Consider the following 56,112-nt stretch of genomic DNA (forward strand, 5'->3'; position numbering starts at 1 on the left):
CCTCGACTTCGCTGAGGTGCACGCCTTTCAGTGGGAAACGGCGGTCATGGAGGCCGGTCATTCAGGCCGGATCAAAGCCATAGGCTATTTCGAAGACGGCACCGCAGTCGTCGTTTTCGCGACGCTTGGTACCGAAGCGATTTCGATTATCAGCTTTCGTCCCGCCAATACCAAAGAGAAGAGGCTGCTCCAATGGCCACGAAGTACCGAACATTGAAGGAATTTCAGCCCGGCCGCGGCTATACCAAGGAAGATTGGGATGCTGTGGACAGCCCTCCGCTAACGGACGAGGAGTTGGCGAGCATGCGCCCCGCGCGCGAGGTTTTACCCGCCGAGGTATTTCGTGCGCTCGAGGAAGCGAGCCGCCGTGCCCGTGGCCGTCCCAAGATCGACGCGCCAAAGGTAGCGGTGACGCTTCGGCTCGAACCCGAAGTGCTGGAAAAGTTCAAGGCCAAGGGCAAGGACTGGCGAAACGCCATGGCCGAGGAGCTAAAGAAGGCTTCTCGACGCTAGTCTGGGCGCCAGCCGTCCAGGAAGCTCACCTTCTCCACGCTCGCAAACCGGGCGACGCGCAACAGCTCCGCCTCCAGCTTTTCCAGCCGACCGGTCGATGGCCGGACGCCCTTTTCGAGCCATAGACGTTTGACGTCCAGCGTGCCCGACTTGCGATCCGCCTTCATGTCGATACGGCCGATCATCCGGTCACCCTCGATCAGCGGAAAGACGTAGTAGCCGTATTCCCGCTTGGGTTCCGGCACGAAGACCTCGATGCGATAGAAGAAGCCGAACAGCCGTTCGGCGCGATCGCGGTCGCGCAGCAGCGGATCGAAAGGACTGAGAACCCGCACACGTGCCGGCGGCTCGGGAATATCGCCGAGGTTTTCCGGAAAGCCGGTAAAGGCAAAGGAGGGTCTTGGTTTGCCGCCATTGACCGGCTCGACCAGCACCTCATCCAACTCGTCGCGATGGGCGTGCACCCAATCCTTCGCCTCCTGGGGTGTCACGAGGTCCCAGAAGGCCGCGATCTCGCCGGATGTGGCAAAGCCCAGCCTCTTCAAGGCGCTGCGGCAGGCCCAATCGATGAACTCCTGATGGCTCACCTCGGGCTCGTAATGGCGCGCCGGAATCACCCGCTCGGTCAGATCGTAGATTTTCTGGAAGTTCACCCGGCCGGCGATCGCCAGCTTGCCGATGTGCCAGTAATATTCGAGCGCCGTCTTGTTCGGATGCCAGTTCCACCAGCCGCCTGACTTGTGATTTTCCACCTTCATGTCGCGCGACATGATCGCGCCGCCTTCGGCAATGTGCCGGTAGGTATCCTCGAAGGCGGAGTTGAAATCCTCGCCCTGCCATTTTTTCCAGCGTTCGGCGATGATCGGCTCGCGACGGCGGAAACGGTGCTTCCAATAGCGGAAGAAGGCGGACGGCAGGATGGAGGCATCATGCGTCCAGTGCTCGAAAAGCTCGCGATCCTTTTCCAGAAGCGTCTTCAGATGCTCCCGCCGGTAGGTCTGGTTGCGGGAAAACAAGATCATATGGTGGGCGCGCTCCACCGTGGCGATGCTATCCACCTGCACGAAGCCGATCTCGTGGATGAGGTTCAGAAGCCCCGCTTTATCGAGAGCGCGGCCGGGCGGCTGGGAAAGTCCCTGCCGCTCCAGAAAGATTCGTCTTGCCTGAGAATTGGGTATGAGAATCGCCATGACCGCCAGAGTAGAATGCCCTGGCGCATGTTTCAATGTTCACGTTCAGTTCCGCATTCCCCTATCTCCATATCCGGTCTATAGGTCCTGCGAAAGAACGAGGGACCGGGTTGGACATCCGTTTCGAAGAAGCCAGTGCAAGTTTCGAGGGCCGGGTGGCGCTTCATCCGCTGACGCTTTCGCTCTCCGAGCGGCGTATCGGCGTGATCGGCCTCAACGGTTCCGGCAAGACCACCTTCGCGCGCATGATAAACGGGCTCGTGAAACCGTCCGAGGGCCGCGTCATCGTCAACGGCATCGATACCGCGGCCGATGCCGAGCGCGTGCGGGCCCAGGTCGGCTTCATCTTCCAGAACCCGCAGAACCAGATCATCCTGCCGATCCTGAAAGAAGACATCGCGCTCGGTCTCAAGGCGCAGAAGCTTTCGAAAGAGGCTATGGATGCCGCCGTTGCCGCCATCCTTTCCCGTTTCGGCATCCCTCATCTCGCCGAGCGGCGGGCCCACGAGCTTTCCGGCGGAGAGTTGCAACTGGCCGCACTCGCCTCAGTGCTCGTCACAAGGCCGCCGATCCTGATCCTCGACGAACCCACCAACCAGCTCGACCTCAAGAACCGCGACCTCGTGGAGCGGACGATCGCCACACTCGATGAACATGTGATCGTCATCAGTCACGATCTGCCGCTGGTTGCCGATTTCGACCGCGTCCTGCTTTTCGATCAGGGCCGGCTGGTCGCCGATGGCACGCCGGGAGAGGTCATGGCGCGATATCGCGAGCTTGCGGCATGAACACGCTCTACGTCGAGGGAAACAGTCTTCTGCATCGGCTTTCCGCCCGCGTGAAGCTCCTCGCGCTTGCGTTAACCGGCATCGCCCTCATCTTCATCATCTCCCCCTTCGCGCTCGCGATCGCCGCCCTTGCAGCCGGCCTTCTCTATGCGTCGCTTCGAATCGGGTGGCGGCAATCCTGGCTGCGGCTGCGGCCTGTTTTCCTGACGATCTTCGTGGTTGCGGTCTTCGCCTTCTTCGTCAGTTCCGCGCACGAGGCGGCCACCACGCTCTTCAGGCTGACCACGCTGATGCTGCTCGCAGCCGCGGCGACGGCCACCACCACGATCGGCGATTTCATCGATGAGATCACGCTCGCCGCCCGCCCGCTGGAGCGGATCGGCCTCGTGAAGGCCGCCGATATAGGGCTCTCGGTCGGCCTCGTCATCCGCTTCGTGCCCGAGGTGATGACCCGCTATCGGGCGATCCGCGAGGCGCATGCCGCCCGCGGTCTGAAGCCCCGGCCGCTGACGCTCGCCGTACCGCTCATCATTCTGACGTTGAAGAGCGCCGACGAGATCGCCGCGGCCATTGACGCCCGCGGCATCCGAGGGCAGAACTGATCGACAGCTTTATTAGGGAATCGCAAACCATGAGCACCCGGGATCTCGTTCTTGCCGCACTGTTTGCCGCCATCATCGTCGTTCTCGGTCTCCTGCCGCCGATAGCCATCGGCTTCATTCCCGTGCCGATCACCGCACAATCGCTTGGCGTCATGCTGGCGGGTGTCGTTCTCGGCGCCAAGCGCGGCACGGTCGCGGTTCTGCTGGTGCTATTGCTGGTCGCTATCGGGCTTCCGGTTCTTTCCGGCGGACGTGGCGGGCTCGCCGCCTTTGCCGCCCCCACTTCAGGCTTCCTGATCGGCTGGGTTTTCGCCGCATTCGTGACGGGCTACCTCTCCGAACGTCTCATCAGCCGCTCGCAGACGGGCCTCGTGCAGGGTGCGGGCTTTTTTCTGGCGGCGCTCACGGGCGGGGTCGTCGTTCTCTACGCTTTTGGCATCACCTATCTCGCGCTCATCACCGGGCTGGGCTTTAAGCAGGCTTTCCTGGGTTCGCTCGCCTTTGTCCCCGGAGATGTCCTCAAAGCCTTCGTCGCCGCCCTGGCCGGGCGCGCGGTCATGGTCGGCTATCCGCTGCTGCCGCAGCGCGCCTGATCCTTTGTTTTTGCGCATGTCGTTATCGCGAAATCGCAACACACTTTTGCGCGATATCCGTTAATCCAAGAACTGATAGAGCCAATCGCGCAGGTCCTCCGGCAGCGCGATCGGCTCCCGGCTTTCAGGGTCGCAGGCGGTCCAGACGATCTCGGCTTCGGCGACCGCCGTGCCGTCCCGTTCCATGTGGACCAAGAAGCCCGCGGATTTCCCGCCGATCTTGCTCACCCCGACATGCGTTTCCACCAGATCGCCGAGCTTCAGGGGTTCGTGGAAGGTGCAGACGACCTTGCTGACGGTGAATTGCGGATCGCTTCTGGCCGACCGGCGACGGCGCCAGAATTCCGTGACCGCCTCTTCCGCGCGGGCGACATAGGCAGCGCGGAACATCTCGCCATGCATATCGACATCGCGATACGGGACCTGGAATTCATGAAGTTTAGAAGGTTCTTTGGCCACGATGCACCCAAGCGGGACGCTTCTTCTCTTCCTCCTGATTCATTTCGGGCGAGCGGGCGCGGGAACAAGAGGTGCCGGCTTGAAAAATTGCCGCGTCTGCGCCATGTCCGGGGCATTCCTTCCAAGAGGTCGGCCGCATGACCCCCCGCCTGTACGAGCATGACATCTTCCTGGAGCACCGCACGCCTTCCGGACACCCGGAACGGGCCGACCGGCTGCGCTCGCTGGCAATCGCCCTCCAGCACCCGAATTTCGAGAAGCTCGACCGCAAGCAGGCGCCGCAGGCGAGCGAAGACGGCGTGCTGCTTGCCCATCCGGAATCGCACCTGCGCGCCGTGATGCGGGAAATTCCCGAAGAGGACGAGATCAACCAGATCGAGGCGGATACCTATGTTGGGCCGAAGAGCCTGACAGCGGCGCTGACCGGGATCGGCGCGGCCATGGCAGCCGTCGACGACGTGCTTTCCCGCAAGGTGGACAACGCCTTCGTCGCGGCACGCCCGCCCGGCCATCACGCCGAAAAAGAAAAGGCGATGGGCTTCTGCCTGTTCAACAATGCCGCGATCGCCGCCCGCCACGCCCAGAAGGCGCATGGTGTCGAGCGCGTGGCGATCGTCGATTGGGACGTGCATCACGGCAACGGCACGCAGGATATATTCTGGGACGACCCTTCCGTGCTTTTCTGCTCCACGCACCAGATGCCGCTCTACCCCTGGACCGGAGCGAAGGACGAGACGGGCAAGACCGGCAACATCGTCAACGCGCCCCTCTCGCCCGATACCGGCAGCGAATATTTCCGCGAGGCATTCAAATCGCGCGTCCTGCCGGCGCTGGAAAACTTCCGACCGGATTTCATCATCATTTCCGCCGGCTTCGATGCGCACCATCGCGATCCGCTGGCGCAGATCAATCTCGTCGGTGAGGACTTCGACTGGGCGACCGGCCGGTTGATGGAAATCGCCGGGAAATACGCGGGCGACCGGGTCGTCAGCCTCCTGGAAGGCGGCTATGATCTGGAAGGCCTCGCCGAATCGGCGGGCATGCACATCTGCAGACTGATGAAAGGATAAGGAATGACCGAAAACGCCGAGAACTCCGGCGCCATTGGCGATGTGAGCGGCTATTCCTTCGAAAAGGCCGTGGCGGAGTTGGAAAGCATCGTCGCGCGGCTGGAGCGCGGCGACGTGGCGCTCGACGAATCCATCGCCATTTATGAGCGCGGAGAAGCGCTGAAGAAGCATTGCGAGAAGCTTCTCGCAGCCGCCGAGAACCGTATCGAGAAGATACGCCTGGACCGCGCCGGCAAGCCGCAGGGCGTCGAACCGCTGGACGGCGAGTAGGCCCGGAGACGACCATGGTGCTGGGCCTCAAGCACAACGCCAACCTGCTGGTCGATTATGATCCCGATTGGCCGACCGAATTCAGTGTGGAGCGGGAACGGATTGCACTTGCGCTTGGAGCGTTCGCAAAAGGCATCGAGCACTACGGTTCGACATCGGTGCCGGGAATGCGTGCAAAACCCATCCTGGACATTATCGTCGGCCTTGAACCGTTAAAAGACTGGCAAGCCTGCCACGATCCTCTGCTTGCGCTCGGTTACGACTATGCTGCCCATGCCGGTGTGCCGGGACACTATATCTTCGGCCGTGGCCGGGACAAAACCGAGCGGACCCATCTCGTGCATCTCGTGGAGTTCAAAGGATATTCGTGGGTCTCCAACCTTGCCCTTCGGGACGCGCTACGGCGCGATCCGCAACTACGTCGGGACTATACTTCCATAAAGGAAAAAGCGGTTTCTGACGCACCGGATAATCGGGCTCGTTATAACGAACTAAAAAGCGGCTTCATCGATCGTGTCAAGGCGACCCTGCTCTAGGTCGTGGTGAACCAAAGTCTTACGACCTTCGCCACGATGAGGCCACAAAGCGGTTGACGCACCGTGGCCGCCTCCCCATGATAGCCGCCATAGGTTGCTTGGGAGGAACAATCGTGAAATTCAATAAAATCAATGTCATGTTCGCGGGCGCGCTGGCCGTTTCGACGGCGTTTTCAGCCGTCGGCGCGAAGGCGGCGGAATTCATCAACGTGCTGACCGGCGGCACATCCGGCGTCTATTACCCGCTCGGCGTAGCGCTTTCGGAAATCTACGGCCAGGGTATCGAGGGCGCACGCACGCAGGTGCAGGCGACCAAGGCATCCGTCGAGAACCTGAACCTGCTGCAGGCCGGCCGCGGCGAGATCGGTTTTTCGCTGGGCGATTCCGTGCAGGAGGCCTGGAACGGCAACAAGGAAGCAGGCTTTCCAGGCAAGCTGGACAAGCTGCGCGGCCTCGCGGCCATCTATCCGAACTATATCCAGGTCGTCGCCAGCCGGGATTCGGGCGTGAAGACGCTTGCCGACCTCAAGGGCAAGAGCCTGTCGGTCGGCGCACCCGCTTCCGGCACTGAGCTCAACGCGCGGGCGATCTTCGAAGCCGCCGGCATGTCCTACAGCGATCTCGGCAAGACCGAGTATCTGCCGTTCGCCGAATCGGTCGAGCTCATCAAGAACCGCCAGCTCGACGCCACCCTGCAATCGGCCGGTCTCGGCGTCGCCTCGATCCGCGACCTCGCCACCTCCATGCCGATCAATGTGGTGGCCATCCCGGCGGCCGAGGTCGCCAAGATCGGCGCGCCTTACATGTCCGTCACCATTCCGGCCGGCACCTATGAAGGCCAGGCGGAGGATGTGGAAACCGCTGCCGTCGGCAACTTCCTCATCACCCACGAGGGCGTTCCCGAAGAGACTGTCTACCAGATGACCAAGCTTCTCTTCGAAAACCTGCCGAAGCTGACGGCCGCGCATGCCGCCGCCAAGGCGATCGATCCGAAAAAGGCACTCGAAGGCATGCCGGTGCCGCTGCATCCGGGTGCGGAGCGTTATTACAAGGAAGCCGGCTTGCTGAAGTAAGGGCTGGAGTCCCGCACGCTGCAAGTCCCCTCCCCAACCCCTCCCCACAAGGGGGAGGGGCTTACCCTGCCAAGACGCCGCGTATGAAGCAGAACTTTGCCGCGGGTTTTCTCCCCCCTTGTGGGGGAGATGGCCGGCAGGCCAGAGGGGGCTCACTATAAACCAGAGAGCATATTGAGAGTCCGAATGTCCGCGACCGCGATGCAGAGCCCAAACGCCCCCCATTCCGCCGAGGAAGCCATAGAAGGCCTGCCGGCAGGCTTCGGGGAAGGCTTGACCGGCCGTATCGCCTTCTGGATCGCCTTCGTCTTCACCGCATTCCAGATCTGGACCGCGGCCTACGGCACGCTGCCGAGCCAGGTGGTGCGCGCCATGCATGTGGGCTTCCTGCTTTTGCTCGGCTTTGCGCTGTTCGGCAATCTGGTGGCGAAGACCCCGGCCGGAAAGGCCTGGTTCTGGGGGCTCGGCATCATCGGCTTCCTGACCGGCATCTACAACTGGGTGTTCTACGTCGACCTCATCCAGCGCAGCGGCTTTCATACGACGCTGGACCTGGTCGTCGCCACGGCGATGATCGCTCTCGTCTTCGAGGGCGCGCGGCGGCTGATGGGCCTGCCGCTGACGATCATCGCGGCGATCTTCCTCGCATACTGCTTCTTCGGGCAGTATGCGCCCGGCCCCTTCGTGCATCGCGGTTATGATTTCGAACTCATCATCGAGCATTTCGGCTTCGGCACCGAGGGCATCTACGGTACGCCGATCTATGTTTCGGCCGCCTACATCTTCATCTTCGTCGTCTTCGCCGCCTTCCTCGAGCGGGCAGGCATGCTCGGCCTCTTCAACGATTTCGCGCTCGGGCTCGTCGGCACATGGCGCGGCGGCCCGGCGCAGGTCTGCGTCATGTCCTCGGCGCTGATGGGCACGATCTCCGGGTCGGGCGTCGCCAATGTCGTCGCATCCGGCCAGTTCACCATTCCGCTGATGAAGCGCTTCGGCTTCCGTTCGGCCTTTGCCGGCGGGGTCGAGGCCACCTCCTCCATGGGCGGGCAGATCATGCCGCCGGTCATGGGCGCCGTCGCCTTCATCATGGCCGAGACGCTGAACGTTCCCTATGCGGAAATCGTCAAGGCGGCGCTCATTCCGGCGATCCTCTATTTCGGCGTCTGCTTCTGGATGGTGTTCCTGGAAGCCGGCAAGGCGGGGCTCAAGGGCATGAACAAGGCGGACCTGCCGAATCCCTGGGCTGCAGTCAGGGAGCACTGGCCGCTTATCCTGCCGCTCGCCGCCCTCGTCTACCTGCTGTTTGCCGGATACACGCCGATCTTCGCCGGCACGATGGGGCTGGCGCTCGTCGTCGTCCTCATTCTCGGCATGCCGCTCGCGGCCTCGATCGGCCCGCTCGCCTTCCGCCTCGTCTTCTGGCTGGCGCTGGGGCTGGCGGCGGCCTCCTTCCTCAAATACGGCGTCAATTTCCTCGTCATCGTCATCGCGGGGCTGATCGCCGGCTGCCTCTTCATCAAGGGTGGCAAGGAAACGCTCGCCATCTGCCGCGACGCGATGGCGGAAGGCGCCAAGAATGCGCTGCCTGTCGGGATCGCCTGCGCCATCGTCGGCATCGTCATCGGCACGCTGACGCTGACCGGCATCGCCTCCACCTTCGTCGGCGCGATCATCCGGGTCGGAGAGCACAACCTCTTCCTCTCCCTGGTGCTGACGATGATCACCTGCCTCATCCTCGGCATGGGCATACCGACGATCCCGAACTACATCATCACCTCCTCGCTTGCCGGCCCGGCGCTGCTCGAACTCGGCGTGCCGCTGATCGTCAGCCACATGTTCGTCTTCTATTTCGGCATCCTGGCGGACCTGACGCCACCGGTGGCGCTTGCCTGCTTCGCCGCCGCACCTATGGCCAAGACCTCGGGGTTGAAGATATCGATCGACGCGACCAAACTTGCGACCGCAGGCTTCGTCGTGCCCTTCATGGCCGTCTACACGCCGGCGCTGATGCTGCAGGATCCAGGCCCGATCGCCGCTGCCTGGGGCTATCCGGTGGAAGTCGCCTATGTCTTCCTCAAGGCCTGCTTCGGCATCGCGCTCTGGGGTGCCGCCGTCGTCGGCTTCCTCTTCGCGCGCATGGCCATATGGGAACGGGCGATCGCCTTCATCGCCGGCGCGAGCCTGGTTCTCGCCCTTCCGTGGACGGACGAGCTGGGCTGGGCGCTCGGCATAGCGGTGGTCGCCCTGCACTGGTGGCGCAGCCGCGGGGTGCCCTCCCCCACCGCCGCGCCATGAGCCTCTGCATCCTGGCGGCGGGAAAGGTGACGTCACTCGCCGTCTCCCTCTTCACGCTCTCCTGGACCCATTCGGTACAGAAGACCGAGTGGCGGGAAAGCTGGGAGGCGACGCCCGCCGGCCTGGAATTGCGGCAGGCTTCCATTAAGGGGTCCGGCGCCGGCATGGAACCTGGGACGGATGCCATATTGCGGGACGGCTGGTGGATATGGAAGCCGAAGCTGCCGCCGCAGCCGCGCCTAGCGCTTGCGGCCTCCGGCGCGATTGTAGGCGGCTGGCGGCTCTGTCACGAGGGCGGCTGCATGGAGCTCGGGACGACGGCCGGAGAGGAAATAATTCTGAACTCCTGCCCGTAATTAGGCGGTGAGCCAGAAAAAAGCAGTATCCCTCCATTTAACCCTTCCGCTTCAATCTATTTTTACCTGAAAAACCTACAAAGCCCTCGGAATTACTGCGGGACTTCAACGAACACCGACAAATAGAGGCGGATGATGGGCAGGATACGCCCGCTTACAGCCGGCGACGTGCCTGCGATCGCTGCGCTTTTCCATAGGGTCTTCCGCCACTCCGATCGCCAGCCGCCCGCGGGGCTCGTCGAGTATCTCCGGCACCTTTATCTTGAGGCCGCGGCCTGCGCGGAAGATATACCTTCGCTGGTCCACGAGGGCGATGACGGCGGAATCTCCGGCTTCATCGGGCGGCATGTCCTGCCGATGCGGCTTGGAGACCGACCGCTCCGGGCAGCGCTTCTCAGCACCATCATGGCCGACGAGCGCGCCGGAGACCCGCTAGCGGCTGCGAAAATCCTCAAGGCCGCCCTCAACGGACCGCAGGATTTCTCATTCAGCGAAACCGCAAGCGAAGTTTCCTTGCGCATGTGGAAACATGCAGGAGCCGTGGCATTGCCCGGCCACAGCATGGAATGGTTCCGGATCATACGGCCGGCGACGAGCGCGGTCGAAGCATCCGCCAGGCGCTATCCGGTCCTGCGCGCGCTAAGCCCCGTCTCCTCCCGCGTGGACGACGTCTTCCGGCGGCGCATCGTGGCCGAGCGACCCCGCTGGCTCGGGCTGCCCAAGGCACAATCCGGCAGAGCCGGGCTTTCGGTCCGCGAAATCGATGCGACAGAGTTCGCCGGGCTTTTCCGTCTGATGACGGAGCGCTTTCCGTTGCGCCCGGACTGGTCCGCCGAAGCGCTCGATACGACGCTTCGCGAAGCGATGGAAAAGCCGCTCTTCGGCAGGCCCGTGCTTGCCGCAGCCATCGACCGGGGCGGCCAGGCCATCGGCGGGTTCTTCTATCATCTCGGCCCGCATGGCACGGCACGGGCGACCCAATTGCTTGCGGCTCCCGGCAAGGAGGAGGCCGTGCTCGATGCGCTCATCACGCATGCGGCGGAAGCGGGCGCGAGCGCGGTGCGCGGCCGCACGCAGCCTTTCCTCATGGGGGCGATGCTCGGCCGGCGCATCGGCTTTCTCAACAGCGCCTCCACCGTTCTCCATTGCCGCGATCCCGAGATCACAGCCGCGATCCACAAAGGGGATGCTTTCCTCAACGGACTTGCCGGGGAGCAATGGAGTCGGCTGATCGGCGATTTCGGCTGAACATCCCGGAATTGCTATACAGTGTGTCTCCATGGGCTTCGGTTGTCCGCCCGTCCGGTCTTCGATAGAGTCCATCCTCGAAACGGAGACCCGCCCATGTCCTTCTTTCCCGGAAAGGACCCAGTCGCAGGCGATGCCTTTTCCTGCGATGGGATCGAGAACCTGATCATCCCGCGCACCAGCGATATCGGCGGATTTTCCGTACGCCGCGCGCTGCCGACCCGGCAACGCCGGCTGGTAGGCCCCTTCATCTTCTTCGACCGCATGGGCCCCGCCCTTCTGCGGGCAGGAGAGGCTCTCGACGTGAAGCCGCATCCGCATATCGGGCTTTCGACCGTCACCTACCTATTCGACGGCGAGATCAAGCATCGCGACAGCCTCGGCACCGAGCTTGTCATCAAGCCCGGCGATATCAACCTGATGACGGCCGGGCGCGGCATCGTGCATTCCGAAAGAACGCCGGAAAACCTGCGCGGCAAGCCCATGTCCGTCTCCGGCCTGCAGACCTGGCTGGCCCTGCCGGACGACAAGGAGGAAATCGACCCCGCCTTCGGCCACACCGACCGGCAGGCCATGCCGCTGATCGATGCCGACGGCGCGAAGGGGCGCGTGGTGATCGGCAGTTTCGAGGGGCTTGCCTCGCCCGTCACCACCTTCACCGACACGCTCTATGTCGATCTCAGCCTCGAAGCGGGCAAGCGTTTCCCCTTTTCGGCAGCGCATGAAGAAAGGGCAATCTACATCCTTTCCGGCGAGCTCGTGGTTGCCGGCGACCGTTTTTCGGCCGACCAGCTTCTCGTCTTCCGGCCCGGTGACAATATCACGCTGGAAGCGGGACCCGGCGGCTGTCACCTGATGCTGTTCGGCGGCGCGGCGCTTAATTCGAAACGTTACATCTGGTGGAACTTCGTTTCCTCCTCCAAGGAGCGGATCGAAAAGGCCAAGGAAGAGTGGCGCACAGGGCGTTTCGATATCGTTCCGGGGGACGAGGAAGAGTTTGTCCCTTTGCCCGGAGCCTGAAATCCGATAAGGCAGGTTACTTGAAAAAGCCCACTTCCTCCTCATCTTGGTGAGGACGCACTGCACCGGACATAAGCAGAAAAGACAAGATTCCGTGACACCAAACCTCGAAACGCCCCTGCTCGATCAGGTCGAGTTCCCTAACGATCTCAGGAAACTCGACGATCGCGACCTGCCGCAACTCGCCCGTGAAGTTCGCGACGAGATGATCGACGCGGTCTCGCGCACCGGTGGGCATCTGGGCGCAGGGCTTGGCGTCGTGGAGCTGACGATCGCCATCCACAAGGTGTTCGATACGCCTGACGACAGGCTGATCTTCGATGTCGGGCATCAGTGCTATCCGCACAAGATCCTGACCGGCCGGCGTGACCGCATCCGCACGCTGCGCCAGGAAAACGGGCTTTCCGGCTTCACCCGCCGGGCCGAGAGCGCATATGATCCGTTCGGAGCCGCCCACTCCTCCACCTCGATTTCCGCCGGCCTCGGCATGGCGGTGGCGGCCGATCTGGCGAAATCGAAGCGGAACGTCATCGCCGTCATCGGCGACGGCGCGATGTCGGCAGGCATGGCCTACGAGGCCTTGAACAATGCCGGCGCGCTCGACGCGCGGCTGATCGTCATCCTCAACGACAACGACATGTCGATCGCGCCGCCGACCGGCGCGATGAGCGCCTATCTCGCGCGGCTTGCCTCCGGGCGCACCTATATGGGCTTCCGCGAGATGGGCAAGAAGCTGACAAGCTATCTCGGCAAATCGATCGATCGCGCCATCACACGCGCGGTCGAACATGCCCGTGGCTACGTGACCGGCGGCACCATGTTCGAAGAAATGGGCTTCTATCACATCGGCCCGATCGACGGACATTCATTCGACCACCTGCTGCCGGTGCTGCGCAACGTGCGCGACAATGCCCAGGGCCCGGTCCTCATCCATGTCGTCACCCAGAAGGGTAAGGGCTATCCGCCGGCCGAGGCCGCTGCCGACAAGTATCACGGCGTCAACAAGTTCGATGTCATCACCGGAGCGCAGGCGAAATCCAAGCCCAACGCGCCTTCCTATACCAGCGTCTTCGGCGAGGCGCTCGTGCAAGAGGCGGCATTCGACGAGAAGATCGTCGGCATCACCGCCGCCATGCCGAACGGCACCGGCATCGACAAGCTGGCGGAGGTCTTCCCTTCCCGCACCTTCGACGTCGGCATTGCCGAACAGCATGCGGTAACGTTCGCGGCCGGTCTTGCGGCGGAGGGCTACAAGCCCTTCTGCGCCCTCTATTCCACCTTCCTGCAGCGCGGCTACGACCAGGTGGTCCACGACGTGGCGATCCAGGGGCTTCCCGTGCGCTTCCCTATCGACCGCGCCGGCTTCGTCGGCGCTGACGGGCCGACCCATGCGGGCTCCTTCGACACCACCTTCCTGGCGACGCTGCCGGGCATGGTGGTTATGGCCGCAGCCGATGAGGCGGAACTGAAGCACATGGTGCGCACCGCAGCCGCCTATGACGCAGGCCCGATCTCCTTCCGCTATCCGCGCGGCGAAGGCGTGGGCGTGGAACTGCCGGAGCGCGGGCAGATCCTGGAGATCGGCAAGGGCCGCCTCGTCAAGCAGGGCTCCAAGGTGGCGCTGCTTTCGTTCGGCACGCGTCTCAAGGACTGTCTGCTGGCAGCCGAAGACCTCGATGCGGCCGGACTTTCCACGACGGTGGCCGACGCGCGCTTCGCCAAACCGCTCGATCATGATCTCATCCGCCAGCTCGCCCGCCATCACGAGGTACTCATCACCATCGAGGAAGGCGCGGTCGGCGGTTTCGCTGCGCATGTCCTGCAGTTCCTCTCCACCGAGGGCCTGCTTGACCACGGCCTGAAAATCCGCCCGCTGGTGCTGCCGGATATCTGGATGGAGCAGGCGAGCCCGGATGCCATGTATGCCAGGGCAGGCCTCGACCGCGCGGGCATCGTCTCGACCGTCTTCGGAGCGCTCGGCCAGAAGCGGATCGACGTCGGCGCTGCGGGCTGATGCCCAATCAGCGGCGCCGGCCTTCTATCCTCATTTCGAACTGGACGACGTTCGAATAGATCGGCGTGCCGACATCCATGCCGTAGCGGGAGCGGAAGATCCTGCCCTGTACATCGAAGCTGATGGAGCGGCCGGTCCAGCCGGTCAGCCTCACATCGAAACTTTCGGCGGAACTGCGGCCCCTGGCCGTCAACGTGCCGGCGACGCGGGCTGTGTCCGGCCCCGTTTGCTCCACGCGGCTGGAGCGGAAGGAAATCCTGTCGAAATGTTCGGTGTCGAACACCGCCCCGGAACGCAGGAAGGCATCGATCCTCTGCTGCCCGGTGGTGACGCTTGCCGGCCGCAATTCGAAGCTGACCGTCGAGCCCGAGAGGTTTCCCGCCCTCAGATCGAATGTACCGGAAAACTGGCCGAACCTGCCTTTGATGCCGCCGCCGCCTGCCTGCTCGACCGTAAAGGCGATGCTGGAGGACGGCGTGATGGCGTAGCGGCCCGCCGCTTCCGCCAGGCTCGGCACATCGACCGCAAGGGAACCGGCTGCCGGAAGGACCGCGACAGTCAACAGCACGCCGAACAGGGCCATTTTTCCATTCATCGCCCTACTCCTTCACCGAGGCCTTCGGAGGGTCCGATCGACGGCCGAGCATACGCAGGAGCACATCGTCGCGCCGGCGATAGTGATGATGGAGCGCGGCGGCGGAATGCAGCAGCACCAGCGCGAGGGTGAAATAGGCAAGCAGGGCGTGCGCTTCCGTCCACCAGCTTTCGGCAGCATCCGATTTCGGCACCGGCAGATGCGGAACCACGACCAGATTGAAGGCGAAAGTGGGAATTTCCAGCGGCGAGACCGATGCCACCATCCAGCCCGCGAGCGGCACGAGGACGGCAAGTGTCGCCAGAAGAAGATGCACGGCCTTGGCGAACCGCCGTTCAAGATAACTCAGGCCTGCGGACGAGCTGACGGAAGGCCGGACCAGCGAATAGAGAAGCCTCACGGAGGCAAGCACCAATGCCAGCATCCCGAAGGATTTGTGCCACTGGAAGAGCGAAAACTGCAAGACGGGATCTATCCCCGGCCGGGTCATCGCGAAACCGAGCGCCAGGAGGCCGAGGATCAGCACCGCGATCAACCAGTGAAGGATGATCGTGAAAGTGTCATAGCGATCGGCAGGACCACGCATGACGAGCTTCCCAAGGCTTCCTGTTAGATCATCCTCCTGCGCCTGCCTTTCGGCAAGGCGCATCAAATCACGGTAGCGCGATCTTTGATGGGACTATCATAAAACAAGACAGCCCGGGCGAATGCCCGGGCTGTCTCAAGGCGATCATCCGCTTAAGGATCAGAACTCCGACCAGTCTTCCTTTACCGCGGCGGACGAAGCCGTCTTCGAGGAGAATGCGCGGGCAAGAGTCGAACGCAGCGCGTTGGCGGGGGATGCCGCCGGACGGGCGCCGGTGGCAGCCGGAGCCGGACGCGCCACTCTTGTGGCCGTCTCGACGCCAAGCTTGAACTGACGCAGCAATGCGTCAAGCGCCTGCGCCTCGTGAGCGAGCTTATGGCTTGCCGCCGTCTGCTGCTCCACCATTGCCGCGTTCTGCTGGGTGCCCTGGTCCATGTTGTTGACGGCGGTGTTGATCTCCTGAAGGCCGGAAGACTGTTCCCGCGTGGAGGTGACGATGGCGTTCAGATGCTCGTTGATCTCCTGCACCTCGCCAACGATCGCCTGCAACGCCTTGCCGGTCTCATCGACCAATCCGACGCCCGCCTGCACCTGCTGGTTGGAAGTGGTGATCAGCGCCTTGATCTCCTTGGCCGCATTGGCGGAGCGCTGGGCGAGCTCGCGCACTTCCTGCGCCACCACTGCGAAGCCCTTGCCGGCATCGCCCGCACGCGCCGCCTCGACGCCCGCGTTGAGGGCGAGAAGGTTCGTCTGGAAGGCGATATCGTCGATGACGCTGATGATGTTGATGATCTCGCCGGAGGATTTGGCGATCCCCTCCATGGCGGAAACCGCCCGGCGAACGACATCGCCCGATTTCTCGGCACCCATGCGGGCACGTTCGACGCGCTGGCCGACATCTTCGGCGCGGCGTGCCGATTCCTTGACGGTCGTGGTTACCTCCTCCAGAGCGGCAGCCGTCTCCTCAACGGCCGCGGCCTGCTGTTCGGTTCGGCGGCCGAGATCATCGGCAGCGGAACGGATCTCGGAAGCACCGGCATTGATGGCGGATGCGTTTTCACCGACAGACCGGAGCGCCGCCTGCAGTTTTTCGAGCGACTGGTTGAAATCGACGCGCAGCCGGTCGAGACGAGCGGAGAAGGGTGTTTCCAGACGATAGGCGACATCGCCGTTGGCGAGGCTTGCAAGGCCGGTCGCAAGCGAGTCGATCGCGAATTCGATCTCGGCCGCTTCGTTCGCCTTCTGGGCCTCGGCGGCCTGGCGCTCGCGATCGGCGGTTTCGCGCAGGTGATCGGCATCGCGCGAAAGGCGGAGCTTTTCGATCGCGGCATCCTTGAAGACCGCGACGGCCTTGGCCATCTGACCCACTTCGTCGCCGCGCTCGAGGGCGGGAACGACGATATCATTGTCGCCGCCGGCAAGCCGGGACATGGCCTGTGTCATGCCGACGATCGGCGTGACGATCGCCCGCGACAGCGCCCAGACGAGCAGCGCAGCAATGAGACCGGCAGCAGCACCGCCGAGGAGCAGGGCCATGCGCAGATCGCCGAACGCCTCGCTCTGTTCTGCCGTCAGGCCGGCGGAAAGCTCATGCACCTGCTGCTTGATCTCTGCCGCCGTCTCGCGGAAGGCATCGAGCTGGCCGCGCGACTGGTTGCGGCCGATCTCGATGACCTGATCGATCGGCATGTCGCTGTTCCTGCGCGCCGCGAGCTGCGGCTCGGTAAGCTGCGTGTGGAAGACATCCGCCGCCTTGCGCATGGCGTCCAGCGAAGCGATCAGCGCCGGCATATCCGCCGCGGCTTGCTTTGCCGCGTCGATCGCCGCGATCATCTTCTCTCGATTGGCGAAGACATCGTTATAGGTGCTGTCGCTCTTGAAGAGCAGGAAGCCGCGCTGGTTGACGGCCTGTTCCAGCATGGCCTGGAGGGCTGCATCCACATGCCCGACGATCGTCTGGGACGCGACCTGCCTTGCGGAGGCATCGCGGGATTTCGAGGCCTGCCAGTAAACGCCCGCGGAGGCGAGAAGGCAAACCGACATCAAAGCGGCGAAGGTGAAGATGAGCTTTTTGTTCAGCGAAAGATTTTTCAAGGACATGACGGGTTCTCGGTGGACCTAGGGACGGCGGACTTCTCTCCCATGCTCCACAGAATCCGATCCGCCTTAAGAATGTCTTGCGGTCCGGCCCCGAGTTTTCATGGGGATTTTGAGGGAGGTCCGAAGGCAGCGCATGACAGGAAACGCTTGCATGCGTTGTCGATGACGGTCATTGACTGCGGTCATGTCTCAAACCCCGCAAACACAGCGCCTCGACCAGCTTCTCGTCTCGCGCGGTATCTTCGAAAGTCGCTCCCGGGCGCGCGATGCGATCACGCGCGGCACGGTGAGCGCCAACGGACAGATCGTGACGAAAGCGGGCCAGGTTTTTCCGCCCGATGTCCCTCTGGCGATCGACGATCCGGCCAAGGACTATGTCTCGCGCGCCGCGCTGAAACTCGTCGCCGCGCTCGATCATTTCAGCCTGGATCCGAAAGGCCGCGATTGCCTGGACGTCGGCGCCTCGACCGGCGGCTTTACCGAGGTACTGCTCGAACGCGGCGCGGCGCATGTGACGGCGATCGATGTGGGCCACGGCCAGATGCATGAGCGCATCGCCGGCGATCCGCGCGTGACGAATATCGAAGGGCTGAACGCCCGCAATCTCTCGGAAGGCGATCTCGGCGGGCGGGCGATCGATTTCGTCGTATCGGACGTCTCCTTCATCTCGCTGAAGCTTGCGCTGCCGCCGGCATTGAAGCTTGTCGCGCAAGGCGCCATATGCGCGCTGCTCGTCAAGCCGCAATTCGAAGCCGGCCGCGAGGCGATCGGCAAGGGTGGGCTTCTCAAAGACCCGGAAAGCGCTTCCGAGGTGGCGGCGGAACTCGAACGCTGGCTGAGTAAAGACATGGGCTGGAAGAGCTTCGGCCTCATTCCCTCCCCTATTTCCGGCGGCGACGGCAACCAGGAATTCCTGTTGGCAGGACAGAAGGCATGAGCACGGAAACGGTAACCATCACGCGGCTCGGCGCGCAGGGACACGGCATCGCGGAGAGCGAGAAGGGGCCGATCTACGTGCCCTATGCGCTGCCCGGCGAGACCGTGGCGATCGCCCGAAACGGCAATCACGGCGCGGTCATGTCGACTTCCATCGCCTCCCCGAACCGCATCGAGCCGCTCTGTCGCCATTTCAGCCCGGATCGCGACGCCTGCGGCGGCTGTTCGCTGCAGCACCTGGCGGATGCTCCCTACCGGGCCTTCAAGCGGGCGCTCGTCATCGACGCGCTGAAATCCAAAGGGCTGACCCCGGAAGTCCGCGAACTCGTCGTCGCCAACCCCGGCGAGCGGCGCCGCGCAGTGTTTTCGGCGCGGCGGACGGAGAAGGACTTCCTGCTCGGCTTCAACCGTGCCGAGACCAATCATATCGTCTCGATCGAGGAATGTCCCATCGCCTCGCCGGGTATCGTGGCGAGGCTCGATGCAATCCGCGCCATCGGCCAGTCGCTCGCGACCGGATCGGAGACCTTCCGCATCACGGTTCTCGAAACGCTTTCCGGCCTCGATATCGCCGCCGAAGGCTTGAAGCCGCTTTCCGACAAGCAGCGCCGGGCGGCGACCGAAACCGTGCTCGGGCTCAAGGGCATCGCCCGGGCTTCGGTGAACGGCGAAATTCTGATCGAGCCGCAGAAGCCGCTGATCGATTTCGGCGGGGTCAAGGTCTCGCCGCCGGCGGGCGCCTTCACGCAGGCTACGAAACAGGCGGAAGAAGCCATGGCCGAGCTCGTGCTTTCCCATATCGGCAAAGCCAAGCGCGTGCTCGACCTTTTCGCCGGCTCCGGCACCTTCGCGCTGAGACTTGCCCGCACCGCCAAGGTGCACGCGGTAGAAGGCGAAGAAAAGCCGCTGAAGGCGCTCGACCATGCCGCCCGCAATACGCAAGGGTTGAAGCCGGTAACCGTGGAGAAGCGCGACCTCTACCGCCGGCCGATGATCCCCATGGAACTGAAGAACTATGACGCCGTGGTCTTCGATCCGCCTCGCGCCGGCGCCGAAGCGCAGGTGAAGGAAATAGCCCGCTCCAACATCAAGACGATCGCGGCGGTGAGCTGCAATCCCATCACCCTTGCCCGCGACCTCAAGATCCTGGTGGATGCCGGTTACAAAATCCGCTCCGTCACGCCGATCGACCAGTTCCTCTGGTCGCCGCATGTGGAAGCGGCGGCGCTGCTGGAGAAGTAGGAGCTACCGCTTCAGAAACGCCTCGAACGCCGCCCTTGCCTCGGCGCTCCTGAGCCGGGCTGCGAAGTGGACGAGTTCCTCATCGATGCGGGCGAGCACCGCATCGCGCGGGCCGCGGACGAGATCGCGGGCGATCTTCAAGGCCTGCGGCGGCTTTTTCGCCAGGCTCGCGGCGAGCGCCAGCGTTTCCACCTCCACCGCTTCCGGCTCCACGACCTTCCAGATCATGCCGGCCTGGAGGGCGGCTTCCGCCGAAAGCCCCTCGCCCGCGACCAGCATGGCAAAGGCCCGCTGATGGCCGATCACCTTCGGCGCGAGAAGGCTGGAGGCGGCTTCCGGCACGAGCGCCAGATCGACAAAGGGCGTCCTGAACAGGCTACGGTAGGATGCGACCGTCATGTCACAATGCAGGTTCAGCGTCGTGCCGATGCCGATCGCCAGGCCATCGACCCCGGAAACGAGCGGCTTTTCGGCCACCGCCAGCGCCTTGATGAAAACGGCCGCGGCGGGCGCTTCCTTCGAGCCGGACATGGCATAGGCGAGGAAATCGCCCATGTCGTTGCCGGCCGAAAAGCAGCCTTCCGTGCCGAGGAAGGCGACGGCGCGGATTGCCTCATCCGCATTCGCCTCTTCGAGCGCCGCCGTCATGCGATCGTACATGGCGGAGGTGATTGCGTTCTTCTTTTCCGGCCGGTTGAAGCGGATGACCATGACGCCCGGATGGTTCTCCGGACGCTCGACAAGGATATGACTGTCGCTCACGCCGTTCCCCTTCAAGCCAGAACCGAGCGGGCGGCTTCCAGGCTCGCCGCTCCCGACATCACGCGGTCACGCAGGGCCGAGCTTTCGGCCAGCAGGTTTTCGGCGGCGAAGCGGCAAAGCGCCACCCGCCTTGCCGGGCCGCCATCATCCGCCTCGACGAGCCCGCCCTTGGCGAGATAGGCGCCGGTCAGCACCAGCCCGAACAGCCGCTGATAGGGCGTGGCGCCCGCAAGCGCCTCGGATAGGCGGCCTTCCGCCTGCCCCTCGAGCAGCCAGGTCGTGGCATTTTCGAGTGCGACGATCGCCGCCTTCAGGCGATCCGCGGTCTCGCCGAACTCTACATTGTTGGAGGCCGCGACCTTGTCTGCGATATCCTTCAGTTCCGCGATGAAGCCGCTCACATGATTTCCGTCCGAAAGCGGCAGCTTGCGGGTGACGAGATCGATCGCCTGGATGCCGTTGGTGCCTTCGTAGATCGGCGCGATGCGCGCATCGCGGAGGTAGCGGGCAGCACCCGTCTCCTCGATGAAGCCCATGCCGCCATGCACCTGGATGCCGAGCGAGGCGACATCCACGCCGATATCGGTGGCGAAGGATTTGGCGATGGGGGTCAAAAGCGCGGCGCGCTCGGACCAATGGCGGGCCTCGTCGCCTTCGGTGTGGTGCGCCGTGTCGATGGCATGGGCGCAGGCATAGCAAATGGCGCGAGCGCCCTGCGTCAACGCCTTCATGGTGATGAGCATACGGGCGACATCCGGATGCTCGATGATGGGGCTCATCCCTCCTGCCTGGCCCGAATCGGACCAGCCGGGCGCCTTGCCCTGCGTCCGCTCCCTGGCATAGGCGATCGCCTTCTGGGTGGCGGCTTCGGCAATCGCGACACCCTGCATGCCGACCGCGAGGCGGGCATTGTTCATCATGGTGAACATGCAGGCGAGGCCCTTGTTCTCCTCGCCGACGATCCAGCCGATCGCTCCTTTTTCCTCACCATATTTTCCGTCGCCATAAATCATGGTGCAGGTCGGCGCGCCATGGATGCCGAGCTTGTGTTCGATCGAATGGCAGAAGACGTCGTTGCGGGGTCCAAGCGAGCCGTCCTCGTTCACCAGGAATTTCGGCACCAGGAAGAGCGAAATGCCGCGCGTGCCGGCCGGCGCATCCGGAAGCCGGGCGAGAACGAGATGGATGATGTTCTCCGCCGCGTCGTGTTCGCCCCAGGTGATGAATATCTTCTGGCCGAAGATGCGGTAGGAGCCGTCGTCATTGCGTTCGGCGCGGGTCTTCAGCACGCCGAGATCCGAGCCCGCATGCGGCTCGGTGAGGTTCATGGTGCCGGTCCATTCGCCGGATACCAGCTTCGCGAGGTAAGTTTCCTTGAGGGCTTCGCTGCCGTGCTTGTCGAGCGCCTCGATCGCGCCCATGGTGAGCGTCGGCGCCAGCGCAAAGGCCATGGAGGCGGAGTTCCACATCTCCAGCGTCGCGACGTTCAGCATGTGCGGAAGGTTCTGGCCGCCGAAGGCTTCCGGGCCCGTCAGGCCGTTCCAGCCGCCTTCACGCCAATGACGATAAAGGTCCGCCCAGCCGTCGGGCGTCCTGACCTCGCCATCGGTCAGCTTCGCGCCCTGCCTGTCGCCCGCCTCACCGAGCGGCGCCATCTCGTCGCTCGCGAAGCGGCCCGCCTCTTCCAGGATCGCCTCTACGAGATCGGAGCTCAGGTCTCCGAAGCGGCCGATCTCGATGGCGTCAGCCAGTCCCGCGACGTGATTGAGCGTGAAGGCGATCTCCTCCACAGGTGCCTTGTACATGGTTCTTCCTCCTCGTGGCCCTCTCGGCAGGCGGCAGCCCCCCTCAAGCCGACTCCACCATCGCGATTACTTTCTTTTACGTAAACGTAAATACGGTTGTCAATGAGCTGCCGCCTCGTCCGATTACGCCCTGAACCCTCCTGCGTGAAATTGGCGTCACATAACTCCGATAATCTAGCGGATCATTTCGCGAGTCCACGCCTCATGCTTCTTGTTCCGCCTGCCATTCCCGGTCTCGTCTGGGCCTATCATTTCCATCCTGGCTCTTCCTCCTGTACCCGCCTTCCGGCCGAGGCCAACCGTAGCGATCTCGACATCGGCGAAGGGTTCCTCTGGCTGCATCTCAACCTCGCGGACAGCCGCGTCACCTCGTTTCTGGAGGGGCTCGAAGGCCTTACGCCTGCGGCCGTCGCGGCGCTCACCACCCATGACACGCACGCGACCATCACGCTCGACGAACAGCTCGTCCATGGCACGCTGGTAGATTTCCAGCGGGAGTTCGACAGCGAGACCAGGGATATCGGCTGGCTGCACTTTTTCGTTTCTAACAGGATCATCATCACCACCCGGCTGCAGCCGCTGCGCTCGATCGACCGCGTACGCGGAGCGGTCGAGAAGAACGCCTCGCGTTTCAAACGCCCGATCGACGTCTTCGAAACCATCGTCGCGGAATTCCAACGCACGCTGATTACGCTGGTGATGGAGCTGACGGAGGAGCTGAACCTCATCGAGGATTTCGTCTACGACAACGCGCCCCGCGACGAGCGGCGAAAGCTCGCGCCGGTTCGGCGGACCGTCGTAAGACTGCATCGTCACTTGCGTACGGTGCTGACCCTGCTCAGGCGCGCGGCGGCCTCCGAAGACGACGAGATGCCGGAAGGTTTCGACGATGTCGCCTCCCGGCTGATGAACAGGCTGGAAGCCGTGGATCACGACGTCTATGCGCTGCAGGAGCGGGCAAGACTGCTGCACGAGGAGATCGATTCGAAGCTTTCCTCGGAGACGAACCGCCACCTTTACATCCTGTCGCTGATGACCGCCTTCCTGCTGCCGCCATCCCTGGTGACGGGCTTTTTCGGCATGAACACCTCGTCGCTTCCCTTCGCCGAAGGCATAGGAGGAACAGCCTTTGCCGTCGGTTTCATCCTGTTTTCTGTGGCGGCGGCATGGTGGGTGCTGCGGCGAGCGGGAATCCTCTAGAAACGAGAAAACCCGCCCGGCTTTCACCGGACGGGTTCATCAAGCTCTTATTCAGACTGGCCGATCAGTAGTAGGGCGAAAGGCACTGCTGGCGCGGCCCGTTATAGGGCTGGAAGGTGTTGCTGTAGCTGTCATAGGACCGATAGCGGGTAGCGCACCAGTCGTAGTGACGCGGGTTGAGGTTACCTGCGACCGGAGCCGGAGCCGGAGCCGGCTCGACATAGCGCGGTGCGGCAACGGCGCCGCCGATCACCGCCCCGGCGGCAAAGGCCGCGAGCGGGAACCAATAACCTTCATGGTAGCGATAGCCGGCGCGGCGATCACGGTAGCCGCGATGGCCGTTGTAATAGCCCTCGCGATAGCCGCGGCGGTAATCGCGGCGGGATTCCCGCCAGTCGCGGCGATCGCGCCAATCGCCACGGTCGCGCCAGTCACGCCGGCCGTCCCAGTCGCGATACTGCACCTGCGTCACCTCGGAGGCGGCAGCCGGCTTATCGAGCGCCGGCAGCGGCATGGCCTGAGCCGGCACGAGGGAGCCGGCAAGCACGGCGGCGGAAAGACCGGAAACCGCGAGTTTCTTGAACAGCGTGAGCATTTCTATCTCCATTTCTAGTTGACCGGAACAGTTCCAGTCGGAGCGGCGCTTGCCTTCGGGCGAATAGTCATCCTCGAGGGCAGGCAACCCGTAAATCCGTCGCGATCCTAGGAAGATGATCCTGAACCGGCGATTAACGATAGGGAATGGCTTCTTTGGGCTGAAACGAAGGCGAAATATGAAAAATCCCGCTCGGATTTCTCCGGGCGGGATGGTTCCGTAGATCTTTCGGATTCGTCAATACGGCGAGTTGCAAATGCGGCGCACGCCGGGGCTCGACACGTAAGTGTTGTCCGATGCGCGATAGGTCCGGTAGCGGTTCTCGCACCAGGCATAGTGGCTGTTGCTATAGTCGCCGCGCGGAACGACCGGCCGCGCCTGCGTGGCGCCGCCGATGATCGCGCCGGCCGCGAAAGCCGCGAGCGGGAACCAATAGCCATTGTGGAAACGATAGCCCGGACGGCGATCACGGTAGCCGCGATGGCCGTTGTAATAGCCCTCGCGATAACCACGGCGGTAGTCGCGGCGACGCTCCCAACGATCGCGGTCGCGATACTGCACGTCGGTTATGATACCGGATGCCGCCGGCTGGGGCATGGCGGGCATGGTGAAGGCCTGGGCCGGGCCGATGCCGGTGATCGTCATGACCAGGGCGGCGGCAGCGGCGGCCAAGCGTAAACGAAGAGCATTCATGTCGGTGCTTCCCCTGCAGGAGTTGGACGAGCCACAACGCAGTCACCGCGATTTTGTTCCAAGCCACTGGAAATTCAGGGGATTCTTCAGGCTTCCACCTCGATATCACCCTTGGGGCGCGAGCAGCAGGCGAGGATGTAGCCCTCCTCGATATCCTCATCGAGAATGCCGCCATTGTGGTTCATCTCCACCTCGCCCGAAAGCAGCATGACCCGGCAGGTGCCGCAGAGACCGGATTCGCAGGCCGCCGGGATGCGTACCCCGTTCGCGCGCGCCGTCATCAGCACCGTCTGGCCGGGCTGGGCGGAAATCTGCTTGCCGGAGGAGGAGAAGGCGATGGTCGCCAGAGCCTCGCCATCGGCGGTGGTCGCGGGCAATTCCTCGACCGAGGGCTGGGCCGGCTGGAAACTCTCCTGATGGTAACGCCGCATGTCGAAACCCGAGGCTTCGAGCAGCGAGCGCACCGCCGCCATGAACGGTTCCGGGCCACAGCAGAAGACCGTCCGGTCCAGGAAATCGGGTGCGAGCAGCGCGATCTTCGCCTTGTCCACCATGCCCTTCAGGCCCGACCAGAGATCGGTGCGGCCGCATTGCTCGACGATGAAGCCGAGCGACAGTTTCGGCATGAAGCGGGCCATATATTCCAGCTCGTGCCGGAAGATGATGTCGGAGGGCGAGCGCGAGCAATTCAGGAAAACGATATCGCTCTGCGGCGCCCGGTCACTCATGTCGCGGGTCATCGACATCATCGGCGTGATGCCGGAGCCCGCCGAAATGAAGAGGTATTTCTCGCCCGGATGCCGGACATAGGAAAAATCCCCGAGCGGACCGAAGGCCCGGATGCGCATGCCGGGCTTCAGGTTCTCGAACATCCAGCGGGTGCCGATGCTCTCCTTTTGCGCCTTCACCGTCACCGCCAGCGCATAGGGCCGCGAGGGGCTGGAGGAAAGCGTATAGGTCCGCATGACCGGTTCCGGGCCGACCGGCAGTTCCAGGGTCACGAACTGGCCCGGTACATAGCGGAACCAGTTCATGCGGTCGGCGCGGAAGGTGAAGGTCATCACGTCGGGCGCTTCCGGCGTGACGGAGAGGCATTCGAGGAGATGCTGCCGGTCGTTCCAGGGCTTCATCTCGTCCAGATGCGGATAGGAAGTCGAAGCGGTGAGCGCCATGTTCATCTTACGCCACCGCCGACAGTTTCTGCTCGCCCTGCAGGCGCTCGATCATGAAATTCGAATACCACTCCACGAACTGCATGACGCCTCCTTCGTCTTCCGGCGAATAAGGGCCGGGTTCATAGGCGGGCGAGCGGATGCCGAATGCGTTCTCCTCGACGATCTGGCGGTCCTGGTCGTTGGTCATGTTCCAGACATGCGTCAGTTCCTCGAGGTCGTAGTCGACGCCTTCGACCGCATCCTTGTGGACGAGCCACTTGGTCGTGACGGCCGTCTCCTGCGGGCCGATCGGGGTCACGCGGAAGGAAATCGTGTGATCGCCAAGCATGTGGTTCCAGGTGGTGGGATAGTGGAAGAGCAGCATGGTGCCGATATGCGAGATCGTGACGTCATCGGACAATGGACGCCGCACGGCGCGCCTGCCGCTCATCGTATAGCTTTCGGCGTCCTCGATCAACGGCATCCGGGCCACGCGGAACTGGCCATCCGGCGACATGCGGAACTCGCTCGGAAGGCCCGCCGCTTCGCAACGCGCCCAATGTTCGGCGATCACCGGATCGTCCTTGGCGCCCTGAACCCCGGTCGCGCTCGGCGCTTCGGGATAGGTGCGGCAAAGCTCCGGATGGTTCGCCGCGCAGTGGTAGCATTCGCGGTTGTTTTCCCAGACGAGCTTCCAGTTGCCCTTCTCGATGATGGTCGACTGGTGGGCGACCTTGGCTTCCGAGAGCCGGTGCGGCGCCATGTAGGGTTCGATCGCGGCCCGCACAGTTGAGAAATCCGGCGCCTCGTTGGCAAGGCAGATGAAGATATAGCCGGCGACGCTTTGGCAATGCACCTTCTTCAGTCCGAAGTTCGCCTTGTCGAAATTCTCGCCCATGTGACGGGCAAAAAGCAGGGAACCATCCAGCTCGTAGGTCCACTGGTGATAGGGACAAACCAGGCGCGCGGACGAGCCCCGCTCGGTGGTGCAGACGCGGCTGCCGCGGTGGCGGCAGGAATTGTGAAAAGCGCGGACCTGACCATCGCGGCCACGGACGATGATGACGGAATAATCGCCGATCTGCACGGTGAAATAGTTGCCAGCCTTCGGCACCTCGCAATCATGGCCGATGAACAACCAATCGCGATACCAGATCATTTCCAGATCGAGCTTGTAATATTCCTGATCGATATAAAAAGGCTGTTCCAGGCTGAATCCCTCACGGCGGTTCTTGAGCTGCCGCAGGACCTGATTGTGGATATCCATCTTCCGTTTCCTCGTAAATCGGGTTGCGGAAGGACATGGGAAAGCCGACAGGCGAGCGCCTGCCTCTACCCGTCCTCCGAACGCCCACCGCGATCGGTCATGACTTATCGTTCAAGGCTGGTTTCCGGGCTCAGGAGCTGTCCCGAAGGACCGGCATGACACCTTCCCAGGCGGCCTTTGCGGCTTCTTTCCCAGTGGCATTTGCCATGCCTCGACACTCCACCACCGTTGCGGGGGCAGCGCCGGATCAGGGTGGTAAAACCCTCGCCGGCTTCCCAATTTTCCGCTCTTCCCTAGCAAGAGCGGCACCTTGAGCTTGAGGGCATATAATCACCGGTCCTCCTTGTCGCATAGGCGACAATGCGACATCCGCAGCCGTATTGACGACCGGCGACAAATGCCGCCAGCCTCCGTCGTTCCAGAGAAACGAGACGTTAATCGTCGGCCTCTAAATTCCGCGCGAAAACGGAGGGCGGGACGTGCAGGCCAGGGGAAAGCTTCGCTATTACGACAGCAGGGAGTATAGGCCCTATGTCGCGCCAGCGAAGGCGACCTATCACTCCGAATTCCTGCGCACCGGGCGCATTTCGCGCGCGCACCCCATCTGGGTTCCCGAGGAGCGGCGCTATCTCACCTATCAGGAAGTGGCCGACCGCACCGGCAAGAAACTCACGGTAGCCGGCGAGAAGAGCCATGAGCGGATCAACGGCTTTCACCGCTCCATCCGTTTCCCCAAGCTGATCTTCCACCGCACGCTCGAGGACAATCCGCATCTCGGCTATTGCCATGTGACGGCCGCGAGCACCCTCCTCTCGCGCCATGCGCAGGTGAGCTGGTCGTTCTACATCGCCAACTTCTTTTCCGAGATCGGCGAGAACGATCGGTTCTTCGAGCGCATCAACCCGGATTATTCCCGCATGTTCTTTGCCGTCGCGATCGAGGGCGAAGCGGGCAAGCCGACGCGGCTCGACCGCTCGATCCGCGGGAACGGGCTCCTGTTCCAAACACGCGACCCCAAGGAGGCGCTGAAGAACGTGCTTTTGCTCGGGGCGCCGGACGAGGCGGTTCGCGCCATCATCAAAAGGCTTTAAACACGGCCTCCGCCGCGCTATTGACGAGCGGACATGACCGCAGAGATCATCGATATCCGGCAGAACAGGGAACGCGCGCTGGCGCGGGCCTCGACCGTGCTTTCGGAAGGCTTTCCCATCGCGCTTCCGACCGAAACCGTCTACGGGCTTGCCGCAGACGCCACCAATCCCGCCGCGATCACCCGCATCTACGAGACCAAGGGCCGACCGCGCTTCAATCCGCTGATCTGCCATGTGGCCGATTTCGCCATGGCGGAGCGCTATGCGGAGTTCGATCCCATTTCCCGAAAGCTTGCGGAAGCCTTCTGGCCGGGGCCGCTCACCCTCATCCTGCCGCTGAGGGCCGGGAGCGGCATTCATGCACTCGCAACCGCCGGGCTCGATACCGTCGGCATCCGCATTCCGCGAGGCTTTGCCGGCGAGCTCATCCGCGTCCTCGATCGGCCGCTTGCCGCACCCAGCGCCAATACGTCCGGCAAGGTGAGCCCGACGAGTGCGGCCCATGTGGCTGAAGATCTCGGGGAAAAGCTGCAACTGATCCTCGATGGGGGTGCAGCACCAGTCGGCGTCGAATCCACCATCCTGCGCGTGGAGGACGGCGCGGTGCGGATGTTGCGCCCCGGTGGGGTGGCAGGCGAGGAGATCGAGAGGATCACCGGACTTCCGCTCATCCGCGCCGAAGGGCCTGTCGCGATCATCGAGGCGCCGGGCATGCTCGCCTCACACTATGCACCGACGGCCGCCGTGCGGCTGAACGCCAGCCATGTGGAGCCCGGCGAGGCCCTCATCCGCTTCGGCGACACTCCGATAACAGGGATCGAACCTGCCACGGCAGTTTTCGACTTGAGCCCTTCCGGCGATCTTGCGCAAGCCGCCGCAAACCTGTTCGACTATCTAAAACGGGCGGATGCCAGCGGAGCTAAGCGCATCGCCATCGGCCCAATCCCCAACGAGGGCTTGGGCGAAGCGATCAACGACCGGCTGGCGCGCGCGGCCGCGCCGAGAGAATAACGGGAGGAGTAGCCGATGGACGTTCCGGGACCTGCGCCAGAAGTGCTGGAACACTTCGCGGCGATCGTCGGCGCCAATCACGTGCTGCGCGATCCACAGGACCTCGCACCGCATCTCGTCGAGAACCGTGGCCTCTATCACGGCACCTCCCCCATGCTCTTGAAGCCCGGATCGACGGAAGAGGTTTCCGCCATCCTGAAGCTTGCCAGCGAGACGGGCACGCCCATCGTGCCGCAGACGGGCAATACCGGCCTCGTCGGCGGGCAGACGCCGCGCAGCACCGGCGGCGATCTCATCATCTCGCTCGAACGCATGAACCGCATCCGCGACGTCGATCCGATCGCCAATGTGCTGGTGGCCGATGGCGGCGCAATCCTCGCCGACGTCCAAAGGGCAGCCGAATCCGTGGGCCGATTGTTCCCCCTGTCGCTCGGCTCGGAAGGCTCCTGCCGCATCGGCGGCAATCTTTCCACCAATGCCGGTGGCACGGCGGTGCTTGCCTATGGCAATATGCGCCAGCTCTGCCTTGGGCTCGAAGTGGTGCTGCCGACCGGCGAAATCTGGGACGGGCTGCGCCGCCTCAAAAAGGACAATACCGGCTACGACCTGCGCGACCTCTTCATCGGCGCGGAGGGCACGCTCGGCATCATCACCGGTGCGGTGCTGAAACTCTTTCCGCAGCCGGTCGGCCATCAAGTGGCGCTGGCGGGCGTCAATTCGCCGGAGGATGCGCTGCTTCTCTTCGAGCGCGCCTCCAATCTCTGCGGCACGGCGCTGACCGGCTTCGAGCTCATGCCGCGGATCGGCATCGAATTCACCACCCGCCACATTCCGGGCGTGCGCGATCCGTTTTCCCAACCGCATCCCTGGTACGCGCTGATCGATATCTCCACCTCGGATTCCGCCGAAACCGCCGAGACGATGGTGCAATCCCTGCTTGGGCAAGGCTTCGAGGCCGGCCTCGTACGTGACGCGGTGATCGCCTCCTCCGTGGCGCAGCAGAAGGCGCTCTGGCACATGCGCGAAAGCATGTCGGACGCGCAGAAGCCGGAGGGAGGTTCGATCAAGCACGACGTCTCCGTGCCGGTCTCGCGCATTCCAGCCTTCATGGCGGAAGCCGAAAAGGCGGTGCTGGCGGCGATGCCCGGCGCACGTATCTGCGCCTTCGGCCATCTCGGCGACGGCAATATCCATTACAACATCTCCCAGCCCATCGGCCCGGACATAGAGGCCGACAAGCCCGCCTTCCTGGCCCGCTGGCGGGAGATGAACGAGATCGTGCACGGCATCGTGCTGGCCGAAGGCGGCTCCATTTCCGCCGAACACGGCATCGGCCAGTTGAAACGCGACGAGCTGGCGCATATCCGCCCCGCGATCGAGATCGAGCTGATGCGGCGCATCAAGCGCGCCTTTGATCCCGCCGGCATCATGAACCCCGGCAAGGTGGTCGAGGCGTGATGGCCCGCGAACCGAAACTGACGATCCGCCTCGATCTGGAAAACGGGGTGCGCCTCGGGCCCGGCAAGGCGCAGCTTCTGGAGCTGATCGCCGAGCATGGTTCGATCCGCGCGGCCGGCGCGGCGATCGGCATGTCCTACCGCCGGGCATGGCTGCTCGGCGACGAGATCAACCGGATGTTCCGCGAGCCGTCGATCTCCACCCGCCACGGCGGGAAGTCCGGCGGCGGCGCCGGGCTGACTCCTTTCGGACAGGAACTGCTCGCCCGATACCGGCAGATGGAAGAAGCCGCCCGAGAAGCGATGCGCAAGGACCTCGCCTGGCTCGAAGCGAAGGCGGACCCGGCCTACGAGCCCCGCGACAAGACCGAGGACGGTTGAGCGTCTCGCCTATCCCGAACGGACCTGAGAGAGCGCCCAAAGCGTATCGGCGCTGATGCCGACTGCGCCACCGCCACCGGTTAGGATACCGAGCGCCGGCGAAGTGGCCACGTTGTTCTCCAGATCGTACATCATGGTGAAGCGCTTCACGAGCTTGTCGAGCTTTTCCGGATCGGAGAGATCTTCGAGATTGAGGTATTTCTCCACCACCTTCGCCTGCCGATCGACATCCATGTTGCTGATTTCTGCTGGCAGGCTGAAGGTAATACGGAAGAATTCCAAGAGGGCGTCGTCGCCGATGATCACGTAAGGATCGGTGATGCTGTCGGCCATGCGCTGGAAGTAGAGCGCGAGGCGCACGCCGGCATTCTCCCCGCCCTGCTGAGTTTCCAGAACCTGGCGCAGATAGGCGCTCTCGGTCGCCAGCACTTCGCCGGCATTCTGCACCTGAGCGGAGGCGGCCCGGCTGACATTGCCGTCCTTGTCGAAATTGAAGCTGCCGACCATCTGGGCGAAGCGCTTGTCCTCCAGCGTGTTGACGAAGCTTTCCGGGTCATCGAGATCGGATGTGAAGGCCTTCTTGAGGAAATCGTCCGTCACCGTCGTGGGATCGATGCCCTTGGCGGTCAGCAGGATATCCATCAGGCGCCGGTCCTTGAGGAGCTGGTCGCGATTGTCGAGCGCCTGCATGGCGGAGGTATAGTATTTGGATTCCTCCTCCGCCTTCTTCTTGGCCGCTTCCAGCGCATCGCCCTTGAGGAAACGCGTCTCGCGCAGGATATATTCCTTGCCGACATTCGTGATGGTGGCAGTGGACTGCGCCAGAGCCGGCGGGGTGATTTGTCCTTTGGCATTGAAGTTGAACGTTCTTGCCAGCGTCAGCAGACGCTCGTCCTTCAACTGGTAGACATAGCTCTTCGGATCGGAAAGATCGCTGGTCAGAACCTTCTTCAACTTGATGGTCGAGATAGAGGCCGGGTCGATGCCGACGGCTTGCAAAGCAAAGGTGTAGACCGCTTTTGTGCCGAGGAAATCATCGAGCGTTTTGACGGCCGCCATGCCTTGCTTGTAGAGACTGTAGGCCTTGTCATGGGCCTCGTCCTGCTTATCATCGTAGCGGCTGTAATAGTTGCTGCGCACGGAGTTGAGCGCCTCGGGCTTCAGCGCCTGGCCGGCGGCCACGGTGCCATCAGCCGCAAAGTTGAAGGCTTCGTAGAGCTCTTTGTATTGGGGACGCGTCTCGGCGTACTCCTCCACGATGCCGTTATAATTCATCAGGATCTGCTCGATCGTGGACTTCACGATATAGACTTCGTTCAGATCGAAGGCCGCCCGGATGTAATCGTAGAGGATCGGATCGTTGACGATCTCGCTCACATTGGTGACCGTGGCGATCTTCTTCTCGAAATATTGCTGGTTGAATATGGCCTCGGCATTGGTCTCGCGCGACTGCTTGCTGAAATAGCTGGCCAGGATCGACTCCAGCTTTTCCTCTGTCAGCGCGCCATCGGCCGGTGCGCTGCCATCCGCGTTGAACTGGAAATCCTCCGCCAGCTTCTTCATCTTCTCCGCATAGGTGATTTGCGGACCGAGGCTGTTCATGAGGGTGGCGAGTTCGGCGCGGCGCGCATCGGTCTGTTCGACCGGCACCAACTTGGCGTTCAGCTCTTCAAGGGTTTCGCGGTACCCATCGAGCCCCTCCTGCACGGAGACCAGCGCCTCCTCGATATCCGCCAGCTCTTTCCTCTTGGCGTCGAGCTTTGCCTGCGTCTCCTCCGGATCGACACCGGAATCGGGATCGCTCAACTGCGCTTCGAGTTCGGCGATCTCCGCCTCCGCATCGGCCTTGGCCTCCTGGCCCAAAGCCAGCGATTCCTCCGCTTTCGGAATCTCTCCGATAATGGTCTGCCGGTTCTGAAGGTCGGTATCCTCCTGCTTTGCGGCATTGTACTGGGCCGGGTACTGCTCGAGCTTGGTTCCGAAGACCGTGTTGTAATAGCTGTTCGGATCGTTGGGATCGCTGGTCAGCACGCCCTTGATGACCGAATAATTGTAGTAGGTCCCATCGATGCCGTAGGTCGTGAACATGAGATTGCGCAGCCGGTCGTTCTGCAGAAACTGATCGACATTCTTGACGTTTCCGGCCTCGCCCATCATCACCTTGAAATAGCGGGTTTCCTCGGAAACCGTGTCCTCCACCGTCTTGACGGTCTGGTCGTAGAGGCCGATCAGATCGTCCATCTGCGCGGAGGACTGCGCGACGGCCGTTCCGCCGACTCCCCCGAAATTGAAAGCTGCGGCAAAGTCCCGGTAACGCTCGTCGGCCAGGCGGTTGGCATAGCTGTTCGCGTCGCTCAAATCGCTTTCGAGGACCTTCTTCATGAAGGCCTTGGCGTAGATCATGTCCTCCAGTCCGTAGGCCGTCATGGCATAGGAGAACAGCCGGTAATCGTTGACGAACTCGTCCACCGTTTTGATCTTGCCGATATTGTCCTTGTAGTACTGAGAGTCACGGGCAACGTCCGTCTGCTTTGCGACGCGCGAGAGGCTCTGCGGCAGGTTGCGCGTAACGAGATCATAGCTGAGATAGGTCGTTACCATGGACGTGCCCTTCAGGTCGGAATGATGCCCGGCGAGTATCGGCCATCAGCCTTGTCCGTAGCTTTTGAACCAATCCCGCGATGAAACGGTTCGGAGGGCGTTCACCCTCTGGAAACCCAAAAGCTTGGGCGTTTCGCTAACCATCGGAGGCGGCAAACCTTCCTTAACCGCGATTTTTAAGCAGTCTCGAAGATGGGCACCCTATCTTGGCCCTCAGAGGACAAAAGTCCCGTGGAGAAGACCGGAAAACGGCTCTCAGGTAAAACAAGGGTAGCATACACAATGACCAATTCCGTTCTGAAGCCCTCATGGGCAGGGTCGACATTGAGGCTCGATCCGTCTCGCTTTCCGCAGCAGGTCACCTATGCCCTGCGCGAGACATCAGGAGATGTTGCAATCACTATCGACGAGCGTGGCGCCGTGCTGCGCAAGACCCTTCCCTCAAGCGGCCTGCCGCTTTCCTTCGCCCTGCCGGCGCGCGCCTTCAAGGGCGTGGCCGCCCGTGCCATCGACCATGGCGACGGCGAAGTGACGGTAACGCTCGAACTGCACCATGACGATCCGGATCTCTGCATTCCGCTGCTCGTCGCCCACGATCTCTGCGATATCGCCGCCGATTGGCGCAACTGGTCGGAAGCCTTCCGCATTCCCATGCTGATGGTGGAAGCCGATGGCGTCGCACGGCCGCTGGAAAACCATATCGGCCAGGTGCGCACCCAGGACATAAAGCCCCGCCGCCGCCATTCCTATTTCGCCGCCCGCCGGCCGCGCTTCCTAGTGCGCCGCTCGACAGGCAGCCTCGGCGTCGCCATGAAGATCGAAGGCAAGGAGATCATCGCGCGCCGCTGATCCACCGCCGACCGCGATTTACGAAAAAGCCCGGCTCATTGCCGGGCTTTTTGCGTTTTCACACTTCTTCTGAAATTATCTAAGCCACGAGAAGGGCCAGAAGCAAGCCGACGAAAAGAACCGTGCCGACCCAGAAATTGAACCTGAACAGCTTGAGGCACTGGTCCGGATTGTCGATATCGAGAACCAGGATTTGCCAAGCGAACATGAGAGCCGCGACCAGCAAGCCGAGATAGGCAAGCAGGCCGACGCCGGCCGCGAGGAAGGCGAGCAGCAGGAAGACGAGTGCCGCGCCGTATAGCCCGATCAGCCAGGGCTTTGTTCTTTCTCCGAAAAGCCGCGCAGTCGAGCGCACGCCGATCAGCGCGTCGTCTTCCTTGTCCTGATGCGCGTAGATCGTGTCGTAGCCGATCGTCCAGGCGATCGCGGCCATGTAGAGCCAGATCGCCGCCATGGAAAGGCTGCCGAACATGCCGGCCCAGCCCATCAGCGCACCCCAGGAAAAGGCAAGCCCGAGGAAGAATTGCGGCCAATCCGTAAACCGCTTAGCGAAGGGATAGATCGCAACCACGGCAAGCGACAGGATGCCGAGGAAAATCGCAAAGCCGTTGAACTGAACCAGCACAAGCAGACCGACCAATGCCTGGGCGGCCAGAAAGACCTTTGCCTCGAAACGGGTCACCCGGCCCGAAGGCAGCGGCCGCGAACGGGTGCGCGCCACTTCCATATCGATGTCATGATCGACCAGATCGTTATAGGTGCACCCCGCGCCGCGCATAGCGACCGCGCCGATGAAGAAGAGGACGAGATGGAAGAGGAAGAGCGGTAGCGAGAAGCTACCCTCGGCCGCCGCTGCATTGGCGGCGAGCGCCGAAGACCAGAAGCATGGCCAGAGCAGAAGCTGCCAGCCGATCGGCCGATCCCAGCGGGCGAGTTGCGCATAGGGCCATGCCGGGCGCGGCAGCACCCGGTAGACCCAGTTGTCCGAGGGCGCGTCGAAAACGCGCCCGTTGAGATCGTCGGCGTTGGTCATTGGCGGGTTCTACTCCCCGCCCCGCGAACCGGTCAAGGAAAAGCGATTGCCTCTCAGACCGCGATCTTGTCCAGCGGCAGGCGCTGCTCTTCGAAGGCCTTCAATTCGGCCTCGCGTTCGTAGATGTAGTTCCGGTTATCCGGCACCGCCATCCGCTGCTTGACGATCTGCATCTGGAAAATAAAGAACTTCTCGTGCGTGAATGCCATTTCCGAGCCGGCCAGATAAAACTCCCACATGCGCACGAAACGCTCGTCGTAAAGGGCGGCCGCCTTCTCCCTGTTCGCCATGAAGCGCTGGCGCCAGTGGCGCAGCGTATGGGCATAGTGCATCGGCAGGATCTCGATATCCGATACCAGGAGACCCGCCTTCTCGATCGCCGGCATCACCTCGCTGATCGCAGGAATATAGCCGCCGGGGAAGATGTACTTCTCGATCCACGGATTGGTGATGAGCGCCGGGTGGGGCTGGCCGATCGAATGCAGCACCATGACGCCGTCATCGGCGAGCACATCATCCACCTTGTTGAAGAACTTTCGATAGTTCAGCCGGCCGACATGCTCGAACATGCCGACGGAAACGATGCGATCGTACTGCTTCTGCGGCGGCAGGTAATAATAATCCTGCAGTTCGAAACGGACGCTGTTGGCAAGCCCGCGCTTGGCCGCTCGCTCGCGCGAGATCTTGAGCTGCTCCTTGCTGAGCGTAATGCCGGTGACATCGACGCCCGAGGACTCGGCGAGATACATGGCCATGCCGCCCCAGCCGGAGCCGATCTCAAGCGCCCGCTGGCCGGGCTCGGCCTGAAGTTTCGCCACGATATGGCGCTTCTTGGCGAGCTGCGCCTCGTCGAGCGAAATGCCCGGCGGATTGAAATAGGCGCAGGAATATTGCCAGTCCTCGTCGAGGAACAGCGAGAAGAGCTTTTCACTGAGATCGTAATGATGAGCGACGTTGCGCTGATTGTGATTGATCGGCACGCGATTGCGGAATTGGGAAACCGCGATGCGGGCAAGCCCCCGCCACATCATGCCGAAGGACAGGCCCTCGCTCAGCGTGTTGTCCTTGACGAGCGCCATGAGCTCGTAGATGTCGCCTTCTTCGACGATCATCCGGCCTTCCATATAAAGCTCGCCGAGCTTCAACTGAGGGTCGGCCGCAAGCTCCCGCTCGGCCTCGTCATCGGTGAAGCGAAGACCGACGGTCCTTCCCCCTCCTCCTCCAAATCGCTGCTCTCCCCCTGGGCCTTTCACGGTCAGGGTGCCAGTTTTGATAATCCTGTCGAGGAGTTTGCGAAGGGACGAGGCCATGGTCTCACCTCCAGAGATACTAAGGCTGCCTTATCAATTTGGAAAGAAATAATACTTTCCAGGGAACTTACAAGCGGATTTTTGCCATCAAAATGACACAGAAAATCCAACCGTCAAACATGGATTGACGGTTGGATTTTCCAAGGGGTAAGGCGAATTTTTATCGGCGTTTCAAGGCTTCTGCGAGTGCGGCGCCGAACGCGCCCTGGGCCGCCGGCTTCTCGGTATTCGCGAATTTCGGGTTGGCGGGCCGGCTGTTTCGATCGCCGCGCGGGGCCGGATCAGGCTCGCCGCCATCCTTGCGCATGGTGAGACCGATTCGCTTGCGCTTCACGTCCACCTCGACAACCCGCACTTTCACGACGTCACCCGCCTTCACGACCTCATGCGGGTCCTTCACGAAGCGGTCGGCAAGCTGGGATACGTGAACCAGTCCATCCTGATGCACGCCGATATCCACGAAGGCACCGAAGGCGGCGACATTCGTCACCGTGCCTTCGAGCATCATGCCGGGCTTGAGGTCGGTGATCTCGTCCACGCCTTCCGCAAATGTCGCCGTCTTGAAGCTCGGACGCGGGTCGCGGCCAGGCTTTTCAAGCTCCGCAATGATGTCCTTCACCGTCGGCAGGCCGAAAGTTTCGTCGATGAACTTTCGCGGATCGAGGCCTTTCAGCGTGGCGCTATCGCCCATCAGCGAGCGCAGATCGCGGCCGCAGGCGGCGACGATCTTCTTGGCCACTCCATAGGCTTCCGGATGGACGGCCGACGCATCGAGCGGCTCCTTGCCGTTGGGGATGCGCAGGAAGCCCGCCGCCTGCTCGAAGGTGCGGTTGCCGAGCCGGGCGACCTTCAACAGTTCCTTGCGGCTTTCGAATGGGCCATTGGTGTCGCGATGGATGACGATCGCATCGGCGATCGAGCGGCTGAGGCCGGAAACGCGCGCGAGCAGCGGCGCGGACGCCGTGTTGAGATCGACGCCGACCGCGTTCACGGCATCTTCCACCACCGCATCGAGCGAACGGGAGAGTTTTCCCTGATCGACATCGTGCTGGTACTGGCCGACGCCGATCGATTTCGGCTCGATCTTCACCAGTTCGGCAAGCGGGTCCTGCAGGCGGCGGGCGATGGAGACGGCGCCGCGCAGTGATACGTCGAGATTGGGAAACTCGGCGGCAGCGGTTTCGGAGGCAGAATAGACCGAGGCGCCCGCTTCCGAGACGATCACCTTGGTGGGCTTGGTTCCCGAAGTGGGAGCCGGCAGAGCCGCCAGCATGTCGGCGACCAGCTTTTCCGTCTCGCGGCTGCCGGTGCCATTGCCGATCGCGATCAGCTCCACATTGTGCTTGCGGACGAGCGCGGCAAGTTCCGCCTGGGTGCCGCGGATATCGTTCTTCGGCGGGAAGGGATAGACCGTCGTGGTCTCCACCAGCTTGCCCGTGCCGTCCACCACCGCGACCTTGACGCCGGTGCGGATGCCCGGATCGAGACCCATGGTGGCGCGCGAGCCGGCGGGCGCGGCGAGCAGCAGATCCTTGAGGTTGCGGGCGAAGACATGGATCGCCTCTTCCTCCGCCTTTTCGCGCATTTCACGCATCAGATCGAGCGACAGCGAGGTGGAGAGCTTGACGCGCCAGGTCCAGCCGGCGGCCTCCATCAGCCAGCGGTCGGCAGCCCCCTTGTCTGTAATCTGGAAAGCAGCGGCGATGATGCGCTGTGCGGGCTTCACCGGCGAAGGATCGTCCTGATCCACCTCGATCGCCACGGTCAGGACTTCCTCGTTCCAGCCACGCAGCATGGCGAGCGCACGATGGCTCGGAACGTTCGCCCAGCGTTCGGAATGATCGAAATAATCGGCGAACTTGGCGCCCTGCTCCTGCTTGCCATCGACCACCTTCGCCCTCAGCACGGCCCGCTCGCGCATATGCTGGCGCAGGCGTCCGAGCAGGTCGGCATTTTCCGAGATCGTTTCGGCGACAATATCGCGCGCACCTTCCAGCGCCGTCTTCACGTCCGGCACTTCGTCGCTGATATAGGCTTCCGCGAGCTTTGCAGGATCGGCGGAGCGATCCGCCCAGATCGCCTCCGCCAGCGGGCCTAGGCCCCGTTCGCGGGCGATCTCGGCGCGGGTGCGGCGCTTCGGCTTATAGGGCAGGTAGAGATCTTCCAGCTCCGCCTTGGTGGCCGCCTTGCCGATCTTGGCGGCAAGATCGTCGGTCATCTTGCCCTGCGAGGTGATGGACTCGACGATCGTGGCGCGGCGGGCCTCGAGCTCGCGCAGATAGACGAGCCGCTCCGAGAGCGTGCGCAGTTGCGTATCGTCGAGGCCGCCGGTCACTTCCTTGCGGTAGCGGGCGATGAAGGGGACAGTCGCACCCTCATCGATCAATCCGATCGCGGCAGCGGCCTGCTCCGGTCGGGCGTTGATCTCCACGGCGATCGCGGCGGCAAGGAAGCGGGTGTCGGCGGCCATATGGTCTCTCACTTTCAAATCGGAGGCGAGACCATAGTCAAAGTTTAAGGCAAGGCAATGTGGCCGCTCATAAGCTCCACATTTTTGCCTGCCCCTCTTTCCGCAGGGATTAGAGTGAGGAGCGACATCGCGCGCATTTCACTTGACCTTTACCGCCCCTCCCCTTAACCGCCGGTCAGGAACAGGAAGGGGCGAAACATGAAGGTTCTGCTGATCGGTTCGGGTGGACGCGAGCATGCGCTCGCCTGGAAGCTTGCCCAGTCGCCGCTACTGACGCAGTTCTACTGCGCGCCGGGCAATCCCGGCATTGCCGAACATGCCGAACTCGTCTCCCTGAATGTCGAGGATCACGCCGCCGTCGCCGCCTTCTGCGCCGACAAGGGGATCGAATTCGTCGTCATCGGGCCGGAAGCGCCGCTGGTGGATGGCCTGGCCGACAGCCTGAGGGCGAAGGGCATTGCCGTCTTCGGGCCTTCCGCCGCCGCCGCGCAGCTCGAAGGTTCGAAGGGCTTCACCAAGGACCTCTGCGCCCGCTACGATATTCCGACCGGCGCCTATCGCCGCTTCACCGATGCCACCGCCGCCCGCGCCTATATCGAGGAACAGGGTGCTCCGATCGTCGTGAAGGCGGACGGGCTTGCCGCCGGCAAGGGCGTCACCGTCGCCATGACGGTCGACGAGGCGCTTGCCGCAATCGACGATTGCTTCGAAGGCGCCTTCGGCGCGGCCGGCGCGGAAGTGGTGGTGGAAGCTTATCTCGACGGCGAGGAGGCGAGCTTCTTCTGCCTCTCCGACGGCGAGACGGCGCTGGCGCTCGCCACCGCGCAGGATCACAAGCGCGTCGGCGATGGCGACACCGGACCCAATACCGGCGGCATGGGCGCCTATTCCCCTGCCCCGGTGATGACGCCCGAGATGGTCTCCCGCACCATGAGCGAAATCATCGAGCCCACGATCCGCGGCATGGCGGAAAGCGGCTATCCCTTCACCGGCGTCTTCTTCGCCGGGCTGATGATCACGGCCAAGGGGCCGGAGCTCATCGAATACAATGTCCGTTTCGGCGATCCGGAATGCCAGGTGCTGATGATGCGGCTGAAGAGCGACCTCCTGCCGCTGCTTTATGCGGCCGCGACCGGCACGCTGGACAAGGTTTCGGCGGAATGGAGCGACGATGTCGCGCTGACCGTGGTGATGGCTTCCAAGGGCTATCCCGGCTCCTACGACAAGGGAACTCCGATCAAGGAGCTTCCGCAGACCCGCGAAGGCGAGAAGATCTTCCACGCGGGAACGGCACTGAAAGACGGCGCGCTCGTCGCGACCGGCGGGCGCGTGCTCAACGTGACCGCCACCGGCAAGAGCGTGGCCGAGGCCCAGGCGCACGCCTATATGCTGGTGGAGCATGTCGGCTGGGAGAACGGCTTCTGCCGCCGCGATATCGGCTGGCGAGCGGTTGCGCGCGAACAGCAATAATCCACACGCGGGATTCATTCAAAATTTACCGTTTCTCCTGACGGGATCGAAACGAAGCGACGCTATCTCTCGAGCAAAAGGGGAGTTGCGTCATGCGCCGTCTGATCCTGTCCATCGCCCTGGTGTTTGCGACCGACGCGGCCTTCGCGTCATCGATCACGCCGCTCGCCGACACTCCAAGCGGCAATGGCAGCATCGTGATGAAGGCCTGCCCCGACTGCCCGCCTCCGCCTGCCAAGCAGGAAAGCACCGATTACCGTGTGCCGCAGCTCGAACCCGGAACGCAAAAGACCGCCGTCATCGAGATCAACGGCGAACGGAAGATCGCCCGCACCGAAGCCTGGCTCGGCGGCTCGCCTGTCGTGCATGTGCGCAAGATGCCGGCATGGATGGCGGATGGGCCCCATGCCGTTGCGAAGGTGGATCTGCTCGACGGGCTCTCGACCGAAGCGGCGATCGCCGCCGCGGACCCGCCTTCGGACGGGATAGACCTTGCGACGATGACGAGCGCCGTCGATGCGCACGAGACCACCGAACCCGCTGAGCTCGAGCTTGCCGGCTTCCAGCTTCGCCCCCGCCTCGACTGAGGCAGAACACTCAAAGAGCGCATCTAACCAGCGACCGGCGCAGGCCCATAAAATTTTATGGGTCTTTCTCGCCAAGCCGCGAAGAATATTAAATTTTTCTCAAATGTTCGGCTGCACTTTGCGGCCAGGTGCGATGACGCACATGATCGGCGCAGGATGCGCCTCCCCAACAAGACCCCGCATCGCACCGGCCGCTTCCTGGCGGAAGCTTCCGGCCGCCTGAACATTGAGTAGAAAATGAAGAATCTGAAGATATCCTACCAACTGCTGGCCCTCGTGGCCGTGCTGATGGTGGCCTTCGCCACCGTGACCTATTACCAGGTCCGCTCCTCGATCGCTTCGATCTATGCCGAGCGTTACGAGATGCTGGAAAACCAGGTCGAATCCGCCGTCTCGATCATGCAGTATTATTACGAGCAGGAGCAGGCCGGCACGCTGACCCGCGAGGACGCCCGGAAGTTCGCCTATGCCAATGTGGCGGCCATCAAGTTCGAGCCGGCCGGCTATATCTTCGGCATGAGCTACGACATGGTCACAGTCTTTCATTTCAACCCGAAAACCGTCGGCGTCCAGCAGAAGGGCCAGCCCGACAAGATGGGGAACCTGTTCCGCGAGGAACTGGTCGCCAAGGGTCGCGCCGGCGGCGGCATTACCGAATATTATTGGGAAAAGCCCGGCACACCGGCTGATGAAGTCTATAAGAAAGCGGTCTATTCGGCCGACTTCAAACCCTGGGAAGTCGTGGTCGCCACCGGCGTCTATACCGACGACCTCGACGCCAAGGTGAACAACACGATCATGGAAGTGGTCGGCACCGGGATCATCGCCTTCCTCGTGGCGCTCGGCGTTGCGGCGATCGTCATCCGCAATATCACCAGGCCGCTGGCGGCAGTCCACACCGCTCTCGAAGCGGTGGCGGACGAGAACGTCTCGATCGCCATTCCCCACACGGAGATGTCGAACGAAATCGGCTTGATGGCCAAAGCCACCCAGGCGCTGCAGGAAAAGATTCGCGAACGCCATGCCATGGCCGAGCGCCAGGTGAAGCAGCAGCAGGAGCTCGACCGCGAGCGGCAGCAGAACGCCGACATGCAGCAGGAAGAAGCGCAGCTTCAGGCCCGCGTCGTTTCCACGATCGGCGATGCGTTGGCCGATCTCGCCCGCGGCGACCTGACGGTCCGCTGCGGCGATCTCGGCAGCCGCTACGCCTCGCTGCGCACGAACTTCAACGACGCGCTTTCCCATCTGGAAGCCGCGATGGCGAAGGTGAACTCCAAGAGCGTCGATATCGGCGGCTCCAAGGAGGAAATCCGCCGGGCTTCCGCCGAACTCTCCCAGCGGACGGAACGGCAGGCCGCGAACCTGGAAGAGACCTCCGCCGCGCTGGACGAACTGGCGGTTGCCGTGCGCCAGACCGCTGAAGGCGCGCATGAGGCCGCCCAGCGGGTGACTTCCGTCAGCGGCGAAGCCAGCCGCTCCGACCAGATCGTCACCCAGGCGATCGACGCCATGGGCGCGATCGAGCACTCCTCGGACGAAATCTCCAAGATCATCGGCGTCATCGACGACATCGCCTTCCAGACCAACCTGCTTGCGCTCAACGCGGGCGTGGAAGCCGCCCGTGCCGGGGAATCCGGCAAGGGCTTCGCGGTCGTTGCTCAAGAGGTCCGCGAGCTTGCCCAGCGTTCCGCCGCGGCGGCCAAGGAGATCAAGGACCAGATCTCCCGCTCCTCCGGCCAGGTGCAGAACGGCGTGCGGCTGGTGGGCGAAGCCGGCGAGGCGCTGAAGCGCATCTCCGATCAGGTGAAGGCGGCGAGCGACATCGTCAGCAAGATCGCCCATTCGGCATCCGAACAGGATACGACGCTGCGTTCCATAGCCTCCTCGCTCAATCAGCTCGACGCTGCGACCCAGCACAATGCGGCAATGGCGGAAGAGACCACGGCCTCGGCCGAAGCGCTCGCGGTCGACACCGAAGAGCTGATCGGCCTCATCAGCGGATTCCGAGTCAATGGTTCCGGTTCGGCTTCGGGCGGGCTGCAGCAGATGGCGCAGCGGATGCGCATGGCGGGCTGAGCAGCCACCTTCAGGCAAAAACAAAGCCGCCGGGTCAAAAGCCCGGCGGTTTTCTTATGCTGCGGCAACCGCAAGATGAATGCCTGAACTCTCTTGAAGTTCGCGGATGACATTGAAAAGGTTGTCGGCCCGCGGATTGCCCTTTGGGCCGAACATCCGCATCAGGCTCTTCGAGGGCATGTTCACCCTTCCGGCCAATTCCTCAAAACCAATCGTGGCGTTGATGAAGTCGCGCAAAACGCTCTTGCCCGTATCCAGATCGCCTTCGAGAAGCAGTTCCACGGCATCGGAAAGCAGAGCCGCGCGAAATGCTGGGTCTTTGTCCATACGCGCCTTGATCGTTTCCTTAAATTCCCGGGTCAGCGCCATCTTAGCTTCCTTTCCTGGATTTATATTCTTGCCAGTAGGTTTGCGCCGTCTCGATATCGTTCTGTTGCCGCTGCTTGGTGCCGCCAACCAATAAGATGATCAGTTGATCGCCGTCACGGCCGAAATAAATTCGATATCCGGGACCGTAGTCGATCCGGTATTCCATGACTCCCGAGCCGACCGATTTGACGTTCGAAAGGTTGCCCTTGTTCGATCCGCGCCAAGGCGATTGTTACCTTCGAAGCGGCGCGTGCGTCGATTTTCGTAAACCACCGGCTGAACGGGCTCGATCCATTCCGGTCCAGGTATTCGGTGATCTTCATTGGCAATTAGTAACACATATGCCACCATTTGCCAATGGATTTGGGAAATCAGCCGCTGATCTTGGAGAAATCCGCGACCGTGCCGGTCGCCTCGCGGATCGCCTTCAACAATGCCAGGCGGTTGGCGCGGATCGCCGCGTCCTCGTCGTTGACGAGCACGTCATCGAAGAATTTATCGACCGGCGCGCGGAGCTTCGACAGCGCCTCCATGGCGGAGCGGAAATCCTCGTTGGCGATCGCCTCGGATGCTTCCTTCGAAGCCGTCTGAATGGCGGCCCAGAGGGCCTTTTCCGCATCGAGCTTCAACAGCTCTTCCGAAACGCTATCGGCGATCACGGTGCCCTTCTTCTCCTCGGCCGCGAGGAGCTGCACGGCGCGCTTGGTGCCGGCCAGCAGGTTCTTGCCGTCCTCGGACGTGATGAAGGCAGTCAGCGCCTCGGCTCGACGGGCGACCATCAGAAGGTCGTCGGCATCGGGGGTCAGCACGGCGTCGATGATGTCGTGCCGGGCGCCCATATCGCGCAGGTAGACTTTCAGACGATCATGGAAGAAGGCGAGGAGATCGGCATCCTTCGTCACGGCGAGAAGCGGCAACCGCACCTTCCGCTCCAGCAGGATACGCACCACACCCAGCGCGGCGCGACGCAGCGCGAAGGGGTCCTTGGAGCCGGTGGGCTTTTCGTCGATCGCCCAGAAACCGACGAGCGTATCGAGCTTGTCTGCGAGCGCAACGGTGATCGCCACCTTGTCGTCCGGCACGCGATCGGAGGGGCCCTGCGGCTTGTAGTGATCCTCGATTGCGGCGGCGACAGAGGGATTTTCGCCCTGCAGCACCGCGTATTTGCGGCCCATCAGGCCCTGCAGTTCCGGGAATTCTCCGACCGCCTCGGTGCGCAGGTCCGCCTTGGCCAGCACGGCTGCGCGATCGACCAGCGCCGGACCCGCACCGGTGATCTTGGCCAACTCCGCCGCGAGCGCCCGAATGCGCGCGACGCGCTCGCCCTGCGTACCGAGCTTGGCATGGAAGGTGACGTTCAACGCGTCGAGCTTGGCCATGCGCTGGTCGAGCGGCTTTGCGAGATCGAGGTCGAACTTCGCGGCCGAGTCTTGCAGCGTCTCCAGGTCCGGCAGGTCGCCCTGGTCGCGGGTCCAGAAATGCTTGGCATCGGACAGGCGCGCGCGCACCACCTTGCCATTGCCGTGAATGATCTCCTTGCCGCCATCCTTGGCGTCGATGTTCGAGATAAGGATGAAGCGGCTGGAAAGGCCCTCGCCACCCTGCGGGCGGCAGACGAAACATTTCTGATTGGTCTTGATGGTGAGGCGGATGATCTCGGAAGGGATTTCGAGATATTCCTTCTCGAACTCGCCCATCAGCACATGCGGCCATTCGACAAGGCCGGAAACCTCTTCGAGCAGGCCTTCGTCTTCCACCAATTCGAGACCGTTGGCGAAGGCGATGTCGCGCGCATCGTGCAGGATCACGTCCTTGCGGCGCTCGGCATCGAGCATGACTTTCGCCTTTTCGAGGCTCGCCGCATAATCCTCGAAGCGGCGCACGGTAATCGCGCCCGGCGCATGGAAACGGTGGCCGTAGGTGACGTTGCCGGCCACGATCCCGTCGATCTCGAAGGGGATGACCTGGGTTTCCTCGTGCTCGGGACCGAAGACGCAGACGATCGACTGCAGTGGGCGCACCCAGCGCAGGCTTTCCGATCCCTTGCCATCGATGCCGCCGAAGCGGGCGCCCTTCGGCATGGAAGCCGCGCCCCAGCGCATGGATTTCGGCCAAGGGAAATTGCGGATGATGCCGGGCATGACATCGGCGATGATCTCTTCCGCGGCGCGGCCGGGTTTCGAAATCACGGCGACATAGAAATCGCCCTTCTTCGGGTCGCTGACGACCTGCGCCTCGGAGACCGAAGCGAGGCCCGCGCCGCGTAGAAAGCCTTCGATCGCCTTTTCCGGCGCATCGGTGCGCGGTCCCTTGCGCTCCTCGCGCTGGTCGGCGGAGCGGGCGGTGAGGCCTCGGATATCCAGCGTCAGCCGGCGCGGCGTCCAGTATTCGCGCGCGCCCTCATAGGTCAAACCCGCTTCCACCAGCACGTCGGTAACGAGCTTTTTCAGGTCTCCCGCGGCCTTGCGCTGCATGCGGGCCGGGATTTCTTCGGAACGAAGCTCTAGGAGTAGGTCGGGCATGTCACTTTTCCTCACCCTCCCCTTGAGGGGGAGGGTCGGCACGCAGTGCCGGGGTGGGGTGAAAATTGTCGGCCTCTGCTAGCAAAGTTAGGCGCTGCTGCACAATGGCAAATATCGTGTCGAGAACGGCGTCCAGCTCGCTCGTCACCTCATGGTTCCAGAAACGGATGACCTGATAGCCTTGGTTTTCGAGAAATGCCGTGCGCTCGTTATCGTATAGGACTGCGGCGTCTTCCGCGTGCTGACCGCCATCGAGCTCGATCACCAGACCGATTTGATGGCAGGCGAAATCAACAAAATACCTGCCAATTGGCACCTGACGACGGAAATGCGTCCCTTCCATGGGAATGCGGTACAGATTGCGCCAAAGCTTCGCCTCCGCATCAGTGCTGCCATTGCGCAGGCGACGTGCATTGGCAACCTTGAACGGAGTGGTTTTCGAGGGCTTCTTCTTGATCATGTCATCCGGCCGAATTTCAATCTCAAGATGCAACATATCGGATATGGGCAGGCCGTCGAGGCAGACACTCACCCTCCCCTTGAGGGGGAGGTGACGCTATGCCGAACCGTCGCCGGCAGAAGCTACCACCCGCCACCGCCACCTCCGCCGCCGCCACCCCCGGAGAAGCCGCCTCCGCCGAAGCCGGAGGAGGACGAGGAGGATTTCGGCGTCGGGATGGTGGAGGCGATCGTATCCGCCATGGAGGAGGAGAAGCCGCCGATGCGCTCGCCGAAATTACCGATGGAATGCCCGCTATACCAGGTAGGCGCGTAAGCCGCTGCCACCGCACCGGCCGCCGCCGTGGCGAGCCAGGTTTCAAAGGCGCGGCTCCAGGGTTTTTCGACATCGAGCGCGACCGCATAGGGGAGCAGCGTTTCGAAATGCTGCGGCGACATCTGCGGGGCGCCCGCCATGTTCATGCGGTCCTTTTCGGCAAGCGTGAGGTAGGTCCGCAATCCCTCGATGCCGTCCATCATCTTCCGCCCGAGCGGAGTGGGCGCGCCCATCAGGAAGAAGAAGATGACGTTCAGGAGAACGATGCCGCCAACGGCGACAAAGATCGGCCAATGGTCCATGCCAGTCAGTTCCGAGGCAAGCCCGACAACGATGCCCGAGAGCGTGGAGATCGCCACGAAACCGAAGAAACCCATCATCAGGATCATCATGAATTTGGAGGCCAGCGAACTCTTGCGCCGCATGGCCTTGCCGAAATTCACCGCGAAGATGCCGAAGAACACGGCGAAGAAGGTGGGCACGATCAGAACGGCGATCATATCCGGATCGAGATTGCCGAAGATGAGCACCGCGCCCAGGATCAGCAGGCTCAGCGCGATGCCGCCGATCACATAGCCGGTGTTCGAACGGTAGTATTTGCCGCGGTGCTCTCTTTCCATGGCGCGGCGGAAGCTCGCCCCGACCGTCTGCACGCGGTCGCCGTTCGCCTTGTCGATCACCAGCGCATCGCCCGGACCGCCGACGGCCTGCAGGAGCGCCGCCTGACCGACCGGAAGGGCCTTTTCCGCGTGCTTGTCCGTGCGGCGGATGGTGATGGATTTATCCAGATCCTCCAGCGTGACATGGCCCTTCACGGCAAGGTCCAGCGCGCTTGCCGAAAGCGCTGTCCAGCCCGCGCCGGAAAAGCCCTTGTTCTCGATGTAATTGACGAGCGCCGGGGAGATGCCGTCCGGCGCATCCCAGCGGGGCACCATGACACCGCGCGCCGGATCGCGGCCGACCGCAAGCCAACTGCGGCCATAATAGAGCGCCACCAGAACGAGCCCGCCGAAACCGATCAGAAGACCCATATTGTCGCGCAGCCACCAGGCTCGCTGCTGATCGGCGGACGGAGCCGCAATCACGCCCTTCGGAATGCCGACGACGATGGTAAGGCCTTCCTGCCGGCCGAGCGTTCTCGTGGTGGCGAACACGGCCGTATTGCCGTTGCCCGACATGGTCGCGTCGCGTTCCCTCGCGCCGAAAGCGCCGGTGAAGGCTGCCGTTTGGGTAATACGCGCGCCCTCCGGCAGCGTCACGCGCGCCGAAGCATTGGCGATGCGGAATTGCCAGCCATTGCCGGTGACGTTCCAGTAGAGTTCGTCATGATCGTCGAAGAAGCGGATCTGCCGGTCGGTCGTGTAGGTGATGACGTAGGTATGCTCGCCATAATCGAGCAGCACATCCTGCGAACCGGCGATAATGCGGGTGCCGCCGGTGACGGATTCGGTCTGCCAGGGCTCCGGCCGGCCATCGCGGGTGACGGATACCACATCGAAGCCGACGCGTACCGTGCGGCCCGCCGCATCCTGCATGGTCAGAGGAAAATCGCGAAAGATGCCGCGACGGATATTCCGGCCCTCGGCATTCACCGTAATAGTTTCGACGACCGCCAGTTCGCCATTCGGCGCCACCCGGATCTCCGAATGATAGGAGCGGATATATTCCTCAGCCACCGCCGGAAGGGCGAGAACGAAGACCGACAGAAAGGCGAAGAACGCGACGCAGAAACCGGAGAACCACCGTATCACGACCTTCCTCCTCTTTGCGCGCCGCGCGCCTTTTGCAAACCTTTATGCGTCTTCGTCGTAAGCTACCCCGAGCGAGGCCAGCACATCCCAGTAGGCCGGGAAGGTCTTCGCCACGCAATCGGGATCGAGAATGGTGATGCCGCCGATCTTCAAGCCCGCGAGCGCGAAGCTCATGGCGATGCGGTGATCGGCGAAAGTATCGATATCGGCAGGCAGCACCTGACCCGCGAGCGCCGGATCGGAGGCGACGATCAGGTCATCCCCCTCCTCCGTGCCGAGACCCGGCCGGATATTGGTCAAGCCTGTCGATAGCGCGCGAACGCGGTCGCATTCCTTCACACGCAGGTTGGCGATGCCGGTGAAGCGCACCGGCGTCTCGTTGAAGGCGGCAAGCACGGCGAGCGTGGGCACGGCATCCTGCATCTGGGAGCCATCGATTTCCGCGGGCATATGCGGGAATTTCGCGATCAGATCGTAGGCCTTAGCATCGGGCTGGGTGAAATCTGTGGCCGGCGTGCCGAGATCGATCTGGCCGCCGGTCAGCACTTCCGCGGCCCAGAGATAGGTCGCGGCGGAGGCATCCGGCTCAATGTGGAAATCGGCGGCGCGGTAGCCAGTCGGCTCCACCTGCCAGGTGACGGGGCTGGTGCGCTCGACCTTTGCGCCGAAGGCGCGCATGGCGGCAACCGTGAGATCGATATAGCCGAGCGCGCCGATATGCTCGCCGAGCAATTCCACGACGACGGGGCGGGCGCCGCCTGCCGCCATCATGAGAAGTGCGGAGACATACTGGCTGGAAAGTCCGCCGTCGATCCGCACCCGCTCTGCCTCGAAGCCGCCCTTGCCGTTGACCGTCACCGGCGGGCAGCCGGTCTCGGTTGAGGCGTCGATGCCGAGCGAGCGGAGTGCCTCGACCAGCGGGCCGATCGGCCGCTTGCGCATATGCTCGTCGCCATCGACCACGACCTTGCCATCGACGAGCGCCGCAGCGGCCGTCAGGAAGCGGGTCGCAGTACCGGCATTGCCGAGAAAGAGCGGTGTTGCGGGGGGCTGAAGCTTGCCGGAGCCGGTCACCACGAAGGTGGTCGCGTCGGGCTCTTCGACCTTCACTCCCATGGCGCGCAGAGCCTCCGCCATATAGCGCGTATCATCGCTCTTCAGCGCACCAGTGAGCCGGCTCGTACCCTTAGCCAGACCGGCCAGAAGCAATGCGCGGTTGGTGATCGATTTCGAGCCGGGAGGAGCGGCGCGGCCGATAAGCGGCTTGCCGGGGGGGATTATCGTGAGCTTGGCTCTGGCCATGATGTCTGTCTCTTCCGTCGCTCGCGCAGTCGATCAAAGGGCGCGAGCCCGCTCATAAATGCCTTCTTCGCCAAAGTCCAACGGCGTCAGAACTTGACGGCGGGCACGGCGCGATCCGCCTCGTCGGTGATTTCGAAATACTCGCGCTGCGAAAAGCCGAACTGGCCGGCGACGAGATTGGACGGAAAGCTTTCCACCTTGACGTTCAGGTCGCGGGCGGCGCCATTATAGTAGCGCCGGGACATCTGGATCTCGCTTTCAATGGTTTCCAGCGAGGCCTGCAGCTCCGAAAAGTTCTGGTTGGCCTTGAGATCGGGATAGGCCTCCGCCAGCGCGAAGAGCTTGCCGAGCGCCTGGGAGAGCAGCCCTTCTGTCTGCGCGCGGGCAGCGACATCTCCGCTCGGGATGGATTGTGCCTGATTGCGAAGCGAAATCACTTCCTCAAGCGTGCTCTTCTCGTGCGCCGCGTAACCCTTCACCGTCTCGATGAGGTTCGGGATGAGATCGGCGCGACGCTTCAACTGCACGTCAATGCCGGACCAGGCCTCTTCGGCCATCTGCCGGCTTTTCACCAGGCTGTTGTAGAGGAAGACCAGATAGAGGCCGACGACGACGATGATGCCGAGCAGGATATACATGCGCGAATCCCCCTGAGACCGGAAGTCTACGGCGGGACACTAGGCATAAATCGTCGGTTGCGTCAAATTTCCAAAGGGTTAGAGCCAAAGGGCTGGAGAAATCCAGCCTTCCTCAGGCGGCTTCCCTGCCGAAATTCGCACCGCCGGCATCCGTCAGAAGGAAAGCTTCGCCGCAGGCCTTGGCGAGCGTACGTACGCGCAGGATGTAGCTCTGGCGCTCGGTGACGGAGATCACGCCGCGTGCATCCAAAAGGTTGAAGACGTGGCTTGCCTTGATGCACTGGTCATAGGCCGGGAAGACGCATTTGTGCAGCATCTGATTGGCGCTGGCGCCCGGAGCGCCGGCAGCGAGAAGCGCCTGGCATTCCTTTTCCGCGTCGATGAAATGCCGGTGCAGCATGGCGGTGTCAGCGAACTCGAAGTTATGGCGGGAATATTCCTGCTCGGCCTGTAGGAAGACGTCGCCATAGGAAATCTTTTCCTCGCCCTCGCGGCCGTTGAAGTTCAGGTCGTAGACGTTGTCGACGCCCTGCACATACATGGCGAGCCGTTCCAGGCCATAGGTGAGTTCGCCCGCGACCGGCGAGCATTCAATGCCGCAGACCTGCTGGAAGTAAGTGAACTGCGAGACTTCCATGCCGTCGCACCAGCATTCCCAGCCGAGGCCCCAAGCGCCGAGGGTCGGGCTTTCCCAGTCGTCCTCCACGAAGCGAATGTCATGCAGCAGGGGATCGAGGCCGATCGCCTCCAGCGAGCCGAGATAGAGCTCCTGCAGGTTGGAGGGATTCGGCTTCAGGATGACCTGATACTGATAATAGTGCTGCAGCCGGTTCGGGTTTTCGCCGTAACGACCGTCCGAAGGGCGGCGGGACGGCTGCACATAGGCCGCCTTCCACGGCTTCGGCCCGAGCGCGCGAAGCGTGGTTGCGGGGTGGAAGGTGCCGGCGCCGACCTCCATGTCATAGGGCTGCAGTACAGCGCAGCCCTTGTCCGCCCAATAATTGTGGAGCGCGAGGATGAGCCCCTGGAAGGAGCGCTTCGGAGACATATGGTCGGGCAGGTTCGTCATGGATTATGGCCGGAATTTTGTGATTTCGTCGCGGACGAGTGCCACGAGGGCAGCCAAGGGTCAAGGATTTATGCGTTCGCCCATATTGCACTATGCCGCTGAATTTCGATCTATGGTAGGATCGGGCAATTTCCGGAGAACCGCGATGAACGTCAAAAACAACGTGACCCTATCGGAGCGATATCTGCATTATGCCGAGCAGTTGGTCGAGAGCGGTCAATTTCCTTCGGTCGAGAAGGTGCTGGAAGCCGGCATCGACACCCTGCGACAGAGCGAGGAAACAACCGAGGCCCGTGATCCTCTCGCAGGCATGGCGGACGAAATCCGTCGACGGATGGAATTGCCCAGGGATCAGTGGATAGCGATGGACAAGGATAATCTCTTCGACCGCGTACGTGCACGGCTCGAAGAAAAGCACAAGGGTAGCTGATGCCAGTCTATCGACTTGAGTATCATCCCCGAGCCGAACAAGATCTGGTCGATATCCACAAATTCATTGAGGACTATAGCGGCAAAATCACAGCAGATCGGAAACTTGCAGAGATAGAAGCTGCCACTTATCGACTGGCGGACCTTCCCAAGATCGGCAGCATTCGCGACGATCTACGGCCAAGGCTCCGCGCCATTCCCGCAGCGGAAAAAGCTGTCATCTGTTTCACGGTGGATGATGAAACGCGCACGGTGTTCATCATCTGTGTGGGCTATGCGGGCTCAAATTGGGAACGACAGATAAAAGGGAGAAAATAGAAGGCCGGGCCTCACTCCTCGTCCTTCTTTACGCGATACTCCCCGGTCACAGGATCCTTTTCCAGCGTGGCAATCGCGCCGGTCTGGCGCTCCTTTTCCTGCCGGCGGGAACGTTCCGTCAGCTTTTCTGCATCCTTGATGAATTTCTTGTAGAGCAGCCATCCGCCACCCAACAAAATAATCAGAAATATGAGCTGCGCCATTTCCCCTCGTATCCTCGCGCGGTCTTCAAAGCCCGTAACGGCTCCACAATGCCTTTTCTTCGAGGCTGGCTGCAAGGCCCGCCGTGGCGCCCGCGGCAATTTCGCCGGCATGGCCACCGCCGAACACGACGCCCGGAACCTTGCGGCCGAAAAGCGTCCGCGCGCTGCCGATCAATTCCAGCTTCGTATCCGCCCCATAACGGCGTTTCAACGTATCCCGCATCTCGCCGAGGCTATCGACCAGCCCCAGCTCCAGCCCGCGGGTGCCGGTCCAGAACAGGCCGGAAAAGACCGTCGGATCATCTGCCAGCCGTCTGCCGCGGCGCGCCTTCACCATGTCGATGAAGACCGTGTGGATTTCGAGCTGCAGCGTCTTCAAGTATTCTATGTCGCCTTCCTTTTCCGGCTGGAAGGGATCGAGGATCACCTTGTTCTCCCCAGCGGTATAGACGCGGCGCTCGATACCCATCTTGCGCAGGAGTTCCGGAAAACCGAAGCCGCCCGAAACGACGCCGATCGATCCGACGATCGAGGTCGGATCGGCGAATATCTCATCGCCGGCAAGCGCGATCATGTAGCCGCCGGAGGCCGCGACATCCTCAACGAAGACAAGGACCTTCTTGTCCTTCTCCTCGGCCAGCGACCGGATGCGCTGGAAGATCAGCCGCGACTGCACCGGCGAGCCGCCCGGCGAATTGATGGAGATGGCGACGACCGGCGCGTCCTTCCTGGCGAAGGCCTTTTCCAGAGCGGGCGCGACGGTGGCAAGGTTCAGAACCGGGCGGAACTGCCCGCCGCCGGTCATGATTGCGCCGTGAAGCCTGACGACGGGGATGGTCACCCCCTTCTTGCGAAACCGTTTCGGCATCAAACGCTGAAAAAAACCTGCCATTGTCCATCCTGTCAGACGCAAATCGTGAACCCGTGATGTATGTAAGCGGACCGCAAACGCAATGGTTGATCGGTGAAAATTCAGTAATTTCAGCGTTTCCGGCGGGAATAGACGGCGCGGCCGTTGTTGAGGTCGTCGGCCTCCTCCGTGAAACCATGCCCCGTCTCGCCATGCAGGATGAGGGGTGCCCTGAATGTAAGCCGCGCTCGCGAACCCTTGATCGCGGTAACCAGTATCCGGGTGGCATCCTCGCCGGGACGAGGATGGACGGCCGTGATCTCCAGCCCGCCGAAACGCTTCCCGCAGGCGGCAATGATCTGGCCGATCGATTGCGGCCTGGCGATCAGGGAAAGTTGCCCGCCCGGCTTCATGATCGCGCCCGCGGCACGAAGCCAGCTCTCGAACAGGTCTTCGCTCATCGCATGAGCCTCGGCCTTCAACTGGTCGGGCGTGCGCCGGTCCGCTGCATCGTTGAACGGCGGGTTCATGATGACGTGGTCATGGACCTCGTCATCAAGCCCCGCGGCAAGCCGTGCCTTACCGGTGAGCGTCACATCCGCCTCGATCACCCGCACCCGATCGGCAAATCTTTCGTTTTCGGGATAGGCGAGCGTCTTGCGGGCGTAGTCGGCCATCAGCGGCGAACGCTCGACAAGAAGCACTTTCGCGTGATCGAGGCGTGACGCTACGGCCAGTCCGGCCGCGCCCGCGCCCGCGCCGAGGTCGGCCACGCTGATCGGCCCTTCCCCCTCGACAAGAGAGGCAAGCAGCATTGCGTCGACGCCGGAGCGATGTCCTTCCCCCTTCGGCTGGATTACATGGAAGCGGCCGCGATGAAAGGCATCGACGGTCTCCTTCATGCCTGGTCGTCCCTCAACTCCGCCTCTAATCCTGCGTCGATCAATATGCGGCGAGCCTGTTTCGCCCTTTCCTCATCGACCAGGAAGCGGCGCGGCAGGAGGCCGAGCGAGCCTTCGAGCACACTCATCGCCTGGTCGGCGATCAGGCAATGGATGCCCGCATCCTTCATGAGGCTTTCCGCAAACGACAGAAGCACGGCATCATTCGTTCGGATTAATTCACGCATCCCTTGGGAAACCCTTCCAAAACTGGGCGAAAAAGCGATTTGGCCCTTGCCGCACTATGTTCCCCTTTCTATTGTCCTGCACAAGATTTGAACAGGAGTCCGATCGTTGGGCGTCGTGATACCGCTTGAAGAAGGCAAAAACAAACCGGCTTCCGTCAAGCCACTGGTGGATCTCACCAAAGCGGATATGGAACGGGTGAACCAGCTTATCCTGTCGAAGGCGGGCTCCGACGTGCAGATGATCCCGGAGGTCGCCAACCACCTGATCTCTTCGGGCGGCAAGCGCCTGCGGCCCATGCTGACGCTCGCGTCCGCCTCGCTCTTCGGCTACCGGGGCGATGGCCATGTGAAGCTCGCGACCAGCGTCGAGTTCATGCACACGGCGACGCTGCTGCATGACGACGTCGTGGACGAAAGTGACCTGCGCCGCGGCAGATCCACCGCGCGCACCATATGGGGCAATCAGGCGAGCGTGCTGGTGGGCGATTTCCTGCTCGGCCAGGCCTTCCGGATGATGGTGGATGTCGGCTCGCTCGAGGCGCTCGACGTGCTTTCCACGGCCGCGGCTGTGATCGCCGAGGGTGAAGTTCTCCAGCTTTCCGTCGCCAAGAACATGGAGACGACGGAGGACGATTATCTCGCCGTCATCCGCGCCAAGACGGCGGCCCTCTTCGCTGCGGCGGCTGAAGTCGGCCCGATCATCGCAAATGCCGACAAGGCCGGCCGCGCCGCGTTCAAATCCTACGGCATGAACCTTGGGCTTGCCTTCCAGCTCGTCGACGACGCGCTGGACTATGGCGGCAAGGCAGCCGATCTCGGCAAAAATGTCGGGGACGATTTCCGCGAAGGCAAGATCACGCTTCCGGTCATTCTCTCCTATCGCCGCGGCACGGAAGCCGAGCGGGCCTTCTGGCGCGAGGCGATCGAGAAGGGCGAAAGCAGCGACGAGAACCTGGAAAAGGCGCTCGGGCTCATCAACAAATACGGCGCGCTCAACGACACTATCAGCCGGGCGGAGCATTACGGCACCATCGCGCGGGATGCCCTGGCACCGCTGCCGGCCTCGCCGCTCAAATCCGCGCTCATGGAAGTGATCGACTTCTCGATCCAGCGCGTCAACTAAAGCTGATGGGTGCTCCGGACGACAGGGCTGGGGACGACAACCATCGGCTCGAAGAGGCGCTGAACCGTCTCGCCGACCTGATGTCGGCGTGCCGGGATCCCTGGTGCGTGTTCGGCGGAACCGCGATGCGGCTCCACGGATACCGGATGCCGACGCCGATTGCCGATATCGATGTTCTGATTTCCATTGCCGACGCGGAGCGGCTTGTCCGCCGGCATGGGTTTCCCAACGTGGCCGGCACCGGTACCGAGCGTTTTCGTTCGCAAATCCTGCTGCGCCCGGATCTCGGCAAAATACCGGTGGAAATCATGGCCGGCTTCGACGCGCTCTCGGAGG

Annotated in this window: 55 protein-coding genes, 1 pseudogene and 1 riboswitch (2 of these 57 cut by a window edge); of the genes and pseudogenes, 29 read left to right on the forward strand and 27 right to left on the reverse strand. The window is 62.6% G+C overall.

Annotation, left to right across the window (positions count from 1 at the left end; translation table 11 throughout):
• A protein-coding gene (locus YH62_RS19795) for a BrnT family toxin (RefSeq protein ID WP_046795960.1) crosses the window boundary here: on the forward strand, window positions 1-217 show its 3' portion. Its footprint begins 53 nt before the window's first position; the window shows 217 of its 270 coding nt (coding positions 54-270); its start codon lies off the left edge, out of view; its stop codon occupies window positions 215-217.
• Window positions 193-513, forward strand: a complete 321-nt coding sequence (locus tag YH62_RS19800) for a BrnA antitoxin family protein (RefSeq protein WP_046795961.1) — start codon at window positions 193-195, stop codon at window positions 511-513. The genes YH62_RS19795 and YH62_RS19800 overlap by 25 nt, the downstream gene beginning before the upstream one ends.
• Here YH62_RS19800 and YH62_RS19805 read toward each other — a convergent pair.
• Window positions 510-1,703, reverse strand: coding sequence for a winged helix-turn-helix domain-containing protein (locus YH62_RS19805; RefSeq protein WP_046795962.1), 1,194 nt, complete (start codon window positions 1,701-1,703; stop codon window positions 510-512). The two genes, YH62_RS19800 and YH62_RS19805, sit on opposite strands and share 4 nt — an antisense overlap.
• Window positions 1,704-1,813: 110 nt before the next feature.
• Between YH62_RS19805 and YH62_RS19810 the strand changes: the two genes are divergently transcribed.
• Genes YH62_RS19810 through YH62_RS19820 form a run of 3 tightly spaced genes read left to right on the forward strand, consistent with a single transcriptional unit; the run spans window position 1,814 to window position 3,686 of the window.
• Complete coding sequence (locus YH62_RS19810; protein ID WP_046795963.1) at window positions 1,814-2,491, forward strand: energy-coupling factor ABC transporter ATP-binding protein; 678 nt, start codon at window positions 1,814-1,816, stop codon at window positions 2,489-2,491.
• Window positions 2,488-3,093: a CbiQ family ECF transporter T component gene (locus tag YH62_RS19815; protein ID WP_046795964.1), complete on the forward strand. Its 606-nt coding sequence runs from the start codon at window positions 2,488-2,490 to the stop codon at window positions 3,091-3,093. The genes YH62_RS19810 and YH62_RS19815 overlap by 4 nt, the downstream gene beginning before the upstream one ends.
• A 29-nt stretch (window positions 3,094-3,122) precedes the next feature.
• Window positions 3,123-3,686, forward strand: a complete 564-nt coding sequence (locus tag YH62_RS19820) for a biotin transporter BioY (RefSeq protein WP_046795965.1) — start codon at window positions 3,123-3,125, stop codon at window positions 3,684-3,686.
• A 60-nt stretch (window positions 3,687-3,746) separates the two neighbouring features.
• Here YH62_RS19820 and YH62_RS19825 read toward each other — a convergent pair whose 3' ends face one another.
• Entirely contained in the window at window positions 3,747-4,145 is a 399-nt protein-coding gene (locus YH62_RS19825) for a thioesterase family protein (protein ID WP_245282138.1), read from the reverse strand.
• Window positions 4,146-4,282: 137 nt separating this feature from the next.
• Between YH62_RS19825 and YH62_RS19830 the strand changes: the two genes are divergently transcribed.
• The 9 genes from YH62_RS19830 (at window position 4,283) to dxs (ending at window position 14,027) form a co-directional block, all read left to right on the forward strand.
• Entirely contained in the window at window positions 4,283-5,215 is a 933-nt protein-coding gene (locus YH62_RS19830) for a histone deacetylase family protein (protein ID WP_046795966.1), read from the forward strand.
• 3 nt (window positions 5,216-5,218) lie between these two features.
• Window positions 5,219-5,485 carry an exodeoxyribonuclease VII small subunit gene (locus tag YH62_RS19835; protein ID WP_046795967.1) on the forward strand — a complete coding sequence of 89 codons (267 nt, stop codon included), beginning with the start codon at window positions 5,219-5,221 and terminating at the stop codon, window positions 5,483-5,485.
• 14 nt (window positions 5,486-5,499) lie between these two features.
• Window positions 5,500-6,021 carry a GrpB family protein gene (locus YH62_RS19840; RefSeq protein ID WP_046795968.1) on the forward strand — a complete coding sequence of 174 codons (522 nt, stop codon included), beginning with the start codon at window positions 5,500-5,502 and terminating at the stop codon, window positions 6,019-6,021.
• A 137-nt stretch (window positions 6,022-6,158) separates the two neighbouring features.
• Window positions 6,159-7,094 carry a TAXI family TRAP transporter solute-binding subunit gene (locus tag YH62_RS19845; RefSeq protein WP_170986311.1) on the forward strand — a complete coding sequence of 312 codons (936 nt, stop codon included), beginning with the start codon at window positions 6,159-6,161 and terminating at the stop codon, window positions 7,092-7,094.
• 186 nt (window positions 7,095-7,280) lie between these two features.
• Window positions 7,281-9,389 (forward strand): TRAP transporter permease, encoded by a 2,109-nt coding sequence (locus YH62_RS19850; RefSeq protein ID WP_046795970.1) that lies wholly within the window; start codon window positions 7,281-7,283, stop codon window positions 9,387-9,389.
• On the forward strand, window positions 9,386-9,745 hold the full coding sequence (locus YH62_RS19855) for a DUF1850 domain-containing protein (RefSeq protein WP_046795971.1): 360 nt from the start codon (window positions 9,386-9,388) through the stop codon (window positions 9,743-9,745). Before YH62_RS19850 ends, YH62_RS19855 begins: the two co-directional genes overlap by 4 nt.
• Before the next feature lie 132 nt (window positions 9,746-9,877).
• On the forward strand, window positions 9,878-10,993 hold the full coding sequence (locus tag YH62_RS19860) for a hypothetical protein (protein ID WP_245282139.1): 1,116 nt from the start codon (window positions 9,878-9,880) through the stop codon (window positions 10,991-10,993).
• A 96-nt stretch (window positions 10,994-11,089) separates the two neighbouring features.
• The gene (locus YH62_RS19865) at window positions 11,090-12,013 is read left to right on the forward strand and encodes a pirin family protein (protein WP_046795973.1); all 924 of its coding nucleotides are present in this window, start codon (window positions 11,090-11,092) and stop codon (window positions 12,011-12,013) included.
• 94 nt (window positions 12,014-12,107) lie between these two features.
• Complete coding sequence (gene dxs, locus YH62_RS19870) at window positions 12,108-14,027, forward strand: 1-deoxy-D-xylulose-5-phosphate synthase (RefSeq protein ID WP_046795974.1); 1,920 nt, start codon at window positions 12,108-12,110, stop codon at window positions 14,025-14,027.
• 7 nt (window positions 14,028-14,034) lie between these two features.
• Here dxs and YH62_RS19875 read toward each other — a convergent pair whose 3' ends face one another.
• The 3 genes from YH62_RS19875 to YH62_RS19885 form a co-directional block, all read right to left on the reverse strand.
• Window positions 14,035-14,622, reverse strand: coding sequence for a YceI family protein (locus YH62_RS19875; RefSeq protein ID WP_046795975.1), 588 nt, complete (start codon window positions 14,620-14,622; stop codon window positions 14,035-14,037).
• A 4-nt stretch (window positions 14,623-14,626) separates the two neighbouring features.
• Window positions 14,627-15,208, reverse strand: a complete 582-nt coding sequence (locus YH62_RS19880; RefSeq protein ID WP_046796084.1) for a cytochrome b — start codon at window positions 15,206-15,208, stop codon at window positions 14,627-14,629.
• Between the two features lie 159 nt (window positions 15,209-15,367).
• Window positions 15,368-17,308 (reverse strand): methyl-accepting chemotaxis protein, encoded by a 1,941-nt coding sequence (locus tag YH62_RS19885; RefSeq protein WP_046795976.1) that lies wholly within the window; start codon window positions 17,306-17,308, stop codon window positions 15,368-15,370.
• Between the two features lie 184 nt (window positions 17,309-17,492).
• Here YH62_RS19885 and YH62_RS19890 point away from each other — a divergent pair, with 184 nt between their 5' ends.
• Window positions 17,493-18,245 carry a TlyA family RNA methyltransferase gene (locus YH62_RS19890; RefSeq protein ID WP_046796085.1) on the forward strand — a complete coding sequence of 251 codons (753 nt, stop codon included), beginning with the start codon at window positions 17,493-17,495 and terminating at the stop codon, window positions 18,243-18,245.
• Window positions 18,242-19,486, forward strand: a complete 1,245-nt coding sequence (locus YH62_RS19895) for a class I SAM-dependent RNA methyltransferase (RefSeq protein ID WP_046795977.1) — start codon at window positions 18,242-18,244, stop codon at window positions 19,484-19,486. The genes YH62_RS19890 and YH62_RS19895 overlap by 4 nt, the downstream gene beginning before the upstream one ends.
• Window positions 19,487-19,489: 3 nt before the next feature.
• Here YH62_RS19895 and YH62_RS19900 read toward each other — a convergent pair whose 3' ends face one another.
• Both YH62_RS19900 and YH62_RS19905 read right to left on the reverse strand, forming a co-directional pair.
• Window positions 19,490-20,248 (reverse strand): crotonase/enoyl-CoA hydratase family protein, encoded by a 759-nt coding sequence (locus YH62_RS19900; protein ID WP_082118430.1) that lies wholly within the window; start codon window positions 20,246-20,248, stop codon window positions 19,490-19,492.
• An 11-nt stretch (window positions 20,249-20,259) separates the two neighbouring features.
• Entirely contained in the window at window positions 20,260-22,053 is a 1,794-nt protein-coding gene (locus YH62_RS19905; protein ID WP_046795978.1) for an acyl-CoA dehydrogenase, read from the reverse strand.
• A 204-nt stretch (window positions 22,054-22,257) separates the two neighbouring features.
• Between YH62_RS19905 and YH62_RS19910 the strand changes: the two genes are divergently transcribed.
• On the forward strand, window positions 22,258-23,253 hold the full coding sequence (locus tag YH62_RS19910) for a transporter (protein ID WP_046795979.1): 996 nt from the start codon (window positions 22,258-22,260) through the stop codon (window positions 23,251-23,253).
• A gap of 64 nt (window positions 23,254-23,317) precedes the next feature.
• Here YH62_RS19910 and YH62_RS19915 read toward each other — a convergent pair whose 3' ends face one another.
• From YH62_RS19915 to YH62_RS19930, 4 genes are all read right to left on the reverse strand, one after another.
• The gene (locus tag YH62_RS19915) at window positions 23,318-23,848 is read right to left on the reverse strand and encodes a BA14K family protein (RefSeq protein ID WP_046795980.1); all 531 of its coding nucleotides are present in this window, start codon (window positions 23,846-23,848) and stop codon (window positions 23,318-23,320) included.
• A gap of 237 nt (window positions 23,849-24,085) precedes the next feature.
• The gene (locus tag YH62_RS19920) at window positions 24,086-24,541 is read right to left on the reverse strand and encodes a BA14K family protein (protein WP_046795981.1); all 456 of its coding nucleotides are present in this window, start codon (window positions 24,539-24,541) and stop codon (window positions 24,086-24,088) included.
• 86 nt (window positions 24,542-24,627) lie between these two features.
• Complete coding sequence (locus YH62_RS19925; protein WP_170986308.1) at window positions 24,628-25,719, reverse strand: hybrid-cluster NAD(P)-dependent oxidoreductase; 1,092 nt, start codon at window positions 25,717-25,719, stop codon at window positions 24,628-24,630.
• A 1-nt stretch (window position 25,720) separates the two neighbouring features.
• The gene (locus YH62_RS19930) at window positions 25,721-26,962 is read right to left on the reverse strand and encodes an aromatic ring-hydroxylating dioxygenase subunit alpha (protein WP_046795982.1); all 1,242 of its coding nucleotides are present in this window, start codon (window positions 26,960-26,962) and stop codon (window positions 25,721-25,723) included.
• Between the two features lie 97 nt (window positions 26,963-27,059).
• A riboswitch (cobalamin riboswitch) is annotated at window positions 27,060-27,290 on the reverse strand.
• Between the two features lie 151 nt (window positions 27,291-27,441).
• Here YH62_RS19930 and YH62_RS19935 point away from each other — a divergent pair.
• From YH62_RS19935 to YH62_RS19950, 4 genes are read left to right on the forward strand one after another with little or no spacing between them, the layout of a single operon-like run.
• Window positions 27,442-28,053 carry a DUF6656 family protein gene (locus YH62_RS19935; protein ID WP_046795983.1) on the forward strand — a complete coding sequence of 204 codons (612 nt, stop codon included), beginning with the start codon at window positions 27,442-27,444 and terminating at the stop codon, window positions 28,051-28,053.
• A 33-nt stretch (window positions 28,054-28,086) separates the two neighbouring features.
• A complete protein-coding gene (locus YH62_RS19940; protein ID WP_046795984.1) occupies window positions 28,087-29,064 on the forward strand; it encodes an L-threonylcarbamoyladenylate synthase in 978 nt (325 codons plus the stop codon).
• 15 nt (window positions 29,065-29,079) lie between these two features.
• Window positions 29,080-30,522 carry an FAD-binding oxidoreductase gene (locus YH62_RS19945; protein WP_046795985.1) on the forward strand — a complete coding sequence of 481 codons (1,443 nt, stop codon included), beginning with the start codon at window positions 29,080-29,082 and terminating at the stop codon, window positions 30,520-30,522.
• Window positions 30,522-30,902, forward strand: a complete 381-nt coding sequence (locus YH62_RS19950) for a transcriptional regulator (RefSeq protein WP_046795986.1) — start codon at window positions 30,522-30,524, stop codon at window positions 30,900-30,902. Before YH62_RS19945 ends, YH62_RS19950 begins: the two co-directional genes overlap by 1 nt.
• Before the next feature lie 9 nt (window positions 30,903-30,911).
• Here the strand turns inward: YH62_RS19950 and YH62_RS19955 are convergent, their stop codons facing one another.
• The gene (locus YH62_RS19955; protein WP_046795987.1) at window positions 30,912-33,503 is read right to left on the reverse strand and encodes a DUF1217 domain-containing protein; all 2,592 of its coding nucleotides are present in this window, start codon (window positions 33,501-33,503) and stop codon (window positions 30,912-30,914) included.
• A 282-nt stretch (window positions 33,504-33,785) separates the two neighbouring features.
• Between YH62_RS19955 and YH62_RS19960 the strand changes: the two genes are divergently transcribed.
• Window positions 33,786-34,352, forward strand: a complete 567-nt coding sequence (locus tag YH62_RS19960; RefSeq protein WP_046795988.1) for a DUF6101 family protein — start codon at window positions 33,786-33,788, stop codon at window positions 34,350-34,352.
• A 79-nt stretch (window positions 34,353-34,431) separates the two neighbouring features.
• Here YH62_RS19960 and ubiA read toward each other — a convergent pair whose 3' ends face one another.
• From ubiA to YH62_RS19975, 3 genes are all read right to left on the reverse strand, one after another.
• Window positions 34,432-35,385, reverse strand: a complete 954-nt coding sequence (gene ubiA, locus YH62_RS19965) for a 4-hydroxybenzoate octaprenyltransferase (RefSeq protein WP_046795989.1) — start codon at window positions 35,383-35,385, stop codon at window positions 34,432-34,434.
• A 53-nt stretch (window positions 35,386-35,438) separates the two neighbouring features.
• On the reverse strand, window positions 35,439-36,695 hold the full coding sequence (locus YH62_RS19970) for a cyclopropane-fatty-acyl-phospholipid synthase family protein (protein WP_046795990.1): 1,257 nt from the start codon (window positions 36,693-36,695) through the stop codon (window positions 35,439-35,441).
• A 160-nt stretch (window positions 36,696-36,855) separates the two neighbouring features.
• Window positions 36,856-39,165, reverse strand: coding sequence for a Tex family protein (locus YH62_RS19975; RefSeq protein ID WP_046795991.1), 2,310 nt, complete (start codon window positions 39,163-39,165; stop codon window positions 36,856-36,858).
• Window positions 39,166-39,363: 198 nt separating this feature from the next.
• Between YH62_RS19975 and purD the strand changes: the two genes are divergently transcribed.
• From purD to YH62_RS19990, 3 genes are all read left to right on the forward strand, one after another.
• Window positions 39,364-40,635 carry a phosphoribosylamine--glycine ligase gene (purD, locus tag YH62_RS19980; protein WP_046795992.1) on the forward strand — a complete coding sequence of 424 codons (1,272 nt, stop codon included), beginning with the start codon at window positions 39,364-39,366 and terminating at the stop codon, window positions 40,633-40,635.
• 92 nt (window positions 40,636-40,727) lie between these two features.
• Window positions 40,728-41,222 (forward strand): plant virulence effector HPE1-like domain-containing protein, encoded by a 495-nt coding sequence (locus YH62_RS19985; protein ID WP_046795993.1) that lies wholly within the window; start codon window positions 40,728-40,730, stop codon window positions 41,220-41,222.
• Between the two features lie 237 nt (window positions 41,223-41,459).
• Window positions 41,460-43,298 (forward strand): methyl-accepting chemotaxis protein, encoded by a 1,839-nt coding sequence (locus tag YH62_RS19990; protein ID WP_046795994.1) that lies wholly within the window; start codon window positions 41,460-41,462, stop codon window positions 43,296-43,298.
• A 54-nt stretch (window positions 43,299-43,352) separates the two neighbouring features.
• Here the strand turns inward: YH62_RS19990 and YH62_RS19995 are convergent, their stop codons facing one another.
• The 8 genes and pseudogenes from YH62_RS19995 to YH62_RS20030 form a co-directional block, all read right to left on the reverse strand.
• Window positions 43,353-43,667 carry a transcriptional regulator gene (locus tag YH62_RS19995; protein WP_046795995.1) on the reverse strand — a complete coding sequence of 105 codons (315 nt, stop codon included), beginning with the start codon at window positions 43,665-43,667 and terminating at the stop codon, window positions 43,353-43,355.
• A 1-nt stretch (window position 43,668) separates the two neighbouring features.
• A pseudogene (locus YH62_RS20000) lies at window positions 43,669-43,990 on the reverse strand (type II toxin-antitoxin system RelE/ParE family toxin).
• 48 nt (window positions 43,991-44,038) lie between these two features.
• Window positions 44,039-46,189, reverse strand: coding sequence for a glycine--tRNA ligase subunit beta (glyS, locus tag YH62_RS20005; RefSeq protein WP_046795996.1), 2,151 nt, complete (start codon window positions 46,187-46,189; stop codon window positions 44,039-44,041).
• Between the two features lies 1 nt (window position 46,190).
• Window positions 46,191-46,649 (reverse strand): endonuclease domain-containing protein, encoded by a 459-nt coding sequence (locus tag YH62_RS20010; RefSeq protein ID WP_046796088.1) that lies wholly within the window; start codon window positions 46,647-46,649, stop codon window positions 46,191-46,193.
• Window positions 46,650-46,771: 122 nt separating this feature from the next.
• Entirely contained in the window at window positions 46,772-48,670 is a 1,899-nt protein-coding gene (locus YH62_RS20015) for a DUF2207 domain-containing protein (protein ID WP_137326874.1), read from the reverse strand.
• Window positions 48,671-48,757: 87 nt separating this feature from the next.
• Entirely contained in the window at window positions 48,758-50,017 is a 1,260-nt protein-coding gene (locus YH62_RS20020; protein ID WP_046795998.1) for a 3-phosphoshikimate 1-carboxyvinyltransferase, read from the reverse strand.
• 86 nt (window positions 50,018-50,103) lie between these two features.
• Entirely contained in the window at window positions 50,104-50,655 is a 552-nt protein-coding gene (locus YH62_RS20025) for a LemA family protein (RefSeq protein ID WP_046795999.1), read from the reverse strand.
• Between the two features lie 112 nt (window positions 50,656-50,767).
• Complete coding sequence (locus YH62_RS20030; protein ID WP_046796000.1) at window positions 50,768-51,724, reverse strand: glycine--tRNA ligase subunit alpha; 957 nt, start codon at window positions 51,722-51,724, stop codon at window positions 50,768-50,770.
• 145 nt (window positions 51,725-51,869) lie between these two features.
• Here YH62_RS20030 and YH62_RS20035 point away from each other — a divergent pair, with 145 nt between their 5' ends.
• Window positions 51,870-52,154, forward strand: coding sequence for a hypothetical protein (locus YH62_RS20035; protein WP_046796001.1), 285 nt, complete (start codon window positions 51,870-51,872; stop codon window positions 52,152-52,154).
• Window positions 52,154-52,471: a type II toxin-antitoxin system RelE/ParE family toxin gene (locus YH62_RS20040; protein ID WP_046796002.1), complete on the forward strand. Its 318-nt coding sequence runs from the start codon at window positions 52,154-52,156 to the stop codon at window positions 52,469-52,471. Before YH62_RS20035 ends, YH62_RS20040 begins: the two co-directional genes overlap by 1 nt.
• Before the next feature lie 11 nt (window positions 52,472-52,482).
• Here YH62_RS20040 and YH62_RS20045 read toward each other — a convergent pair whose 3' ends face one another.
• From YH62_RS20045 to YH62_RS20060, 4 genes are all read right to left on the reverse strand, one after another.
• The gene (locus YH62_RS20045) at window positions 52,483-52,674 is read right to left on the reverse strand and encodes a hypothetical protein (protein ID WP_046796003.1); all 192 of its coding nucleotides are present in this window, start codon (window positions 52,672-52,674) and stop codon (window positions 52,483-52,485) included.
• A gap of 25 nt (window positions 52,675-52,699) precedes the next feature.
• On the reverse strand, window positions 52,700-53,566 hold the full coding sequence (locus YH62_RS20050; RefSeq protein WP_046796004.1) for a S49 family peptidase: 867 nt from the start codon (window positions 53,564-53,566) through the stop codon (window positions 52,700-52,702).
• 89 nt (window positions 53,567-53,655) lie between these two features.
• Window positions 53,656-54,426, reverse strand: a complete 771-nt coding sequence (locus tag YH62_RS20055) for a tRNA1(Val) (adenine(37)-N6)-methyltransferase (RefSeq protein WP_046796005.1) — start codon at window positions 54,424-54,426, stop codon at window positions 53,656-53,658.
• Complete coding sequence (locus YH62_RS20060; protein WP_046796006.1) at window positions 54,423-54,653, reverse strand: DUF2007 domain-containing protein; 231 nt, start codon at window positions 54,651-54,653, stop codon at window positions 54,423-54,425. Before YH62_RS20060 ends, YH62_RS20055 begins: the two co-directional genes overlap by 4 nt.
• Window positions 54,654-54,759: 106 nt before the next feature.
• Between YH62_RS20060 and YH62_RS20065 the strand changes: the two genes are divergently transcribed.
• Together YH62_RS20065 and YH62_RS20070 are read left to right on the forward strand one after the other, a co-directional pair.
• Entirely contained in the window at window positions 54,760-55,776 is a 1,017-nt protein-coding gene (locus tag YH62_RS20065; RefSeq protein ID WP_046796007.1) for a polyprenyl synthetase family protein, read from the forward strand.
• A 5-nt stretch (window positions 55,777-55,781) separates the two neighbouring features.
• Window positions 55,782-56,112, forward strand: partial view of a hypothetical protein gene (locus tag YH62_RS20070; RefSeq protein WP_046796008.1) — the 5' portion only. The gene runs 152 nt beyond the window's last position; the window shows 331 of its 483 coding nt (coding positions 1-331); its start codon is at window positions 55,782-55,784; the stop codon falls past the right edge of the window.

The organism is Rhizobium sp. LC145 (assembly GCF_001005825.1).
Lineage (GTDB): Bacteria > Pseudomonadota > Alphaproteobacteria > Rhizobiales > Rhizobiaceae > Neorhizobium.

Coding starts and splice junctions, on each gene's coding strand:
- YH62_RS19800 (WP_046795961.1), top strand. CDS start 193: ATGGCCACGAAGTACCGAACATTGAAGGAATTTCAGCCCGGCCGCGGC.
- YH62_RS19805 (WP_046795962.1), bottom strand. CDS start 1,703: ATGGCGATTCTCATACCCAATTCTCAGGCAAGACGAATCTTTCTGGAG.
- YH62_RS19815 (WP_046795964.1), top strand. CDS start 2,488: ATGAACACGCTCTACGTCGAGGGAAACAGTCTTCTGCATCGGCTTTCC.
- YH62_RS19820 (WP_046795965.1), top strand. CDS start 3,123: ATGAGCACCCGGGATCTCGTTCTTGCCGCACTGTTTGCCGCCATCATC.
- YH62_RS19830 (WP_046795966.1), top strand. CDS start 4,283: ATGACCCCCCGCCTGTACGAGCATGACATCTTCCTGGAGCACCGCACG.
- YH62_RS19835 (WP_046795967.1), top strand. CDS start 5,219: ATGACCGAAAACGCCGAGAACTCCGGCGCCATTGGCGATGTGAGCGGC.
- YH62_RS19840 (WP_046795968.1), top strand. CDS start 5,500: ATGGTGCTGGGCCTCAAGCACAACGCCAACCTGCTGGTCGATTATGAT.
- YH62_RS19845 (WP_170986311.1), top strand. CDS start 6,159: ATGTTCGCGGGCGCGCTGGCCGTTTCGACGGCGTTTTCAGCCGTCGGC.
- YH62_RS19850 (WP_046795970.1), top strand. CDS start 7,281: ATGTCCGCGACCGCGATGCAGAGCCCAAACGCCCCCCATTCCGCCGAG.
- YH62_RS19855 (WP_046795971.1), top strand. CDS start 9,386: ATGAGCCTCTGCATCCTGGCGGCGGGAAAGGTGACGTCACTCGCCGTC.
- YH62_RS19860 (WP_245282139.1), top strand. CDS start 9,878: ATGATGGGCAGGATACGCCCGCTTACAGCCGGCGACGTGCCTGCGATC.
- YH62_RS19865 (WP_046795973.1), top strand. CDS start 11,090: ATGTCCTTCTTTCCCGGAAAGGACCCAGTCGCAGGCGATGCCTTTTCC.
- YH62_RS19875 (WP_046795975.1), bottom strand. CDS start 14,622: ATGAATGGAAAAATGGCCCTGTTCGGCGTGCTGTTGACTGTCGCGGTC.
- YH62_RS19880 (WP_046796084.1), bottom strand. CDS start 15,208: ATGCGTGGTCCTGCCGATCGCTATGACACTTTCACGATCATCCTTCAC.
- YH62_RS19885 (WP_046795976.1), bottom strand. CDS start 17,308: ATGTCCTTGAAAAATCTTTCGCTGAACAAAAAGCTCATCTTCACCTTC.
- YH62_RS19890 (WP_046796085.1), top strand. CDS start 17,493: ATGTCTCAAACCCCGCAAACACAGCGCCTCGACCAGCTTCTCGTCTCG.
- YH62_RS19895 (WP_046795977.1), top strand. CDS start 18,242: ATGAGCACGGAAACGGTAACCATCACGCGGCTCGGCGCGCAGGGACAC.
- YH62_RS19905 (WP_046795978.1), bottom strand. CDS start 22,053: ATGTACAAGGCACCTGTGGAGGAGATCGCCTTCACGCTCAATCACGTC.
- YH62_RS19910 (WP_046795979.1), top strand. CDS start 22,258: ATGCTTCTTGTTCCGCCTGCCATTCCCGGTCTCGTCTGGGCCTATCAT.
- YH62_RS19915 (WP_046795980.1), bottom strand. CDS start 23,848: ATGCTCACGCTGTTCAAGAAACTCGCGGTTTCCGGTCTTTCCGCCGCC.
- YH62_RS19920 (WP_046795981.1), bottom strand. CDS start 24,541: ATGAATGCTCTTCGTTTACGCTTGGCCGCCGCTGCCGCCGCCCTGGTC.
- YH62_RS19925 (WP_170986308.1), bottom strand. CDS start 25,719: ATGAACATGGCGCTCACCGCTTCGACTTCCTATCCGCATCTGGACGAG.
- YH62_RS19930 (WP_046795982.1), bottom strand. CDS start 26,962: ATGGATATCCACAATCAGGTCCTGCGGCAGCTCAAGAACCGCCGTGAG.
- YH62_RS19940 (WP_046795984.1), top strand. CDS start 28,087: ATGACCGCAGAGATCATCGATATCCGGCAGAACAGGGAACGCGCGCTG.
- YH62_RS19945 (WP_046795985.1), top strand. CDS start 29,080: ATGGACGTTCCGGGACCTGCGCCAGAAGTGCTGGAACACTTCGCGGCG.
- YH62_RS19950 (WP_046795986.1), top strand. CDS start 30,522: ATGGCCCGCGAACCGAAACTGACGATCCGCCTCGATCTGGAAAACGGG.
- YH62_RS19955 (WP_046795987.1), bottom strand. CDS start 33,503: ATGGTAACGACCTATCTCAGCTATGATCTCGTTACGCGCAACCTGCCG.
- YH62_RS19960 (WP_046795988.1), top strand. CDS start 33,786: ATGACCAATTCCGTTCTGAAGCCCTCATGGGCAGGGTCGACATTGAGG.
- ubiA (WP_046795989.1), bottom strand. CDS start 35,385: ATGACCAACGCCGACGATCTCAACGGGCGCGTTTTCGACGCGCCCTCG.
- YH62_RS19970 (WP_046795990.1), bottom strand. CDS start 36,695: ATGGCCTCGTCCCTTCGCAAACTCCTCGACAGGATTATCAAAACTGGC.
- YH62_RS19975 (WP_046795991.1), bottom strand. CDS start 39,165: ATGGCCGCCGACACCCGCTTCCTTGCCGCCGCGATCGCCGTGGAGATC.
- purD (WP_046795992.1), top strand. CDS start 39,364: ATGAAGGTTCTGCTGATCGGTTCGGGTGGACGCGAGCATGCGCTCGCC.
- YH62_RS19985 (WP_046795993.1), top strand. CDS start 40,728: ATGCGCCGTCTGATCCTGTCCATCGCCCTGGTGTTTGCGACCGACGCG.
- YH62_RS19990 (WP_046795994.1), top strand. CDS start 41,460: ATGAAGAATCTGAAGATATCCTACCAACTGCTGGCCCTCGTGGCCGTG.
- YH62_RS19995 (WP_046795995.1), bottom strand. CDS start 43,667: ATGGCGCTGACCCGGGAATTTAAGGAAACGATCAAGGCGCGTATGGAC.
- glyS (WP_046795996.1), bottom strand. CDS start 46,189: ATGCCCGACCTACTCCTAGAGCTTCGTTCCGAAGAAATCCCGGCCCGC.
- YH62_RS20010 (WP_046796088.1), bottom strand. CDS start 46,649: ATGATCAAGAAGAAGCCCTCGAAAACCACTCCGTTCAAGGTTGCCAAT.
- YH62_RS20020 (WP_046795998.1), bottom strand. CDS start 50,017: ATGGCCAGAGCCAAGCTCACGATAATCCCCCCCGGCAAGCCGCTTATC.
- YH62_RS20025 (WP_046795999.1), bottom strand. CDS start 50,655: ATGTATATCCTGCTCGGCATCATCGTCGTCGTCGGCCTCTATCTGGTC.
- YH62_RS20030 (WP_046796000.1), bottom strand. CDS start 51,724: ATGACGAACCTGCCCGACCATATGTCTCCGAAGCGCTCCTTCCAGGGG.
- YH62_RS20035 (WP_046796001.1), top strand. CDS start 51,870: ATGAACGTCAAAAACAACGTGACCCTATCGGAGCGATATCTGCATTAT.
- YH62_RS20040 (WP_046796002.1), top strand. CDS start 52,154: ATGCCAGTCTATCGACTTGAGTATCATCCCCGAGCCGAACAAGATCTG.
- YH62_RS20045 (WP_046796003.1), bottom strand. CDS start 52,674: ATGGCGCAGCTCATATTTCTGATTATTTTGTTGGGTGGCGGATGGCTG.
- YH62_RS20050 (WP_046796004.1), bottom strand. CDS start 53,566: ATGGCAGGTTTTTTTCAGCGTTTGATGCCGAAACGGTTTCGCAAGAAG.
- YH62_RS20055 (WP_046796005.1), bottom strand. CDS start 54,426: ATGAAGGAGACCGTCGATGCCTTTCATCGCGGCCGCTTCCATGTAATC.
- YH62_RS20060 (WP_046796006.1), bottom strand. CDS start 54,653: ATGCGTGAATTAATCCGAACGAATGATGCCGTGCTTCTGTCGTTTGCG.